General features: G+C 63.3%; 57 protein-coding genes (1 of these 57 running past the window's edge). 19 read left to right on the top strand and 38 right to left on the bottom strand.

The genetic code is table 11. The features are described 5' to 3' along the window. The 9 genes from TR61_RS06570 to TR61_RS06530 form a co-directional block, all read right to left on the bottom strand. A protein-coding gene (locus TR61_RS06570; RefSeq protein ID WP_245626832.1) for a TIGR02186 family protein crosses the window boundary here: on the bottom strand, positions 1-459 show its 5' portion. Its footprint begins 270 nt before the window's first position; the window shows 459 of its 729 coding nt (coding positions 1-459); it begins with the start codon at positions 457-459; its stop codon lies off the left edge, out of view. Positions 460-491: 32 nt separating this feature from the next. After that, positions 492-1,418: a sulfite exporter TauE/SafE family protein gene (locus tag TR61_RS06565; protein ID WP_050929118.1), complete on the bottom strand. Its 927-nt coding sequence runs from the start codon at positions 1,416-1,418 to the stop codon at positions 492-494. A gap of 119 nt (positions 1,419-1,537) precedes the next feature. After that, a complete protein-coding gene (locus TR61_RS06560; protein ID WP_050929117.1) occupies positions 1,538-2,503 on the bottom strand; it encodes an ABC transporter permease in 966 nt (321 codons plus the stop codon). Next, positions 2,503-3,597, bottom strand: a complete 1,095-nt coding sequence (locus tag TR61_RS06555) for an ABC transporter permease (RefSeq protein WP_050929116.1) — start codon at positions 3,595-3,597, stop codon at positions 2,503-2,505. Before TR61_RS06555 ends, TR61_RS06560 begins: the two co-directional genes overlap by 1 nt. A gap of 112 nt (positions 3,598-3,709) precedes the next feature. Then, positions 3,710-5,248, bottom strand: a complete 1,539-nt coding sequence (locus TR61_RS06550; protein ID WP_050929161.1) for an ABC transporter ATP-binding protein — start codon at positions 5,246-5,248, stop codon at positions 3,710-3,712. 483 nt (positions 5,249-5,731) lie between these two features. Continuing rightward, complete coding sequence (locus TR61_RS06545) at positions 5,732-6,730, bottom strand: BMP family lipoprotein (protein ID WP_050929115.1); 999 nt, start codon at positions 6,728-6,730, stop codon at positions 5,732-5,734. 148 nt (positions 6,731-6,878) lie between these two features. Next, positions 6,879-7,301 carry a GNAT family N-acetyltransferase gene (locus TR61_RS06540; RefSeq protein ID WP_342669410.1) on the bottom strand — a complete coding sequence of 141 codons (423 nt, stop codon included), beginning with the start codon at positions 7,299-7,301 and terminating at the stop codon, positions 6,879-6,881. Further along, entirely contained in the window at positions 7,298-7,957 is a 660-nt protein-coding gene (tsaB, locus tag TR61_RS06535) for a tRNA (adenosine(37)-N6)-threonylcarbamoyltransferase complex dimerization subunit type 1 TsaB (protein WP_050929113.1), read from the bottom strand. Before tsaB ends, TR61_RS06540 begins: the two co-directional genes overlap by 4 nt. 69 nt (positions 7,958-8,026) lie before the next feature. After that, on the bottom strand, positions 8,027-8,590 hold the full coding sequence (locus TR61_RS06530; protein WP_050929112.1) for a NifU family protein: 564 nt from the start codon (positions 8,588-8,590) through the stop codon (positions 8,027-8,029). Positions 8,591-8,838: 248 nt separating this feature from the next. Between TR61_RS06530 and TR61_RS06525 the strand changes: the two genes are divergently transcribed. Beyond that, positions 8,839-10,206: a glutamine synthetase family protein gene (locus TR61_RS06525; protein ID WP_157440837.1), complete on the top strand. Its 1,368-nt coding sequence runs from the start codon at positions 8,839-8,841 to the stop codon at positions 10,204-10,206. 9 nt (positions 10,207-10,215) lie between these two features. On the opposite strand, the gene TR61_RS06520 is transcribed toward TR61_RS06525, so the two are convergent. The 8 genes from TR61_RS06520 to TR61_RS06485 form a co-directional block, all read right to left on the bottom strand. Next, a complete protein-coding gene (locus tag TR61_RS06520) occupies positions 10,216-11,610 on the bottom strand; it encodes an alpha/beta fold hydrolase (RefSeq protein ID WP_050929110.1) in 1,395 nt (464 codons plus the stop codon). 40 nt (positions 11,611-11,650) lie between these two features. Beyond that, a complete protein-coding gene (locus tag TR61_RS06515) occupies positions 11,651-12,106 on the bottom strand; it encodes a universal stress protein (RefSeq protein WP_050929109.1) in 456 nt (151 codons plus the stop codon). Between the two features lie 79 nt (positions 12,107-12,185). Further along, a complete protein-coding gene (locus TR61_RS06510; protein ID WP_050929108.1) occupies positions 12,186-12,782 on the bottom strand; it encodes a 2-hydroxychromene-2-carboxylate isomerase in 597 nt (198 codons plus the stop codon). 6 nt (positions 12,783-12,788) lie between these two features. Beyond that, the gene (locus TR61_RS06505) at positions 12,789-13,652 is read right to left on the bottom strand and encodes a branched-chain amino acid aminotransferase (protein WP_050929107.1); all 864 of its coding nucleotides are present in this window, start codon (positions 13,650-13,652) and stop codon (positions 12,789-12,791) included. Between the two features lie 120 nt (positions 13,653-13,772). Beyond that, on the bottom strand, positions 13,773-14,477 hold the full coding sequence (locus TR61_RS06500) for a VIT1/CCC1 transporter family protein (protein ID WP_050929160.1): 705 nt from the start codon (positions 14,475-14,477) through the stop codon (positions 13,773-13,775). Next, positions 14,477-15,001: a helix-turn-helix transcriptional regulator gene (locus TR61_RS06495; RefSeq protein ID WP_050929106.1), complete on the bottom strand. Its 525-nt coding sequence runs from the start codon at positions 14,999-15,001 to the stop codon at positions 14,477-14,479. The genes TR61_RS06500 and TR61_RS06495 overlap by 1 nt, the downstream gene beginning before the upstream one ends. Continuing rightward, positions 14,998-15,573, bottom strand: a complete 576-nt coding sequence (locus TR61_RS06490) for a cytochrome b/b6 domain-containing protein (RefSeq protein ID WP_050929105.1) — start codon at positions 15,571-15,573, stop codon at positions 14,998-15,000. Before TR61_RS06490 ends, TR61_RS06495 begins: the two co-directional genes overlap by 4 nt. Positions 15,574-15,577: 4 nt before the next feature. Further along, positions 15,578-15,832, bottom strand: coding sequence for a PepSY domain-containing protein (locus TR61_RS06485; protein WP_050929104.1), 255 nt, complete (start codon positions 15,830-15,832; stop codon positions 15,578-15,580). Positions 15,833-16,284: 452 nt separating this feature from the next. Between TR61_RS06485 and TR61_RS06480 the strand changes: the two genes are divergently transcribed. Next, positions 16,285-16,707 carry a globin domain-containing protein gene (locus TR61_RS06480; protein WP_050929103.1) on the top strand — a complete coding sequence of 141 codons (423 nt, stop codon included), beginning with the start codon at positions 16,285-16,287 and terminating at the stop codon, positions 16,705-16,707. Between the two features lie 28 nt (positions 16,708-16,735). Here TR61_RS06480 and trpS read toward each other — a convergent pair whose 3' ends face one another. After that, positions 16,736-17,764, bottom strand: coding sequence for a tryptophan--tRNA ligase (trpS, locus tag TR61_RS06475; RefSeq protein ID WP_050929102.1), 1,029 nt, complete (start codon positions 17,762-17,764; stop codon positions 16,736-16,738). A 90-nt stretch (positions 17,765-17,854) separates the two neighbouring features. Here trpS and TR61_RS06470 point away from each other — a divergent pair, with 90 nt between their 5' ends. Next, on the top strand, positions 17,855-18,541 hold the full coding sequence (locus tag TR61_RS06470) for a rhomboid family intramembrane serine protease (RefSeq protein ID WP_050929101.1): 687 nt from the start codon (positions 17,855-17,857) through the stop codon (positions 18,539-18,541). Here TR61_RS06470 and TR61_RS06465 read toward each other — a convergent pair whose 3' ends face one another. Both TR61_RS06465 and murJ read right to left on the bottom strand, forming a co-directional pair. Next, positions 18,542-18,733 carry a YgaP family membrane protein gene (locus TR61_RS06465; RefSeq protein ID WP_050929159.1) on the bottom strand — a complete coding sequence of 64 codons (192 nt, stop codon included), beginning with the start codon at positions 18,731-18,733 and terminating at the stop codon, positions 18,542-18,544. It lies immediately after the preceding gene. A 73-nt stretch (positions 18,734-18,806) separates the two neighbouring features. After that, positions 18,807-20,390, bottom strand: coding sequence for a murein biosynthesis integral membrane protein MurJ (murJ, locus tag TR61_RS06460; protein WP_050929100.1), 1,584 nt, complete (start codon positions 20,388-20,390; stop codon positions 18,807-18,809). A 151-nt stretch (positions 20,391-20,541) separates the two neighbouring features. Here murJ and TR61_RS06455 point away from each other — a divergent pair, with 151 nt between their 5' ends. Together TR61_RS06455 and TR61_RS06450 are read left to right on the top strand one after the other, a co-directional pair. Beyond that, positions 20,542-20,865 (top strand): hypothetical protein, encoded by a 324-nt coding sequence (locus tag TR61_RS06455; RefSeq protein ID WP_050929099.1) that lies wholly within the window; start codon positions 20,542-20,544, stop codon positions 20,863-20,865. Position 20,866: 1 nt separating this feature from the next. Next, positions 20,867-21,919 (top strand): class I SAM-dependent methyltransferase, encoded by a 1,053-nt coding sequence (locus TR61_RS06450; RefSeq protein ID WP_050929098.1) that lies wholly within the window; start codon positions 20,867-20,869, stop codon positions 21,917-21,919. A 32-nt stretch (positions 21,920-21,951) separates the two neighbouring features. Here TR61_RS06450 and TR61_RS06445 read toward each other — a convergent pair whose 3' ends face one another. Both TR61_RS06445 and TR61_RS06440 read right to left on the bottom strand, forming a co-directional pair. Further along, positions 21,952-24,774: a [protein-PII] uridylyltransferase gene (locus tag TR61_RS06445; protein ID WP_082181868.1), complete on the bottom strand. Its 2,823-nt coding sequence runs from the start codon at positions 24,772-24,774 to the stop codon at positions 21,952-21,954. Next, a complete protein-coding gene (locus TR61_RS06440) occupies positions 24,734-25,903 on the bottom strand; it encodes a penicillin-binding protein activator (protein ID WP_050929097.1) in 1,170 nt (389 codons plus the stop codon). Before TR61_RS06440 ends, TR61_RS06445 begins: the two co-directional genes overlap by 41 nt. An 85-nt stretch (positions 25,904-25,988) precedes the next feature. On the opposite strand from TR61_RS06440, the gene rsmI reads away from it, so the two are divergent. From rsmI to gshB, 3 genes are all read left to right on the top strand, one after another. After that, complete coding sequence (gene rsmI / locus TR61_RS06435) at positions 25,989-26,852, top strand: 16S rRNA (cytidine(1402)-2'-O)-methyltransferase (protein ID WP_050929096.1); 864 nt, start codon at positions 25,989-25,991, stop codon at positions 26,850-26,852. Continuing rightward, positions 26,849-27,223: a YraN family protein gene (locus TR61_RS06430; protein WP_342669408.1), complete on the top strand. Its 375-nt coding sequence runs from the start codon at positions 26,849-26,851 to the stop codon at positions 27,221-27,223. The genes rsmI and TR61_RS06430 overlap by 4 nt, the downstream gene beginning before the upstream one ends. 63 nt (positions 27,224-27,286) lie before the next feature. Continuing rightward, complete coding sequence (gene gshB / locus TR61_RS06425; protein ID WP_050929095.1) at positions 27,287-28,222, top strand: glutathione synthase; 936 nt, start codon at positions 27,287-27,289, stop codon at positions 28,220-28,222. Between the two features lie 8 nt (positions 28,223-28,230). Here the strand turns inward: gshB and TR61_RS06420 are convergent, their stop codons facing one another. The 4 genes from TR61_RS06420 to cobU form a co-directional block, all read right to left on the bottom strand. Continuing rightward, complete coding sequence (locus tag TR61_RS06420; RefSeq protein ID WP_050929094.1) at positions 28,231-29,742, bottom strand: YifB family Mg chelatase-like AAA ATPase; 1,512 nt, start codon at positions 29,740-29,742, stop codon at positions 28,231-28,233. 74 nt (positions 29,743-29,816) lie between these two features. Continuing rightward, a complete protein-coding gene (locus TR61_RS06415) occupies positions 29,817-30,497 on the bottom strand; it encodes a glutathione S-transferase (RefSeq protein ID WP_050929093.1) in 681 nt (226 codons plus the stop codon). 60 nt (positions 30,498-30,557) lie between these two features. Next, positions 30,558-31,136, bottom strand: coding sequence for a histidine phosphatase family protein (locus TR61_RS06410; protein WP_050929092.1), 579 nt, complete (start codon positions 31,134-31,136; stop codon positions 30,558-30,560). Continuing rightward, a complete protein-coding gene (gene cobU / locus TR61_RS06405; RefSeq protein ID WP_050929091.1) occupies positions 31,133-31,678 on the bottom strand; it encodes a bifunctional adenosylcobinamide kinase/adenosylcobinamide-phosphate guanylyltransferase in 546 nt (181 codons plus the stop codon). Before cobU ends, TR61_RS06410 begins: the two co-directional genes overlap by 4 nt. Positions 31,679-31,763: 85 nt before the next feature. On the opposite strand from cobU, the gene TR61_RS06400 reads away from it, so the two are divergent. From TR61_RS06400 to TR61_RS06380, 5 genes are all read left to right on the top strand, one after another. Continuing rightward, on the top strand, positions 31,764-32,642 hold the full coding sequence (locus tag TR61_RS06400; protein WP_050929156.1) for an RNA polymerase factor sigma-32: 879 nt from the start codon (positions 31,764-31,766) through the stop codon (positions 32,640-32,642). A gap of 38 nt (positions 32,643-32,680) precedes the next feature. Next, positions 32,681-33,454, top strand: a complete 774-nt coding sequence (locus TR61_RS06395; RefSeq protein ID WP_245626831.1) for a ChaN family lipoprotein — start codon at positions 32,681-32,683, stop codon at positions 33,452-33,454. Positions 33,455-33,532: 78 nt separating this feature from the next. Then, positions 33,533-34,729 (top strand): bifunctional phosphopantothenoylcysteine decarboxylase/phosphopantothenate--cysteine ligase CoaBC, encoded by a 1,197-nt coding sequence (gene coaBC / locus TR61_RS06390; protein WP_050929089.1) that lies wholly within the window; start codon positions 33,533-33,535, stop codon positions 34,727-34,729. Then, positions 34,722-35,183, top strand: a complete 462-nt coding sequence (gene dut, locus TR61_RS06385) for a dUTP diphosphatase (RefSeq protein WP_050929088.1) — start codon at positions 34,722-34,724, stop codon at positions 35,181-35,183. The genes coaBC and dut overlap by 8 nt, the downstream gene beginning before the upstream one ends. Then, complete coding sequence (locus tag TR61_RS06380) at positions 35,183-36,253, top strand: HesA/MoeB/ThiF family protein (protein ID WP_050929087.1); 1,071 nt, start codon at positions 35,183-35,185, stop codon at positions 36,251-36,253. Before dut ends, TR61_RS06380 begins: the two co-directional genes overlap by 1 nt. Positions 36,254-36,313: 60 nt before the next feature. Here the strand turns inward: TR61_RS06380 and TR61_RS06375 are convergent, their stop codons facing one another. Then, positions 36,314-37,522 (bottom strand): trans-sulfuration enzyme family protein, encoded by a 1,209-nt coding sequence (locus TR61_RS06375; RefSeq protein ID WP_050929086.1) that lies wholly within the window; start codon positions 37,520-37,522, stop codon positions 36,314-36,316. Between the two features lie 131 nt (positions 37,523-37,653). Here TR61_RS06375 and TR61_RS06370 point away from each other — a divergent pair, with 131 nt between their 5' ends. After that, positions 37,654-39,666 (top strand): M3 family metallopeptidase, encoded by a 2,013-nt coding sequence (locus tag TR61_RS06370; protein WP_050929085.1) that lies wholly within the window; start codon positions 37,654-37,656, stop codon positions 39,664-39,666. An 86-nt stretch (positions 39,667-39,752) separates the two neighbouring features. On the opposite strand, the gene TR61_RS06365 is transcribed toward TR61_RS06370, so the two are convergent. The 7 genes from TR61_RS06365 to TR61_RS06335 all read right to left on the bottom strand — a co-directional run bounded on the left by TR61_RS06365 (position 39,753) and on the right by TR61_RS06335 (position 47,834). Continuing rightward, a complete protein-coding gene (locus TR61_RS06365) occupies positions 39,753-40,682 on the bottom strand; it encodes a 2-hydroxyacid dehydrogenase (RefSeq protein WP_050929084.1) in 930 nt (309 codons plus the stop codon). A 10-nt stretch (positions 40,683-40,692) separates the two neighbouring features. After that, positions 40,693-41,832, bottom strand: a complete 1,140-nt coding sequence (rodA, locus tag TR61_RS06360; protein ID WP_050929083.1) for a rod shape-determining protein RodA — start codon at positions 41,830-41,832, stop codon at positions 40,693-40,695. After that, positions 41,829-43,772 (bottom strand): penicillin-binding protein 2, encoded by a 1,944-nt coding sequence (mrdA, locus tag TR61_RS06355; RefSeq protein WP_050929082.1) that lies wholly within the window; start codon positions 43,770-43,772, stop codon positions 41,829-41,831. Before mrdA ends, rodA begins: the two co-directional genes overlap by 4 nt. Further along, positions 43,769-44,299 carry a hypothetical protein gene (locus TR61_RS06350; protein WP_050929081.1) on the bottom strand — a complete coding sequence of 177 codons (531 nt, stop codon included), beginning with the start codon at positions 44,297-44,299 and terminating at the stop codon, positions 43,769-43,771. Before TR61_RS06350 ends, mrdA begins: the two co-directional genes overlap by 4 nt. Further along, complete coding sequence (gene mreC / locus TR61_RS06345; protein ID WP_050929155.1) at positions 44,292-45,194, bottom strand: rod shape-determining protein MreC; 903 nt, start codon at positions 45,192-45,194, stop codon at positions 44,292-44,294. The genes TR61_RS06350 and mreC overlap by 8 nt, the downstream gene beginning before the upstream one ends. Positions 45,195-45,238: 44 nt before the next feature. Further along, positions 45,239-46,285: a rod shape-determining protein gene (locus tag TR61_RS06340; RefSeq protein WP_050929080.1), complete on the bottom strand. Its 1,047-nt coding sequence runs from the start codon at positions 46,283-46,285 to the stop codon at positions 45,239-45,241. 160 nt (positions 46,286-46,445) lie between these two features. Next, on the bottom strand, positions 46,446-47,834 hold the full coding sequence (locus TR61_RS06335; RefSeq protein WP_050929079.1) for an MORN repeat-containing protein: 1,389 nt from the start codon (positions 47,832-47,834) through the stop codon (positions 46,446-46,448). A gap of 146 nt (positions 47,835-47,980) precedes the next feature. Here TR61_RS06335 and TR61_RS06330 point away from each other — a divergent pair, with 146 nt between their 5' ends. Both TR61_RS06330 and TR61_RS06325 read left to right on the top strand, forming a co-directional pair. Further along, positions 47,981-49,639 (top strand): NAD+ synthase, encoded by a 1,659-nt coding sequence (locus TR61_RS06330; RefSeq protein WP_050929078.1) that lies wholly within the window; start codon positions 47,981-47,983, stop codon positions 49,637-49,639. Positions 49,640-49,913: 274 nt separating this feature from the next. After that, the gene (locus TR61_RS06325; RefSeq protein ID WP_050929077.1) at positions 49,914-51,245 is read left to right on the top strand and encodes an NAD(P)/FAD-dependent oxidoreductase; all 1,332 of its coding nucleotides are present in this window, start codon (positions 49,914-49,916) and stop codon (positions 51,243-51,245) included. On the opposite strand, the gene TR61_RS06320 is transcribed toward TR61_RS06325, so the two are convergent. Continuing rightward, positions 51,246-51,641 (bottom strand): metallopeptidase family protein, encoded by a 396-nt coding sequence (locus tag TR61_RS06320; RefSeq protein ID WP_050929076.1) that lies wholly within the window; start codon positions 51,639-51,641, stop codon positions 51,246-51,248. A gap of 47 nt (positions 51,642-51,688) precedes the next feature. Continuing rightward, positions 51,689-52,612 (bottom strand): MBL fold metallo-hydrolase, encoded by a 924-nt coding sequence (locus TR61_RS06315; RefSeq protein WP_050929075.1) that lies wholly within the window; start codon positions 52,610-52,612, stop codon positions 51,689-51,691. Between the two features lie 116 nt (positions 52,613-52,728). Between TR61_RS06315 and TR61_RS06310 the strand changes: the two genes are divergently transcribed. Both TR61_RS06310 and gltX read left to right on the top strand, forming a co-directional pair. Then, positions 52,729-53,157 (top strand): DUF1801 domain-containing protein, encoded by a 429-nt coding sequence (locus tag TR61_RS06310; RefSeq protein WP_050929074.1) that lies wholly within the window; start codon positions 52,729-52,731, stop codon positions 53,155-53,157. A gap of 116 nt (positions 53,158-53,273) precedes the next feature. After that, a complete protein-coding gene (gene gltX, locus TR61_RS06305; protein ID WP_050929073.1) occupies positions 53,274-54,599 on the top strand; it encodes a glutamate--tRNA ligase in 1,326 nt (441 codons plus the stop codon). 15 nt (positions 54,600-54,614) lie between these two features. Here the strand turns inward: gltX and TR61_RS06300 are convergent, their stop codons facing one another. Further along, positions 54,615-55,187: a gamma-glutamylcyclotransferase family protein gene (locus tag TR61_RS06300; protein ID WP_050929072.1), complete on the bottom strand. Its 573-nt coding sequence runs from the start codon at positions 55,185-55,187 to the stop codon at positions 54,615-54,617. 92 nt (positions 55,188-55,279) lie between these two features. Here TR61_RS06300 and TR61_RS06295 point away from each other — a divergent pair, with 92 nt between their 5' ends. After that, complete coding sequence (locus tag TR61_RS06295; RefSeq protein WP_050929154.1) at positions 55,280-55,726, top strand: RrF2 family transcriptional regulator; 447 nt, start codon at positions 55,280-55,282, stop codon at positions 55,724-55,726. Here TR61_RS06295 and TR61_RS06290 read toward each other — a convergent pair. After that, the coding region (locus TR61_RS06290; RefSeq protein ID WP_157440836.1) for an FtsX-like permease family protein at positions 55,727-56,090 on the bottom strand (364 nt) is incomplete at its 5' end. It abuts the gene before it with no gap.

The raw sequence follows: 56,090 nt of genomic DNA, 5'->3' as shown, positions 1-56,090 counted from the left end.
GGCCACCGTATTGTCCAGTTCCTGATACAGCCCGTTGGCTTTGCGAATACGGATCAGCGCCTCGGTGAAGCTCTCGGAATCCTGAATGGTCATCGGCGCGCCCACCGACCGGATCGCGCGGGGGATGCTGACCTTGTATCGCAGGTCCTCGATATCCTTCAGCACATCGCCCAATGCGCCGGACGAGGCGACCGCATAGAAACTGGGGGCCGCGTCCACTTCGACCGCGTCGGTATTCACCCAGATGCCGAACCGGTTCGCCTTGCGCCGCACCATCACGGGCTCGGACGGGCCTTCCACGGTGACGATGACCTCCAGCTCCGACCCTTCGGGGATCGGCTCCTCGCGCTTGACCGCGCCAAAGATCAGGATGTCCGAGCCTTCAAACCGCGTCGTGATCGAGATTTTATCGCGCGAGAGGCCCAGAACCACTTCTTCCGCCCATACAGCCGCGGGCATCAGGACCAGGCATATCGCCGCCAGCAGCCGCATCAGTGGCCCCCGCCTGCGCTGCCCAGCGAATACAGCTCGGCCGGCATGATCAGCAGATCCAGCGCCAGCTTGCCGCAGACCGCCAGCACCATGATCGCCAGCAGAATGCGCAACTGCTCGGCCTTCATCTTCACCCCGATCTGGGTGCCGATCTGTGCGCCGATCACACCGCCGATCAGCAACAGCACCGCCAGAACGATATCCACTGTATAGTTCGTGGTCGCGTGCAGAAGCGTGGTGAAACCGGTCACGAAGATGATCTGGAACAGCGACGTGCCGACGACAACCTTCGTGGGCATGCCTAGCAGATAGATCATCGCGGGCACCATGATGAACCCGCCGCCCACGCCCATGATCGCGGCCAGAATGCCCACGGCGATCCCCACCAGAACCGGCGGAATGACCGAGATATAGAGGCCCGATGTCCGAAACCGCATCTTGAAGGGCAGGGCATGAATCCAGCCGCGCTGCTTGCGGCGCGGGGCCGGTGCCCCGGCCGTTTTGCGCGACCGCCGGATCGCGTTCAGGCTTTCGACAAACATCAGGCTGCCGATCACGCCCAGAAAGACGACGTAACACAGCCGCACCAGCAGATCGACCTGCCCCAGCGCCTTGAGATAGTTGAAGACCAGCACACCCAGCGCCGCGCCGATCAGGCCGCCGATCAGAAGCACCGTGCCCATCTTCAGATCGACCGTCTTGCGCCGCAGATGCGCCAGCACGCCCGAGAAGGACGAAGCGACGATCTGGTTCGCCTCGGTCGCCACGGCCACTGCGGGGGGAATGCCGATAAAAAACAAAAGCGGCGTCATCAGAAACCCGCCGCCGACGCCGAACATACCCGACAGGACACCCACCAGACCGCCCAGGCCCAGAAGCAGAAAGGCGTTCACAGACACCTCTGCAATGGGCAAATAGATCAGCATCCGGCGGGTCCTTTATTCTCTCATATCGTCCTTACGAAAGATGACGGCACGAGCATAGGTCCAGAGTTGCGACAAATCCGACCGATTGGCAAGGTGCGGCGCGTTTGTTCCGGGGATCGTCACCGCTCTTTCACATAAGGCTCACCACCGGCGCGCGGCGGAATGGCCTTGCCGACAAAGCCTGCAAGGATCACCACGGTCAGCACGTAGGGCAGCGCGTCCATCGCCTGCACAGGCACCACGAAGGCACCAAGGTCGATATTCTGGTAGCGCAGCGCGATCGCCTGCAGGAAGCCGAACAGCAGGCAGGCATAAAGCGCGTGCCACGGTCTCCATTTGGCAAAGATCAGAGCCGCTAGTGCGATAAAGCCGCGACCGGCAGTCATGTCCTTGACGAACCCCGCCTGCAGCGCCGTGGCCAGATAGGCCCCCGCAATCCCGCACAGCACCCCGCAGATTGCGACAGCGGCATAGCGCAGGCCCACAACCGACACGCCCGCCGTATCCACCGCTGCGGGGTTTTCGCCCACCGCGCGCAGTCGCAGACCGAAGCGTGTGCGATAAAGAAGCCACCATGTGCCCGGCACTGCAAGCAGCGCCAGATAGACAAGGATCGAATGGCCCGAAATCAGCTCGGCATAGATCGGGCCGATGAAGGGAACAGGCTCAAGCGTCTCGGCAAAGGGCAGGGTGATCGGATTGAACCGCCCCTGATCGAACAGCGATGGCGTCCGGCCGCCCTGCTTGAACCAGTCCTGCGCGATCAGCACGGTCATACCGGCGGCCAGGAAATTGATCGCCACCCCGGAAATCAGTTGATTGCCCCGGAAGGTGATCGAGGCCAGTCCGTGCAAGCCGCTCAGCACCATCGAGGACGCGATGCCCGCCAGCAGCCCCAGCCAGACAGATCCCGTCACCGCAGCGACGGCGGCCGAAAAGAACGCTGCCATCAGCATCTTGCCCTCAAGCCCGATGTCGAAAATGCCCGCGCGTTCGGAATAAAGCCCAGCCAGACAGGCCAGCAGCAAGGGCGTGGCCAACCGGATGGTGGAATCGAGGATCTGGATGATCGTCAGGAAATCCATCAGCTTTTCCCCCGGTTCATCCGCAAGAACAGCTTCTCAAGCGGCATGCGCACCATGTTGTCCAATGCTCCGGTAAAGAGGATCACCAGCGCTTGAATGACCACGATCAGCTCACGCGGGATCGACGTCCACAGCGCCAGTTCCGCCCCGCCCTGATAGAGGAACCCAAAGAGGATCGCGGCCAGAAACACGCCAAACGGATGGCTGCGCCCCATCAGCGCCACGGCAATGCCGATGAACCCGGCGCCTTCCGTGGCGTTCATCACCAGCCTTTCGGCCTCGCCCATGACATTGTTGATGGCCATCAGGCCGGCCAGCGCGCCGGAAATCAGCATGGCGATCATCGTGATCTTCACCGGCGAAATGCCGGCATACAATGCGCCTGTCTCGGAATGACCATAGGCGCGGATCTCGTATCCCAGACGCGTGCGCCAGATCAGCAGCCAGACAATGACGCAGGCGGCAACCGCCACCAGAAGGCTGATATTGGCCGGCGCCGCGCGTGAGAAATTGATGCCAATGGGCGCCAGCATCTCATGCAGCGTGGGCAGATGAACCGTTTCGGGAAAGCGCGCGGTGGCCGGGTCCATCGACCCTTCGGGCCTGAGCAGATTGACCAGCACATAGTTCAGCACCGCCGCGGCGATGAAGTTGAACATGATGGTGGTGATCACGATGTGGCTGCCGCGTTTGGCCTGCAGATAGGCCGGGATCGCCGCCCAAAGTGCGCCAAAGGCCATGGAGGCCAGGATCGCCGCGATCAGCGCCAGCGACCAATGCGGCCAAGGGATCAGCAGGCAGACAAGGGCCACGCCCAGCCCGCCCAGCATCGCCTGACCTTCGCCGCCGATATTGAACATCCGCGCGTGGAAGGCCACCGCCACCGCCAACCCGGTGAACATGAAATTGGTGGCGTAGTAGAGCGTATAGCCCCAGCCATAGGTCGACCCCAATGCGCCTTGAACCATCAGCTTGACGGCGGCCACGGGGTCTTCGCCAATGGCGAGGATCACCAGCGCCGACAGGATCGCCGCCAGGATCAGCGAGATCAGCGGGATCAGGATCACATCGGCCCAATGTGGCATCTTTTCCATCAGTCAGATCTCCGCGCGACCAAGCCGCTTGGAAGCGGCTTGACACGCAATTTCGAAATTGCGTTGCAAGGATTTTCGAAAATCCTTGCGCCCCAGCCAACCCTGCGCGCCATCACGCCGCCTCCCCGCTCACGCCAGCCATCAGCAGGCCCAGTTCCTTTTCGTTGGTCTGATCCGGCATGCGTTCGCCCATGATCCGGCCGTCAAACATCACCGCAATCCGGTCAGCCAGGCCGAAGATCTCTTCCAACTCCACCGACACCAACAGGATCGCCTTGCCCTGATCGCGCAGGGCCACGATCTGCTGGTGAATGAACTCGATCGCGCCGATATCCACGCCGCGCGTGGGCTGCCCCACCAGCAGCAGATCGGGATTCCGCTCAATCTCGCGCGCGACAACGATCTTCTGCTGGTTTCCGCCCGAGAAATTCTTGGCCTTCAGCCACGGATCGGGCGGGCGCACGTCAAAGGTTTTCATCTTGGCTTCGGTGTCCGCGCGCAGGGCGGCATTATCCATGAACAGCGCATTGCGCTGGTATTTCGGATCGTGGTGATAGCCGAAGGCCACGTTTTCCCAGGCGTGATAGTCCATGATCAGCCCTTCGCGCTGCCGGTCCTCGGGCACATGCGCAATGCCCCGTGCCCGGCGCGATTGGCCGTCCGAATACCGGCCCGACAGGTCCAGCGCCTGCCCGTTCAGCTGGACCGACCCGGTGCCGTCGCGCATCCCGCCCAGAACCTCCAGAAGCTCCGACTGCCCGTTACCCGCAACCCCTGCAATCCCCAGGATCTCGCCCGCGCGCACTGTCAGGTCGATGCCCTTCACGCGTTCCACCCCGGCCTCGTCCACGACGCGGAGGTTTTCGACCTCCAGCACAGGTGCCCCGGGTTTCGCGGGCGCCTTGTCGACACGCAACAGCACCTTCCGGCCCACCATCAGCTCGGCCAGCTGCTCCGGCCCGGTCTCGGAGGTTTTTACATGGCCCACCATCTCTCCGCGCCGCATGACGCTGACATTGTCGGTGATCTCCATGATCTCGCGCAGCTTGTGGGTGATCAGGATCGTGGTCTTCCCCTCATCCCGCAGCCGCCCCAGAATGCGAAAGAGCTGATCGGCCTCGGCCGGGGTCAGCACGCCCGTGGGTTCGTCCAAAATCAGGATATCGGCGCGCCGATAAAGCGCCTTGAGGATCTCGACCCGCTGCTGCTTGCCCACGCCCAGATCCTCGATCACCGCATCGGGGTCCACCTGCAGTCCGTATTCTTTTTCCAGCGCAATCAGTTCCTTACGCGCTTTCGACAGCGACGGGGCGAGCAGCCCGCCATCTTCCGCCCCCAGAATGATGTTCTCCAAAACGGTGAAGTTTTCCACCAGCTTGAAGTGCTGGAACACCATCCCGATCCCCGCCGCAATCGCGGCCTGACTGTCAGGAATGTCGGTCTTTTTCCCGCCGATAAAGATCTCTCCGGCGTCAGCCTTGTAAAATCCGTAGAGGATGCTCATCAGCGTGGATTTGCCCGCCCCGTTTTCACCGATGATCCCATGGATCGTCCCGCGCGGGACGCTGATCGAGATATCCTTGTTGGCCTGAACCGGCCCAAAGGCTTTCGAGATGCCTTTGAGTTCAATCGCTGGTGCTGCACTGGCCATACCCGCCGACCCCATCTGAAAATTGGTGTGAGTTTTGCAGAGCTTAGCCGGTTTGCCCAGACCTGACGAGGCGGAAATGTTGGGGGGTTGTGTTGGGGACAGAGCTGTGCCCGAGGTTTGATCTGCACGGTGGTGAATGCCGCCTCTGTCACCTTACGAAACGGTAAGCCGTGAACTGCCAGACCGCGGGGTGGCGATCCGGCATCCGTTCAGTGCGGTTTATGGCACCCAAGCAAACTCCTGGTTTAGATAGGTGCGCTTACGTCTGCCAAATCGCCAGCCCGTTGGGGCGGTCTGGCCCTTTCGGTGTTTTGCCTAGGCAAAACACCTGTCGGCAATGGATGCACGGCGGATTCGCCTTGATTCCGTGCAGGTCGGCAGTTCCTCTGGTCCGAACAGGGGTCAAAGCGATCCAAAAAAACACACAAAAAAGGCCGCGCCAATCTCTCAGCGCGGCCCTCTCTCATACATCTAACCCAGTAATCAGAAATCAATCGCCGGGCAGTTGTCGTTGGTGTAATACGCCACGACTTCCAGATCACCGTTGATGATCTTCTCACGCGCGGCGTCCACAGCGGCTTTCATCTCGTCCGACACCAGCTCGGCGTTGAACTCGTCCAGCGCATAGCCGACGCCGTCATTGGCCAGGCCCATCGTGAAGACGCCGGTCTCCAGATCCGCGCCAGCTTTCATCGCGTCATAGACGGCCACGTCCACACGCTTCAGCATCGAGGTCAGGACCTGACCGGGGTGCAGGTAGTTCTGGTTGCTGTCCACGCCGATCGACAGGATGCCTTCATCGGCCGCAGTGCGCAGAACGCCCACGCCGGTGCCGCCTGCCGCGGCATAGACCACGTCTGCGCCTTGGCTGATCTGCGCCTTGGTCAGCTCGGACCCTTTCACCGGGTCGTTCCAGGCCGCAGGGGTCGTGCCGGTCATGTTGGCGATGATGGTGGCATCTGGGTTCACGGCCTTCACGCCCTGAGCATAGCCGCAGCCAAAGTGGCGGATCAGCGGGATGTCCATGCCACCGACAAAGCCCACGGTGCCGGTTTCAGACGCCATCGCGGCCATCATGCCCACAAGGTACGAGCCCTCATGTTCGGCAAAGCCGATCTGACGGATGTTCGGTGCCTCCAGCCATGTCACATCCACGGCCACGAATTTCGTGTCGGGGTATTCCGGGGCCACGACCGACAGCGCGTCTGCCATGGCAAAGCCCATGGTGATCACCGGGTTTGCACCGGATTCGGCAAAGCGGCGCAGCGCCTGTTCGCGCTGGGCTTCGGACTGCAGTTCGATCTCGCGATAGGAGCCGCCGGTTTCCTCGGCCCAGCGTTGCGCGCCGTTATGAGCGGCTTCGTTGAAGGATTTGTCGAACTTGCCGCCAAGGTCGAAGATTAGCGCAGGCTCGGCCAGAGCGGCGGTCGCGCTCATCGCCAGGGCCGCGGCTGTACCCATGATTTTTGTCATGAAGGACATAAGATTACTCCCAATTGGTTCTGATTGGGGCTGTCCCTGTTGGTGCAGCCCGAAAACGTCTCAGATCGGTTTAAGATCGGTGCAAATAAGGCCGCAGGAGGGGACGAGGGTCAACCGATTCTTGGGGTTTTAAGCCTGTGGGTCGGTGCTAACCTTGGGTCAGATCCCGCGCCATGATCACCGCGTCAGCAGCCTGCGCGCCCTTGCGCGGATAGTAGGCTTGGCGCAGGCCCGTCTGGGAAAACCCGCAGTCTTGATAGAGGTGCCGCGCGGCACTGTTGTCGGACGCAACCTCCAGAAACCCATGGGTCGCGCCGCGCTTGGAGGCCTCATCCTGCCAGGCGTCCATCACCGCACGGGCGTGGCCCTGGCGCTGGAACAGGGGATGAGTGGCGATGGTCAGCAATTCGGCCTCATCCACGATCACGCGCACCAGCGCAAAGGCGCGGCTGTCGCCACATGCAAAGACCGACGGGTGCGCCAGCAGCGAGGTAAACTCCTCCGCGCTCCACGGCCGCGACTGGGTGAAGGCCGCCTTGTGGATGGCGGCCATATCCTCGGGCGCGATCAATCCAGGATCACCGGGGCCGTATCGCGCGCAGGGGCCGCATCGGCGGGGCGCAGATACAAGGGGGCAGGCGGGACATAGGGGTCGTCCAACCGGGTGAGCGCGATGCGGGCGATGGCCTCGTTCAGCGGGGTGGGCGGTGTTTCCACGGCACTGTGGGTCAGCTTGGCCAAGGCATCGCCTCCGGCACCGATCAGCACGGGTTTTTCCTGGATCCACGCGTCAGGCACGGGATCGCTCTCCAGATCCAACATCATCGGATCATCCGGGCCATTCGCGCCGAAATACTGCGCATAGATCCGGCCTTGCCGCGCATCGGCCACAGCAATCGCGGGGCGCGCGGTGTCATAGACCAGCGCCTCCAGCAGAGACACGCCGATCGCCGGTTTGCCCAGGCCCAAGGCCAGCCCCCTTGCGGCCGACACAGAAATCCGGATGCCGGTGAAATTCCCTGGGCCCACGCCCACGCCAATGCCATCTAGATCGGTGAACCCCAAGCCCTGATCCGCAAGCATCTCTTGCAGCATCGGCATCAGGTGTTCGGCTTGCCCCTTGGCCATGTCATCGGTGCGAACCGTCAGCCGTCCGTCATGGATCAGCGCCGCCGTGCACCACGGGCCAGAGGTGTCAAAGGCCAGAAGTGTGGGGTTTGCAGTCACGATACGCCTCTAACAAGACGGGCGCCGCAGAAGCAGCGCCCGGTCGTGGATATTCCGTTGCAGGTTGCGTCAGACGGCAACCGGGCGCACCTCGGTCACTTCGGGGATATAGTGGCGCAGCAGGTTCTCGATCCCCATTTTCAGTGTCAGGGTCGACGACGGGCAGCCCGCGCAGGCGCCCTGCATGTGCAGATAGACCACCCCGCGGTCAAAGCCGTGGAAGGTGATGTCGCCGCCATCTTGGGCCACGGCGGGGCGCACGCGGCTGTCCAGCAATTCCTTGATCTGACCCACGATTTCTGCGTTCTCACCGGTATGTTCGGCATGGCCGCTGGCGGGCTCGTGATCGCCGGCCATCACCGGATCGCCGGATTGGTAATGCTCCATGATCGCGCCCAGGATCGCGGGTTTGATATGGTCCCATTCCACCGCGTCTTCCTTGGTCACGGTGACGAAATCATTGCCGAAGAACACGCCGGTGACGCCGTTTACCGCGAAAACGCGGGTCGCGAGGGGCGATTTGTCAGCCGTGTCCGCGCTGGGGAAATCGGCGGTGCCCATCTCAAGCACGGTCTGGCCGGGCAGGAATTTCAACGTGGCCGGGTTCGGCGTGGATTCGGTTTGAATGAACATCGTGTGCGGCCTCCTAAAGCGCGGTCTTTTCCATATGCGGACCGCATCGGATTAAGTCAAGGTTTGGAATGATTCTAAACTGACGGCGATGAAGGTGCAAGGGAAACTCACCTTTGCAGGCGTTCTTGGCCGGTTCTCCGCGCAAATCCCGCAGGTCGGGATCGGATCGCGGCCAAGCAGGCTTGACCGATCGGCACCGCGCCGTGTTGCATGAAACCAAACCTCCACAACCACGAGAGGGACCCGCCGTGGCCAAAGATCAGACAACCGGACCGCATCAAAGCGTCGAAGACTGGTTGGCCACACGGCCCGAAATCCAGACCGTCGCCGTCGCCACGCCCGATGTGAATGGTGTGCTGCGCGCCAAGGCGATGCCGCGCGCCCAGGCGGGAAAGATCGACAAGGGCCGCGCCGCGGTGCCGCTGTCGATGCCCACGGTCGATTTCATCGGCGAAGAGATCCCCAATTGCAGCGAGGTTCTAGCCACCGGCGATGGCGATATCTTCGTCACCCGCGCCCCGCGCGATCCGCTTCCGTCGCCAAGCCGCGCCGATACGGCCTGGGTGCTGACCGACATGGTCTGGCCCGATGGCCGCCCGGTGGAAACATCGTGCCGGCATGTGCTGCAGCGGGTGCTGGATGATTATGCCACCGCCGGGCTGCGCCCTGTCACCGCGCTTGAGGTTGAGTTTTACCTTTATGACCCGTCCCAGCCGGGCCTCGCGCTGCCGCCTCACCCGGTGACGGGCCGGCCCATGATCGGACGCGATCCCTGCCATCTGGATGAATTCGACCTGTTCGGCGATCTGTTCCGCGATATCACCCAGGCCTGCACGGCCAGCGGGGTTGAGGTGATCGGGCTGGGTTCGGAAAACGGAACCGCGATGCTTGAGGTCAACATCGCTCATACCGCCGATGTGATGAAGGCGGCTGATGATCTGACCCTGCTGCGCCTGATCGTGCGCGCGGTGGCGCGGCGTCACGGGTTTGGCGCGACTTTCATGCCCAAACCCTTTCCCGATCTGGACGGTGCGGGCCTGCACCTGCATGTCAGCGTGCTGGACGAGGACGGGCAGAACATCTTCGACGACGGCACCGATCAGGGCAGCGCCACCCTGCGCCATGCGGTGGCGGGGCTTCTGGATCGGGCGGTGGATATGCAGCTGATCATGGCCCCGCATTTCAGCTCGTACCGCAGGCTGAGGGCCAATGCCTACGCGCCCACGCTTCTGGGCTGGGGCCATGACAACCGCTTCCTGCCGATCCGCATTCCCGGTGGGGACGGGGCCAACCGCCGCATCGAACATCGTATCGGCGGGGCCGATGCCAACCCCTATCTGTTGACGGCGGTGCTGCTGCGCGCGATCCTTGACGGGGTGCTGGGAGAGATGCCGCCCCCCGATCCGATCATCGGAAACCCCTTCGATCTGGGGCTTGATGCGGTGCCCACGCAGATGGCCGATGCCCTGCGCAGTTTCCGCGACAGCGACTGGATGCAAACCGTGCTGCCGCCCCTGTTCCACGAGGCTTTCCTGAACGCGAAAGAACAGGAATACGACCGCCTCCTGTCCCATGTCAGCCAGTTCGAGATCGACATTTTCCGCGACAGGGTGTGACCGGGCGGCTCAGGCGTGTTGCGCCAGAAACGCCAGGACTTCACGCTCAAGCCGCGGCCATTCCGGGTCATTGTCGGGCAGCACGTGGTTCGGGCTGTCAAAGGAAATGAAACGCGCGTTGGGCAGGCCCTTGGCAAACAGACGTCCCTGTTCGACCGGCTGCATCCGATCCCCCGTCGCGTGGCAGACAAGGCAAGGGGCGCTGACATTTGCGATACGGTCCAGAATGTCGATATTGTCGATGGTCTCGCGGTACCTGCCCATGTTCTCGGGCGAGATCATCTTGCGCATGTCCTCGGCATATTGAAGGCGCGCTTCGTGGCTTGCACCCGGCACGATCAGCTGCGCCATGAGATCGCGCAGCGAAGGGAAATCATCGTCCCATCCGGCGGTCATCATCTCTTTCAACGCCTGTGCCCGCGCTTTGTCCTTGGCCGATGTACGCCGGGCACGGCCTTGCGGGAAACCCCCGATCATGACGATGGCCGAGACGCGCTCGGGCCGGCGGGCGGCGAACGCGGCTGCCACGCATGACCCTTGCGAGATCGCAAGGATCGGTGCGCGATCAATCCCGGCGGCGTCAAAGACCGCTTCCAGATCATCGACAAAACTTTCAAAGGTGCAGGCTTCGGCGTCCCAGTCTGAAAGGCCGTTCAGCCGTGCATCGAACCGCACCATCCGGTGATGGTGCGCAACCGAGGAAAGGATGGGCGAGAGCGCCGGATTGCGCCAGTCCAGTTCGATGTTCCCGATCCAGTTTGGCGCTTTGACAACGGTGCTGCCGGTTCCGCTTTCGGTCCAGGCCAGGCTGACCCCGTCCTTGCTGCGGCAGTATTGAATGTCACCCATCTTGGCGAACGCGGCGCGGGAGTCCTCGCGGCGCGGATCGGCGAAGGTCACCGACATCACTTCGATCGGCTGGGCAATGCCCTTGTAGCTGTGCAGCCCTTCACCCCGCATCAGAGGGGCGAAATCAGACCCGGCCAGGTCGCTCATCATCTTCGACAGAAGAATGCCACCCGGTTCCGCCGCCGCCTGCAACCGCGTGGCGATGTTCACCCCGTCGCCAAAGATATCATTGCCGTCATCGGTGACATCGCCCACATGCAACCCCGCGCGCAGCTGGATGCGCTCGGGCGTGGTATAGGGGTGATCTGGCGCCCGCAGTGCGGTCTGAATGGCAATCGCCGCCGCCAGCGCCTGGCTGGCCGAGGGGAAATCGATCAGCGCACCGTCGCCCATCAGCTTGACCACGCGCCCGCCATGTTCCGTCACCTTCGGCGTGACCAGATCGCGATAAAGCGCGTTGAGCGTTTTCAACACCGACGCCGCGCCGCCCTGCATCATCCGGCTGTACCCCACCACATCAAGAGACAGAATGGCGGCAAGTCTGCGGCGGCTCATGTTGTCTCCCGATTGCTTGGGGCCCTTCGGGAGGGCGGTGCTAGGTGATCGCTTCCAGCTGTTCCTTGGTCAGATGGCCGGGCACGATGGTGATGGGAATGGGAAGCGTTCCGGAATTGCGGCTGAGTTGCGTGACCAGCGGTCCGGGGCCTTTCTTGTCGGTCCCCGCACCCAGAACCAGCACGCCGATTTCCGGATCTTCCTTCACCTGCGCCATGATCTCGGGCACCGGTTCGCCTTCGCGGATCACAAGTTCGGGGTCGACCCCCTGCCGGTCGCGCATCCATTTGGCGAAGACCTCGAAATGCGCATGAATGCGCTCGCGCGCTTCCTCGCGCATGATATCGCCAACACCGATCCAGTGATTGAATTCATCGGGGGGGATCACCGACAAGATCTCTACCCCACCGCCGGTATGGGCCGCCCGCATCGCCGCGAACCGCATGGCGTTGAGGCATTCCTTGCTATCATCCAGCACGACGAGAAATTTACGCATGGCCGGTCTTCCCCTTGAAGCTGAGGTGCAAGATGACCCAAGCCCACGCATTGCGCAATGGAAAGCTTTGCCGCGCGCGTCAGCTCTTCTGCGCCCAGGCGATGGCCTGCGCCAGACGGTCATGGCCCCAGAAAAGCTCGTCGCCCACGCGCATGCTGGGTGCGCCGAACAGGCCTTTTTCCTGCGCCTCTTCGGTATTGGCGCGCAGATGGACCTTGCCTTCGGGGCTGGTTGCGTCGGCGATCACCGCTTCCGGATCCTGGCCGATCTCGGACAGGATGTCGGCAATCACCGCGTCATCCGCGATATCGCGGTCCTGTGCGAAATTCGCGGTATAGACCGCGCGCACGAAATCCCCGACCCATCCGGCATCCGCGTTGCGCGCCGCGATCCGCCCGGCCAGAACCGACCCGCGTGGAAAGCCCGTGGGTTGGGTCCAGCCCAGCCCCGCATCGCCGCAGATCCGTTCCAGATCGCGCCACATATAGGTGCCCTTGACCGGGAACATGTTGAACGGTGAATCCGTCATGCCCTGCGCCGCGAAAACCGGCCCCAGAAGGAAGGGTTTCCAGATCAGCGGCACGCCCACGGCCTTGCACGCCTCTTCGACCTGCAATGCTGCCGGATAGCTGTAGGTCGAGGCGAACTCGAACCAGAATTCAAGCGGTTTGGTCATGTTGCGTTATCCGTTCGTGGCGGCCCAGTCCCAATACATCTCGCGCACGCGGCGGGTGATGGGACCGACCTGGTAATGAGTGTCGTCAAAGGCGGTGACAGGGGTGACCTTGGACATGTTGCCCGACATGAAGACCTCGTCCGCGGCTTCGAAATCCTCGAAGGTCAGGACGGTTTCATGCACGCGCATGCCATCGGCAGTCATGTTGCTGATATGGCGCGCGCGGGTGATCCCGGCCAGGAAGGTGCCATTGGCGATGGGGGTGAACACCTCGCCATCGCGGACCATGAAGATATTCGCCGTGGCGGTTTCGGCCACATTGCCCATCGCGTCGGCCACCAGCGCATTGGCAAAGCCCTTGGCGCGCGCCTCGGCCAGCATCCGGGCATTGTTGGGATAAAGGCAGCCCGCCTTGGCATTGACCACCGCGCTTTCCAGAACCGGGCGGCGGAAGCGCGTGCGCGTCAGCGTCGCCGTGGCGGTCGCGGGCGCCATCGGGATTTCCTCAAGACAGATGGCGAACCCCGTCTCTTCGGGCGAGGGGATGATGGCCGTGGGATCGCCATGGATGCCCCAATACATCGGACGGATGTAAACGGGCGTGCCCGGCGCGTACATCTTCAAGCCTTCGCGCACGATCTCGACCATCTCTTCGGTGCTGACCGTGGGTGTCAGCATCAGCGCCTTGGCCGACCGGTTCACACGGGCGCAATGCGGCTCAAGATCCGGGGCCAGCCCGTCGAAATACCGCGCGCCGTCAAAGACCGAACTGCCCAGCCACGACCCGTGATCGGCCGCGCGCATGATCGGGGCGTCGCCCTCGTGCCATGTGCCCTGGAAATAGGTTTTGATATTGGTTCCAACCGCCATGATCGCGTCCTCCCTGAGTGCAGACGTTAGGCCGGGAATGGGTCAGCCGTCCAGACCTTTCTGGCGCCGCAGGTGGTTGGCGCGCGGCACCAGTCAAAGCGCCCTTGACGGGCTATGCGCTCAGACACTCACACCGAACAGCCACCCGATCGCCGCCGTGACGGCCATGGCGAAGACGCCCCACCCCACAACACGCAACATCGCCGGCGCAACAGGAGCGGCCCCTGCCTTGGCGCCAAGCGCCCCAAGGATCGCCAACGCGAATATCGTCACCACCAGAACGGTCGGAATGATCGCCGTGGCGGGTGCCAGAAACGCTGCAAGCACGGGCACGGCGGCGGCCACGCTGAAGGTCGCGCCGGATGCCAGCGCCGCCTGAAGCGGGTTCGCGGTATGAACTTCGGACAGCCCCAGCTCATCCCGGATATGGGCGCCAAGGGCATCCTTCTCGGTCAGTTCCCTGGCGACGGCTTCCGCGGTCGGCCTGCTTAACCCCCGTTCCTCATAAATCGCGACCAGCTCTTCCAATTCGGCCTCGGGGGTTTCCTCAAGGGCGGTTTTCTCCCGCTCGATATCGGCGCGTTCGGTGTCCGACTGCGACGAGACCGAGACATACTCGCCCGCGGCCATCGACATCGCACCAGCCACCAGCCCGGCGACACCGGCGATCAAAACCGCCCGCGGGCTTGGGTCTGCCGCCGCGACACCGACCACCAGCGACGAAACCGAAACGATGCCGTCATTCGCGCCCAGAACCGCGGCGCGCAGCCAGCCGCTGCGGGTGACATAATGCGGATCGTCTGAATGGGCGCTGGGTTGGGTCATCATATGTCTCCAAGTTGGGTGTTTCCGGCCAAGAGTTCCTCGACGAACAGGCTGATGAACTGCGCACGGCCATCCGTCCGTGATTTGGCATAGATCCGGGTTGCCTGCGCACGCACCGTTCCGGCCGCAGTGTTGCGCACTCGGGCAATGGCGTCATTGTCCAGCCCCTTCAGGATCATGATTGCGACATCCCGTTCCGCATCCGTCAGGCCCCATTCGTCGAAGAAACCTTCGATAATGTCGGCCAGATGTCCATGCGCAATGTCCAGCCCGGTCTGCATATCCGACATGCGAGCAAGCAATCCGCGCAATTCGATCATCAGGAAGATGACGCCGCCCACCAGTGCCACGGCGGCAACGAATTCCAGCACCATATGCGGGCCGTCGATCCGGCCGTCCAGTCTCAGATCCTCGATCACATCGGCAATGAAAAACAGCGCGCAAAGCGCCTGCACAAGGATCAGGCCCGCAAGGATCGTTGCGCGCCTTTCCTTCGTCTTTGCCGGCCACAGCCCGAGTTTCATTTCATGCAGCTTCCCTCGGGGATATTCTTCCGACCGGTTATCATCGCACGCACCAGCTTGACACCAGAGCGCCGCGTTTCCAAGGCCACACCCGCAACATGAAGCGCGACCGAAAGCACCAGCCAGCCGAATATCACCTCATGAGCCTCCTCGACCCATTCGACCCCGAAAAAGGCAAGGGTCGTCATCATATAGCCGGTCACGCCCAGGGCGATCACGCTCAGCCAGATGTTATAGACCATCAGCGCACCAAGCGGGTTGTGCGAAAGAAAAACGCTGTGCTCCTTGGCGAAGATTGCCCGCAGGTGGCGCGCGGCCCGTGCCGGGCTTGGCGGAAAAGACGAAAACCGTGCATGTGTCGGACCAACCAGCGCCCAGATCACGCGCAGCCCGACCAGGCCCAGGGCGACATAGCCGATCCATTCATGGGCTGTGCTTTCGTCCTCGATCACGGTTGCGTTCAGAAGGATCGTCAGGGCAAGCGTCCAGTGGATCAGCCGCACCAGCGGATCCCAGACGGCAACCTCGCGGGCGCTGATGCGCCCGCTGGTCCTTTGTGCAACAGCGGTCACAGCCTCAGCTCTTGATTTCGAGTTTCGAGACAGCGCCGGTCCTGGGATTGACATAGACCTCTCCCATCTGGCCATCGCGGATGAAATAGACCTCGATCTGGCCGTCTTCCATTTCGGCCTTGCGGACGTCATAGCCCATCGCGGTCAGAGAGGCCTGCACCTCGTCCAGTGTCGTCCCGAGGACGCTGTTCATTGTCACGTCTTCGGCCAGCGCCGGAGAGGCAAGGGTCATAAGAGCGATGATTGCAAGTTTGCGCATGGTTTCATTCCTTGTGTTGCAGCGGCAACCCGATGTTGTCGCTGCCCCGGATGTCGGATCAGAAAGCCGGGGAAACCATTGGCGCGTGGTTTATGCGCCCCCCGATAAGCGCCTGCTTAGAGCGGACATTTGCCTGAACGCCGTTCATCCGGCGCACGGTGCTGTCACGCTTTGGCAAGGTCCTGCGCGTATACACTGCCCCCGTGATCACATGCGCCAGTCGGCACACAACCGTCTGGCACGCTCAGGGCAGATGGTGTTCCATCGCGCATTTCGCCTTGTCGGGCCTTACAACCCCGGCAGGCAGCCATCGCATATCATGCGGGCCCGCAGCCTGACGTTATCCACCTAATCAAGACAAACAGCCTGCCGGGAGCCTCCCGCCGCGGGCCGATTAGGCTGTCAGGTGGCTTGGTGCTATTCTGGTGTCAGCCAGCATAGGAGGGTGCGGTATGTCCCTGAATTCGATCGAGTTGGAGTTGCTCCGCAACAGCTACAAGGTGTTGTCACGAGATGTGGAAACCCATTCACGGGAATTCTACGAAGCCCTGTTCCGGCACGCCCCACATCTGCGCGCGCTGTTTCGCGAGGATTTGGCCGGGCAAGGCATGAAATTCATGACCACCCTGGGCATGATCGTCGACAACCTGGACCAGGACGACAAGAACGTCGAAAAATACGCCGAACTGGGTGAACTTCACGCCACAATCGGCGTCAAGCGCAGCCATTTCGAACCAATGCGCGAGGCATTGATCGATACCCTGCGCATGGTTCTCGGAGAAGAGTTCACACCCACGCTGGAAGCAGCCTGGCGCGAGGCGTTTGATCAGGTCAGCGCCAGCATGATCCAGCGCGGCAAGATCAAGGAAGGGTAAGGCGCGCGGCCTACCGGATGCCTTGCGGTCAAACCTCGACCGGTGCGACCATCCCCACGATCTCATAGGTCCGCTTCAGGATCGGAGCGGTGATCTCCCGTGCGCGCTGTGATCCGCGCGACAGGATGCGGTCAATCTCCGCCGGATCATCCATCAGCCGCGCCATCTCGCCTGAAATCGGCGACAGTTTCGCCACTGCCAGATCGGCCAGCATCGGTTTGAATTCACCGAACTGCTTGCCGCCCACATCGCGCAGCACCTCGTCCACGGTCTGATCGTTCAGCGCGGCATAGATGTTCACGAGGTTCCGCGCCTCGGGGCGGTTTTCCAGCCCCTCTGCCTCGGACGGGAGCGCGTCGGGATCGGTCTTGGCCTTGCGGATCTTCTTGGCGATCGCGTCGGCGTCATCGGTCATGTTGATCCGCGCCATGTCGGACGGATCGGATTTCGACATCTTCTTGGACCCGTCGCGCAGGCTCATCACCCGCGTGGCGGCCCCTTCGATCACCGGTTCGGTCATCGGGAAGAAATCCACGCCGTAATCATGGTTGAACTTGGCCGCGATATCGCGGGTCAGCTCCAGATGCTGCTTCTGATCCTCGCCCACCGGCACATGGGTGGCGTGATAGACCAGAATGTCCGCCGCCATCAGCGCCGGATAGCCGAACAACCCAAGCGAGGCGTTCTCGGCATTCTTGCCTGCCTTGTCCTTGAACTGCGTCATGCGCTTCATCCAGCCCATGCGCGCCACGCAGTTGAACACCCAGCCCAGCTGCGCATGTTCGGGCACCTGGCTTTGGTTGATCAGCACGGATTGTTCCGGGTCGATGCCGGCGGCGATGAAGCCGGCGCACAGCTCGCGCGTGTTGCGCGTCAGATCGGCGGGGTTCTGCCAGACGGTGATCGCATGCAGATCGACCATGCAATAGATCGTCTCGAACTCGGGGCCCTGCATATCCACAAAGCGTTTGATCGCCCCCAGATAGTTGCCCAGCGTCAGCCCGCCCGACGGCTGGATGCCGGAAAACACACGCGGCGTGAATTGGGTCTGGGACATCTGCGCACTCTCATCTGGTAAAAATCGCCCGCCTCGCTTACCCATGGGGTCAGGCGGCGTCAAGAAGCGCCCAAGAAGGACGGCACGTGGATGAGCAGTGATCCCAATCAGAACCCGGTAAACCCCCTGCCGCCGCTGGTGGTGCTGCTGTTTCTGGCCATCGTGGTGATCGAGGCGGCGTTTTCACTGGGCGCGCAGGGCGTCATCGGCGGGCCTGACGCGGTGGGCTGGCGGCTGTGGGCGCTGCAAAGCTATGCCTTCAGCGGAGAGATTTTCGACTGGATGGTGGAAACGGGCCAATATCCGCTGGACCATATGCTGCGGTTTTTCACCTACAGCTTCGTTCACGGATCGCTGACCCACGCGGCCTTTGCGGGGGTGATCCTCTTGGCCATGGGCAAGATGGTGGCCGAGGCCTTTGGCCAGTGGCGGATGCTGGCCATTTTCGTGCTTTCCGGCGTAGGCGGCGCGCTGGCCTATGCGCTGATCCTGGATGAACGCATCCCGCTGGTGGGTTCGTTCCCCAGTGTTTACGGGCTGATCGGCGGGTTCACCTATGTGCTCTGGCGCAATCTCGGCCAGATGGGCGAGAACCAGTACCGCGCCTTCATGCTGATCGGCTTCCTGATGGCGTTTCAGCTGATCTTCGGCCTGCTGTTCGGCGGGCAGAAGGACTGGGTCGCCGATGTGGCGGGCTTCGCGGTGGGGTTTGGATTGTCCTTCGTGCTCAGCCCCGGCGGCTGGTCGCGGGTGCGCGACCAGATCCGCCACGACTGATCAGGATTTCATCGGGCAGGTGCTGATCCCCAGAACGCTGTAAAGCGGACAATAGCCCAAGAGCCCGGTTGCCAGCGGCACGATACCGACCAGCCCCCACATGGTTTGCGGTCCGACAAAGACCAGCGACAACAGGATCAGGCCCAGAAGGATCCGGGCAGAGCGGTCAAGGGTGCCTTCATTGCGTGTCATCATACTCTCCTGAGTGTGTTACCTGCGCGCAATCTGGCACGTCGCGACCGTCCGAACATTGATTTGGCGCAAATCAGCGCCGCAGGGCGCGGCGGAACTCTCCCAGACGGAAGGCGCCGATCAGGTGGCCCACGCTGAAATAGACGGCCATGCCCGCGAGGATCAGCGCCAGAAGCCCCAGCCAGCGCAGGCCCGCTTGCGCCAGGACCGGGGCAAGCCACACTGACATGCCCCAAAGCGCCAGCCCCATCAGGACCGAGGCCGCAACAATCCGGGGCAGCCGCGCGCGGAACCGGTCATCGAACCGCGCCACGTCGCCCATGGCCCGCGTGCCGCGCCACAAAAGCCACACCATAGCCCAGGCCGCCACCGTGGTGCCGATCGCCGCGCCGATGAAACCGATGGCCCAGGCCATGCCCACGGCCACAACCGCGTTGATGACCATTGCAACCAGTGCGAAGCGGAACGGTGTGCGCGTGTCCTCGCGTGCAAAATACAAAGGCTGCAGCACCTTCTGCAGCACAAAGGCTGGCAGCCCCGCGCCATAGACGGCGACCGCCAGTGCCGTCGCCTCCACGTCCTGGGCGGTAAAGGCCCCCCGTCCGAACAGCACCGAAATCAGAGCCCCCGGTATCACGATCAGCGCCACGGCGGATGGCACGGTCAGCGCCATCGACATCTCTCCGGCGCGGCTCAGCGCGTCGCGACCGCCCGCGGCATCGCCCGCGCGCAACCGGCGCGACAGGTCCGGAAGCAGCACCACGCCAATGGCGATGCCCACCACGCCGAGCGGCAATTGATAGAGCCTGTCGGCATAGCTGAGCCACGCAATCGCCCCGTCAAAGAAGGACGCGACCTGACGGCCCACCAGCAGGTTGATCTGCACCACACCGCCCGCCAGCATCGCGGGCAGGGCGATCACCGCCAGCCGTTTCAGATCCGGCGTCAGACGCGGCAGCCGGAGGCTGAACCTGAAGCCCGCCCGTCCCGCCGCCCACCAGACGACACCCATCTGCGCGATACCGGCCAGCGGCACCGCCCAGGTCATCCAGGTGCCAATATGCAGCGACCGGCCCGTGACGCCGGGCAGAACCTCGCCCGCTGGCCCGGCATAGGTGGCATGCGCCATCCAGATCACCGCGATCAGAATGGCGTTCAGCAACACCGGTGCCGCCGCTGCGGCGGCAAAGCGGCCTGTGGCGTTCAGCACCCCCGACAACAACGCGGCGAGCGAGATGAACAGGATATAGACAAAGGCGATCCGCCCGAAATCGACGGCAATGCCGAAGCGTGCATCACCGGCAAAGCCACTGGCCATCGCCAGCACCAGCCAGGGCATCGCCAGCTGCGCCACAAGCGTGAACAGGATCAGAAAGCTTGCCAGTGCGGAAAAGGCATCGCGGGCAAAGGTTTCGGCATCCTCGCCCCCTTCCAGCTTCTTGGAAAAAAGCGGCACGAAGGCGGTGTTGAACGCCCCTTCGGCAAAGAAGCGGCGGAACATGTTGGGCAGGGAAAAGGCGATCAGGAAGGCCTCGGCCACGGGGCCCGCGCCCAGAAAGCCCGCGATCATCACATCGCGGACAAATCCGAACACACGGCTCAGAAGCGTCCAGACGCCCACCGTCAGAAAGCCCGAGACCAGCCTTATGGGTTTCATGGGACCTGCTCTTTGCCCGTTTGTTCCGTGATAGCTGCATTTGCGCGGCACGGGAAGGGAACAGATCATATCGCGGGCCCGGATGCGGCGGTTGATTTGCTGCCGTGGCCTCGCAATGATGCCAGTCGTCACAACGAGGGAGGCGCGCAAAATGAAGAACCCCGATTGGGTCACCCAGGGACCGCCCGAAACACCTTTGCCGGAACAGACTTTCTTTGCCGATCCCGCGCTGGATCGCGCCTTTGCCGTGACGATGACATTGGCGACCGAGGTCTGGGTGCTGAAAGACCGAGTCATGGCGCTGGAGGCCGCCTTGGCCAAGGCAGGCGTGGTGGATCCCGCCGCGCTGGACGCAGAACCTGATCACGAGGAACGCCAATCGCGTGAAGCCGCGCGTCAGGCCTTTGTCGCGGGGCTTCTGGACAATCTGACGGGTCTGCAAGCCTCTGCCGGTGCGCCCGAGAAGGAGAGTTGAGATGGACGATCGCAGTTTCGTGGCCGCCCAGGACGTGATCCTGGACATGAAGAAACACTGGACCACGCGGCTTTATCCCGCGCTCAAGGCCGAATATGCCGAAAAGGCCGCCGGGTCTGCACCGAGCTCGCGCCATGACGTGGCAGAGCTGTTGCAAGACAGCACGACATATCGGTTTTTCGGCTGGATGGAGCGGCACCTGCAGCGGATGAAATACTCAGGGCCCTATGGCCTTGATCCCTATCACAAGGAACGCAGCACAGCCCTGACCGGCAGCCTGCCCGACATGTCGGATGACCTGCGGCTTGAGCTGAACCCCGATTTTGAAAACCCGGTCTACTATGAGACCGTCGACGTCCACCAGCACCCCGGCGGGGTGTGGAGCGATGCCGTATCAGGCTTCATCTATGAACGCGGCGCGCGTTCCACCACGCCGATGTTGGGAGAGAAACACCGCGACATGCATGGGCGGCTGACGGATCGCGCGATCCGCGACGGCGTGCCGGAGAGGATGCTGGACATGGGCTGCGGCTTTGGCAAATCCACGCGCCCCTTCTGGGAAGAACTGCGCGACACGCAAGTGGAAGCCGTCGATCTGGCCGCGCCTTGCCTGACGCTGGCGGCCGCAGACGCCGCGCAGGCCCAGGCCGAAAACGTGCGCTTCCGCCAGATGAGCGCCTATGAGACGGATTATGACGATCACAGCTTCGATCTGGTCACCTCAACGATGCTGCTCCATGAAATGCCGCCCGAAGAGATCGGCAAAACCTTCGACGAATGCGCCCGCGTCCTGAAACCCGGGGGCCGCATGGTGCATCTGGATTTCTATATCCTGCCCGACCCGTTTGCCGAGTTCATCCATTACGGCCACAGCCGCCGGAACAATGAACCCTTCATGGTGCCGCTGGCGGAAATGGATGTACGCGCCGAGCTTGAGGCGCGCGGCTTCACCAATATCTCGATCGAGCCCTTTCAGGAGGCCGAAGGCATCGACACCGAAAACAGCCCCTATTGGCGCTTTCCCTGGACGATCATCGCCGCCGAACGTGCCTGAACCAATGTGATGCCGGCCCCCGCGCCGGGATCTCAGCCTGCTTCGGCGCGCGCGCGCTCGGCCCCTGCCGCGATGGCGTCGCGCAGCTTCTTCTCAAGAGCTTTCTGTTTGGGTTTGGAGTGGTATTTCAGCCCGAACATGTCCTTGACATAGAAGGTGTCGACCACCTGTTCGCCATAGGTCGCGATCACCGCATTGGCGATGTTTACATTCATATCCGCCAGCGCGCGGGCCAGATCATAGAGCAGGCCGGGCCGGTCGCGGGTGTCGACCTCGATGATCGTGTAGATATCCGATCCTTCATTGTCGAAGGTGATATGCGTGGGCACGTTGAAGGCCTTCTCGCGCTTTTTCACCTTGTCGCGCGACTTCAGCGCCTCGCGGGCGACCACTTCTCCTCTCAACGTCTTTTCGATCATCTGTGTCAGGCGCGGCAGGCGCGAGGCCTCATAGGGTTTGCCCTCGCTGTCCTGGATCCAGAACGCGTCGGTCACATAGCCGTCCTTGGTGGTATAGCTGCGCGCATCGACGACGTTTGCGCCCACAAGGGCCAAAGCACCGGCCACGCGCGAAAAGATGCCGGGATGGTCCGACATGACGAAACTGGCGCGCGTCGCGTCGCGGTCTTCGTCGGGGAAAAGGTTGATCAGGATGCGCGCCGGATCGTCGATCTGATCCAGCTCGCGCAGCATTCGGGCGAAATCCACATGGGCGGTGACATGCAGCCCCTGCCAGTAGGGATCGTAGTGGCGCGCGGTTTCGCGTTTCAGATCGGCCTTCGACCAGTCGGGCAGCGCCTCGCGCAGGGCTTTCTTGGCCTCCGCCCCGCGGTTTTCGCGGTTGAGGTCTTCCATCCCCGTCTCAAGCGCGCGCCGCGCCTGACGATAAAGCGCCCGGATCAGCGCCGCTTTCCAGTTGTTCCAGGTATCAGGCCCAACCCCGCGGATATCGCAGACCGTCAGAACGCACAAAAGGTCCAGCCGTTTGACCGTCTGCACCGCCTTGCAGAAATCGCGCACCGTGCGCGGATCGGCGATATCGCGTTTCTGCGCCATGTCCGACATCAGCAGGTGATAGCGGACCAGCCATTCGACGGTCTCGACCTCGGACTTGCTCAGACCCAGACGGGGCGCGACCTGGCGGGCGATCTGCGCGCCCAGCATCGAATGATCCTCGGCCCGGCCCTTTCCGATATCATGCAGCAGAAGCGCCACATACAGCACCTTGCGGTTCACGCCCTTCTTCAGGATGCCCGAGGCCACGGGCAGGTCTTCCACCAGCTCGCCCTTCTCGATCATGGCCAGCTGGGCGATGCACTGGATGATATGCTCGTCCACCGTATAGCTGTGGTACATGTTGAACTGCACCATCGCCACGATGGGTTCGAATTCGGGGATGAAGGCCGCCAATACGCCCAGCTCGTTCATCCGGCGCAGCGCCCGTTCAGGATTGCCATGTTTCAGCAGCAGGTCCAGAAAGATCCGCTGCGCCTCGCGGTTGTTGCGCACCTCGTCGTCGATCAGGTGCAGGTTCGCGCGCACCAGCCGCATTGCATCGGGGTGGATCAGCATGCCTGTCCGCAGCGCTTCCTCGAACAGGCGCAGAATGTTCAGGGGATCGGCCAGAAACTGCTTGGGCTTTTCCAGGTTCAGCCGGTTATGCACCACCTCATAACCTGGCTTGACGCGTGGCTTGCGGCGGAAAATCCGTTCCAGCAGGGGTTCGGATTTCACATGGTTGGCTTCCAGATCGCTCAGCAGGATGCGGGTCAGGTCGCCCACTGCGGTGGCGTGCAGGAAATACTCCTGCATGAACAGCTCCACCCCCCGGCGGCCCGCCTTGTCCTGGTATCCCATCCGCTCGGCCACCTCGACCTGCATGTCGAAAGTCAGCTGTTCCACCGGGCGGCCCGCGATCAGATGCATATGCGCGCGCACGCCCCACAGGAAATCCTCGGCCTTGACGAAGCGTTCGAATTCTTCGGGCCGGAAGACGCCCAGATCGACCAGCTCGGCCGGGTCTTCCACATTGCGGATATATTTGGCGATCCAGAACAGCGATTGCAGATCGCGCAGCCCGCCCTTGCCCTCTTTCACATTGGGTTCGACCACATAGCGCTGGAAATATTTCCGGTGCCGCTTTTCGCGTTCCTCCAGCTTGGCCTCGATGAAATCGCGACCCGTGCCGGAAAATAGCTCGGTGCGCAGGCGCGTCTTCAGCTCTTGCGCCAGGGCGCGGTCGCCATCCAGGAACCGGTGCTCCAGAAGCGCGGTGCGGATGGTGAAATCTTCCTGCCCCAGGCGGAGACATTCCTTGATCGTACGCGAGGCATGGCCGACCTTCAGCTTCAGATCCCACAGCAGGTACAGCATGCTTTCGATCACGCTTTCGGCCCAGGGGGTGATCTTGTAGGGCGTCAGGAACAGCAGATCGACATCGGAATAGGGGGCCATTTCGCCCCGGCCATATCCGCCCACGGCAATCAGCGCGATGCGTTCGCCATCGGTGGGGTTGGCCACCGGGTGCAGATGGGTCTGCGCCAGGTACAGGGTGGATCGCACCAGCCCGTCGGTCAGGAAAGTATAGGCGCGGGTCAGCGGCCGCGCGGCAAAGGGGTTTTCGGCAAATGCCGCAGCGATGGCCGCGCGCCCGTCCTCCTTGGCCTTGCGTAACAGCGCCACGGCGGTCTTGCGCAGCTCGGCCGCATCCGCCCCGCTTTGGGCGGCCTCGTCAAAGGCTGCGCGGATCGCGGCCGCATCAAAGATCTGCTCTGGAGGGCAGATCAGCGTCTCGGGATCGGGCGAATGGGCCGGTTCAGGAACCGGCGCCGGCAAAGCTTCTTGGGGCAGGGTCAATCACAACCACCTGTTTGTTCTGGATCGTGGCCACGGCCAACCCGCGTTCATTAGTGCCATCGGGGCGCAAACGGAAGATGCCATTCACACCTGAAAAGCCCGCCGATTGCGTCAGCGCCGCACCGGTCAGCGCGTTCGATTGGCCGTTGGCCACCAGCGCGCCAATCGCGGCGATGCCGTCAAAGGCCAGCCCGGCGATGGGGTGGGGCGTGCCGCCATAAGCCGCCTGATAGCGCTGGCTGAACCGCTGCGACAGAACCGGGTCGGGCAGGGCGAACCAGCCGTTCTGCACCCCCGGCAAGTCCAGCGTCTGGGCCGGGATGTCCCAGCGGGTCAGGCCGATATACTGGATCTCGTCATTGCGCAGGCCGGCCTCGGGCAGAAGCTGGGCAAACAGCGGCAAGGCGCCCGAGGTGGTGGCGGTCAGGAAAATCGCATCCGCGCCCGAGCCGCGCACAGCGGACGTGACCTGCGGGATCGCCGAGATCACGCTTTGCTGCGACAGCTCATAAGGCACCGTCGCGCTGACCTGAACCGCGGATCGCGCAGCCGCCGATTGCACCGCATTGCGCCCGACCTGCCCGGCCACGTCATTGGAATGCACCACGACCACGTTGGATTTCCCCTGCCGCCCGGCATAGCCGATCAGCCGGTCAGCGGTGTTCTGGAACGTGGGGCCTAGCACGAAGACATTTCCGCCCGCGATCGAGGCATTGTTGGAAAACGACAGCACGTTGATATTGCGCGCCGCGGCGGCGACACCGGCGGCATTGGCGGCCTCGGCATAGACCGGGCCCAGGATGATGCGCGCCCCGTCGCTGATGGCCTGCGACGTCTGCGCGGCGGCCTGCTGGGCGCTGCCTGCGGTGGAATAGACGCGCAGGTCGATGGTCACGCCCTCCAGCTCGGCCATGGCCAGGCGGGCGGCGTTCTCAAGGCTTTGCGCCAGCACGTCATCGCCTGACTGGCCCGACCCGCTCGGCACCAGAAGCGCGACGGGCACGGGCGCGCTGGTGTTGATGCTGGGCCCGCCGCCCAGACCGGGGGCAGGCAGATCACAGGCCGCCAGAGCCAGGGCCGAAAAAGCGGCCAGCGCGAACTTGCGGGTCGAACGGAAAAGGTTGAACATAGGCACTGGCACTCCCTGGTCTGCGGCGTCATCGCGCCGCCTGGTCTTTGGGGGATAATAAACACCAGTCGGGGCGGGTCCAGCGTTGAATCCTCAGATCACTGCACTTGCACCGGGGCTGTACTTTGTAGCGACCCCGATCGGGACGGCCCGGGACATCACCTTGCGGGCGCTGGATATTCTGGCATCGGCGGATGTGCTGGCGGCCGAAGACACGCGCAGCCTGCGGAAATTGATGGAGATTCACGGCATCGCCCTGGGCGACCGACGGATCATCGCCTATCACGATCACAGCGGTCCCGGGGTGCGTGCAAAGCTGGTGCAGGCGGTGGCGGATGGGCAATCGGTTGCCTATGCCTCTGAGGCCGGTATGCCACTTGTCGCCGATCCGGGGTTCGAACTGGGCCGCGAGATGGCGGCGGCAGGCCACAAGGTGACGGTGGCGCCGGGCGCGTCGGCGCCGCTGGCGGCGCTGGCGATTTCCGGGCTGGCAAGCGATGCGTTTTTCTTTGGCGGCTTCCTGCCTTCGGCGTCCTCGGCGCGCCGCGCGCGGCTGGAAAGCCTCAGGGACATCCCCGCCACACTGATCTTTTTCGAATCGCCCCGCCGGGTGGGCGCGATGCTGAAAGACGCTGCCCTTGCCCTGGGCGGCGCGCGCCAGGCCGCGATCTGCCGCGAGATCACCAAGAAATTCGAAGAGGTCCAGCGGGGCAACCTGACGGATTTGAGCGAAAAAATCGGCACTCAGGCCCTGAAAGGGGAGGTTGTGGTGCTGATCGCACGGGGGGATTCGGAGAAAATTAGTGAATTGGACTTAGAAGGGGAGGTGCGGGCGGCGCTGAAGACCATGTCGGTGAAGGATGCCGCCGATACGGTGTCGGCGGCCCATGGGCTGGCGCGGCGCAAGGTCTATCAACTGGCTTTGAAGCTGGGAAAGGATGCGGAATGATGAATACGCGGCACCATCGGGGGCGGTCGAATTACCACGCAGGTCTTGCGGCCGAAACCTGTATCGAACGCGCCTATGCGCGCGATGGCCACGAACTGATCGCGCGGCGCTGGCGCGGCCAGGGCGGGGAAATCGACCTGGTGTTTCGCAAGGATGACGTGCTGGCCTTTGTCGAAGTGAAACAGGCCGGTGATTTCGACCGTGCCGCCGAAAGCCTGCGTCCGGCGCAGATGCGGCGCATCGCGATGGCGGCCGAAGAATTTCTTGGCACGCAACCGGCGGGGTCGCTGACCGAATGCCGCTTTGATCTGGGTCTGGTCAATCGCGCCGGGGCGCATCAGATCATCGAAAACGCATTTGCTGTGCACTAGTACACATTGAATAACCGCGCGCGCTGGGCCATGTATCGGCCCAGTCAAGAAAAGGCGCGCAGCATGAAAATCGCATTTCAGATGGACCCGATCGGCGGGGTGGATATCAACGCCGACAGCTCTTTCCGCCTGGCCGAAGAAGCCCAGGCGCGCGGGCACAGCCTGTTTTACTACAGCCCCGACCGGCTGGCCTATCAGGAGGGGCGGATCACCGCACGCGGGCATGACATGACAGTGCAGCGCGTGGAGGGCGACCCTGCCGTTCTGGGCCCGGAGCGGGAGGTGGACCTGGCCGAGTTCGACGTGGTCTGGCTGCGTCAGGATCCACCCTTTGATATGCATTACATCACCTCGACCCATCTTCTGGACCGGCTGAAGGGCGAGGTTCTGGTGGTCAATGATCCGTTCTGGGTGCGCAACTATCCCGAAAAGCTGCTGGTGCTGGATTTCCCGCAGCTGACCCCGCCCACGACGATTGCCCGCGATCTGGACACGATCAAGGCGTTCAAAGTCAAGCATCAGGACATCATTCTGAAACCGCTTTACGGCAATGGCGGCGCGGGGGTGTTCCGTCTGGATGCCGATGACCGCAACCTCACATCGCTTTACGAACTTTTCACCGGGTTCTCGCGCGAGCCGCTGATCGTGCAGAAATTCCTGCCCGATGTCAGCAATGGCGACAAACGCGTGATCCTGGTGGATGGCGAGGCGGTTGGCGCGATCAACCGCGTACCCGCCAAGGGCGAGACTCGGTCGAACATGCATGTGGGTGGGCGGCCCGAGAAGATCGGCCTGACCGACCGCGATCTGGAAATCTGCGCCACCATCGGTCCGCTTCTAAAGGAAAAGGGCCAGATCTTCGTGGGCATCGACGTGATCGGCGATTACCTGACCGAGATCAACGTGACCTCTCCCACCGGCATTCAGGAGCTGGAGCGGTTCGACGGCGTCAATATCGCCGAAAAGATCTGGCAGGCGATCGAGGGCAAGCTGGCCTGATCCGCGCGTCAGAGGCCCCTCGCGCCCATCAGACGGTAACTCAGCGCCTCGGCGATATGGGGTTTGCGCACCGCGTCGCTGCCATCTAGATCGGCAATGGTGCGCGCCACCCTGAGCACCCGGTGATAGCCCCGTGCGGTCAGCTGGAACCGTTCGGCGGTCTTGCTGAGCAGGGCCTGCCCTTCGCCATCGGGATGCGCGATTTCCTGCAGCGCTTCGCCCTCCAGATCGGCATTCTGGCATTGCGGCTTGCCGTCATAGCGCGCCTCCTGCAACGCACGCGCAGCGGCCACGCGCGCGGCCACCGTGGCAGAGCTTTCGCCGTCGCCCGGCAGCTCCAGATCGCGGAAGGCCACCGGGGGCACTTCGATCCGCAGGTCGAACCGGTCCATCAGCGGGCCTGAGATGCGGCCCAGATAATCCTCTCCACAGACCGGCGCGCGGGAACAGGCGCGGTTGGGATCGGCCAGATATCCGCATTTGCAGGGGTTCGCCGCCGCCATCAGCATGAAACGGCAGGGGTATTTGATATGGGCATTGGCGCGGGCGACCATGACCTCCCCGGTTTCAATCGGCTGGCGGAGGGTTTCCAGCACAGTGCGGGGAAATTCCGGGAATTCATCCATTAACAGCACCCCATTATGCGCCAGGCTGATCTCTCCGGGTTTCGCGCCGCGCCCACCACCCACGATGGCTGCCATCGACGCGGTGTGATGCGGTTCGCGGAAGGGCCGCGTGCGGTTGATGCCCCCTTCGTCCAGAAGTCCCGCCAGCGAATGGATCATAGAGGTTTCCAGCGCCTCGAACGGGGTCAGCGGCGGCAGGATGCCGGGCAGGCGCGCGGCCATCATGGATTTGCCTGACCCCGGCGTGCCCACCATTATCAGGTGGTGGCGTCCGGCGGCCGCGATCTCAAGCGCGCGTTTGGCGCGTTCCTGGCCCTTCACGTCGCGCAGGTCTTTCGCGCCTGCATCTGCGATCACCTCTCCAGGCGTGGCGGGGGGCAGGGGGGCGAGGCCTGAATAATGCTGCACCACCTCGATCAGGTTTGCGGCGGCGGTCACGCAGGTGGCGTCGACCCAGGCGGCCTCGGCCCCCGATCCGGCGGGGCAGAGCAGTTTGCGCCCGTCTTCCGCCGCGCGCATGGCGGCAGGCAGAGCCCCCAGCACCGGCACCAGCGAGCCGTCAAGAGACAGTTCCCCCAGCGCCACGGTTTCCTCGATCGCGTCGGCGGGCAGGACGTCCATCGCGGTCAGAAGCGCCACGGCGATGGGCAGGTCGAAATGGCTGCCTTCCTTGGGCATATCGGCAGGCGACAGGTTGACCGTGATCCGTTTCGACGGCAGTGCAATCGACATCGCCGACAGGGCCGACCGGATGCGGTCGCGCGCCTCGTTCACCGCCTTGTCTGGCAGGCCCACGATGGAAAAGGCGGGCACGCCGGGGCTGACGGCGCATTGCACTTCGACGGGGCGGGCCTCCACCCCCTGAAAGGCGACTGTATAGGCGCGCGCGACCATCCCCGATCCTCTGCCAAGTGTTTGGTAAACGGATACGGGCGCAGTGGTTTCTGAATGGTTAACGGTTGTCCTGGTCAGACGGGCCAATCGTCAAAGGGCAGGTCCAGAAGGTACGGCTCTGGGTCATAGGATTGGGTCAGCCCGTCCGCGCGCCATTCCTGCACCGCAGGGTCCGCCAGAAGCGACAGCGCATAGGCGCGCGTGCCCTCGGACACCGGCAGGCCGTATCCAACAATGCGCGCGGCCACGGGCGTGTAAAACACATCCGCCAGGCTGTAGCGCCCGAAAATCGGCCCTTCCGCCGCGCCGGACAGGCTGCGCGCATGGGCAAAAAGGGTTTCGATCCGGTCCAGATCGGCCTGCACGGGGGCGGAGACCTGAAAGCCCCGATAGGCCCGGCGCAACTGCATTGGACAGGCCCCGCGCAGGGCGGTGAAGCCGGAACACATCTCGGCCACCAGCCAGCGGACGGTGGCGCGCTGGGCCGGGTCGGCGGGCCACATCTGCGCGTCCGGGTGGCGTTCGGCCAGGGTTTCGGCCATGGCAAAGCTTTCGCCCACAACGGTGCCATCGGGCAGGCGCAGGGCGGGCACCAGACGGGCCGGGGCCAACGGGGCCAGATCATCTGCCATCGTCCCCGAATAAAGCCCCACCATATGTTCGCGCATAGGCAGGTCGAATTTGCGCAGCATCAGCCAGCCGCGCAGGGACCAGCTGGAATAGGTTTTGTCGCCGATAAACATATCATAGGTCATGCGCGCGAGACTAGCCGCGCGCGGCCGCGTAAAACGAACGACATTTTGTGCGCCCTGCGATCACGGAAGGTGATTGATGCGCCCCAGATGCCAGTTTTGCCCGTCAAAGCGCATATCGGTCACAGACAGCGTGTCGATCTTGTGGCGCAGCACATCCGACGCCCCTACGCCAAGGGCGCGCTGCACCTGGGTCAGGATCACGCCGAAATGCGCCACGGCGATGATGTGGCGGCCCGCGTGCAGGTTGTTCATCTGATCCACCACCTGCGCCACGCGCCGCGCGGCCTGGTTCCAGCTTTCCCCGCCGGGGGCAGCGATATCGCCCGGCGTTTCCCAATAGGCGCGCGACAGCTCGGGGTGCGTTTCAGACACTTCGGAATGATGTTTGCCGTCCCATTCGCCAAAGTGAAACTCGCGCAGGTCGGGGTGATCGGGCAGGCGGCTGCGTCCGTCCGACAGCGTGTCAGCGGTGGCCGAGGCGCGGATCAGGTCCGACGCGATAACGATGGCATCATCGGGCAGATGCGCATTCAGCCGCGCGATATGGGCCCTGTCCGACAGATCGGCAGGCACGTCGCGCCAGCCCACGAAGTTTTTCTGATGGGTCGGCCCGTGGCGGATCCAGTGCCAGGTGGTCATGGCATTTTCCCTTTCAGTACCTGCGGCAGACCCACGGTAACCTTGATCACCAGATCGGCCATTTGCGCCAGTTCGATATTCAGCCGGCCCTGCGCCTCGCGGAATTGGCGGGCCAGGGCGTTTTCCGGCACGACGCCTTCGCCCACCTCATTTGACACGACGATCACCGGCATCTGGCAGCGGCGCAATGCATCGAACAGCCGGGCCTGTTCGGCGGCCAAATCGCGGGTGTCATCCAGCATCTGATTGGACAACCACAGCGTCGCGCAATCGAAAAGCAGCACGTCGCCGCGCGCATCCGTCAAAGCCGTGCCCGCATCATACGGCGCCTCGATCGTGCGCCAACCTGCGTCGCGTCGCGATTTATGCGCATCCACCTTCTGGGCCATCTCGTCATCAAAAATCTGCGCAGTCGCAAGATAAACCTTTGTCGAACCGTGGTTTTCGGCTAGACTTTCTGCGAGACGCGATTTGCCGGAAGCAGCCCCGCCGACAATTAAGGTGAGTCCTGGCAACAAATTTTTAACCCTTGAGTGATCCATTGGGGTTAGAGCTGCGTACTCAGTTCAGGAGCGCAAAACAAGGTGCACCTCGATGTGTACCGAATGTCATCTACAGGGGGATGATATGGCACTGGACTCTTCGACTGATATGTCGCTGTCGCGGCGGGCCATGAAGGCCGAGCTGTTGGACGCGGAAACGGAACTCAAGCTGGCATATGCGTGGCGCGACGAACGGGATGAAGCCGCCCTTCATCGTCTGATCAACGCATATATGCGGCTGGCCATTTCCATGGCGTCGAAATTCAAACGCTATGGCGCGCCGATGAACGACCTGATCCAGGAAGCGGGTCTGGGTCTGATGAAGGCGGCGGACAAGTTCGATCCCGATCGCGGGGTGCGGTTTTCGACCTATGCGGTGTGGTGGATCAAGGCGTCGATTCAGGATTACGTGATGCGCAACTGGTCGATGGTGCGCACCGGTTCGACCTCGTCGCAGAAGTCGCTGTTTTTCAACATGCGCCGTGTGCAGGCCCGGCTTGAGCGGGAAGCCGCCGCCGCTGGCGAAGCGCTGGATCGGCACGAAATGCACAAGATGATCGCCACGGAAATCGGCGTGCCGCTCCACGACGTCGAGATGATGGAAGGCCGTCTGTCGGGGTCGGATTATTCGCTGAACGCCACGCAGTCGGTGGACGAAGAAGGCCGCGAGTGGATCGACGCGCTGGAAGATGAAAGCGCTCAGGCGGCCGAGCTGGTGGAAGATACCCACGACAACGCCCAGCTGCGCGAATGGCTGCTGATTGCGATGAACGCGCTGAATGAACGCGAACGCTTCATCGTGCGCGAACGCAAGCTGCGGGAAGACGCGCGTACACTTGAAAGCCTTGGCGATGAGCTGGGCCTGTCGAAGGAACGTGTGCGCCAGCTTGAGGCCGCGGCCTTCACCAAGATGCGCAAGAGCCTTGAAGCGCAATCGCGCGAGGTGCAACACTTCCTCGTATGAGGTTTACCTTCCCCCTGCTCTTCGCACTCTGTGCGAGCATGGCCGCCCCGTCCGGGGCGGTTTCGCTGTCAGAAGACAGCCTGACGCGCATGGCCACTGCCGATGTGGTGCTGCTAGGCGAGGTGCATGACAACCCCGCCCATCATGTGACCCAGGCCGATCTGGTGCGCAGGCTGCAGCCCGCAGCATTGGTGTTCGAGATGCTGACCGATGCGCAGGCAAGCGCGATCACGCCCGACATCCGTGGCAATGCGGGGGCTGTGGCGCAGGCGGTGAACTGGGCCGAAAGCGGCTGGCCGGATTTCGCGATGTATCACCCGATTTTCCTGGCGGCCCCCGGCGCGGCGATCCATGGCGCGGCGGTGCCCCGCGATGCGGCCCGCGCGGCGATGCAGCAGGGGCTGGCGCAGGCCTTTGGCGACGGGGCCGACCGGTTCGGGCTGACCGTCCCGCTGGACGACCGCGAACAGGCGCAGCGCGAGGCCCTGCAGGCCGAGGCGCATTGCGACGCGCTGCCCGACAACCTTCTGCCCGGCATGGTCGATATCCAGCGCCTGCGCGATGCGCGGCTGGCGCAGGTGGCGCTGGCCGCCTTCGAACAGACCGGCGGGCCGGTTGTGATCATCACCGGCAATGGCCACGCGCGGGCCGATTGGGGCGTGCCGCATTACCTGCGTCAGGCCGCGCCCGGCATCACCCTTTTCGCGCTGGGCCAGTCGGAAGGCGCACGCCTTCTGCCCGGCGCGTTCGACGCGGTGATCGACGCCCCCATCGTCGCCCGCCCCGACCCGTGCGAGGCCTTCCGCAACTAGGCCCGGGCGCAATTCGCTCTGGTCCAGCGGTGCCGCCTTGCCTATGGTCATGCCGATGAAATAACGCGCCGGGGCGACATGCTGGCTGGAAAACGCATTTTGCTGATCATCGGGGGTGGGATCGCCGCCTATAAATCGCTGGATCTGATCCGGCGGCTGGCCGAACGGGGGGCGTCGGTCACCCCCGTCCTGACCAAGGCGGGGGAGGAGTTTGTCACCCCTCTTTCCGTATCGGCCCTTGCTGGGCAGAAGGTCTATCGTGATCTCTTCGACCTGACGGATGAGGCCGAGATGGGGCATATCCAGCTGTCCCGCTCCGCCGATCTGATTGTGGTGGCACCGGGTACTGCCGATCTGATGGCCAAGATGGCGCAGGGCTTTGCGAATGATCTGGCCTCCACCCTTTTGCTGGCCACCGACACGCCGGTGCTGGTGGCGCCTGCGATGAATGTGCGCATGTGGGATCATCCTGCGACCCAGCGCAACCTTGAGACATTGAAGGCCGATGGCATCCGCTTTGTCGGCCCGAATGAAGGCGACATGGCCTGCGGCGAGTTTGGCCCCGGCCGCATGGCGGAACCGCTGGAAATCGTGGCCGCCGTGGAAAGCCAGTTCGCGGCAGGCCCGCTTGCGGGCAAACGCATCCTTGTCACCTCGGGCCCCACGCATGAGCCGATTGATCCGGTGCGCTATATCGCCAACCGGTCCTCGGGGGCGCAGGGCACGGCGGTGGCGCGTGCGCTGGCGGATCTGGGCGCGCATGTGGTGTTCGTGACCGGCCCTGCCTCGGTCCCGCCGCCCGACGGGGTGGAGGTGATCGCGGTCGAAAGCGCGCGCGAGATGGCTGATGCTGTGCAGGCAGCACTACCCGTGGATGCCGGTGTTTTTGCGGCGGCGGTGGCCGATTGGCGGGTCGCGCAGGCGTCGGATCGGAAGCTTAAGAAATCGAAAGACGGGCTGCCGGTGCTGGAGTTTGCCGAAAACCCCGACATTTTGGCGGGCGTGTCCCAGATGAAAAAAAGCCGTCCCGGCCTTGTCGTGGGCTTTGCTGCAGAAACCAATGATGTGGAGGCGCATGCCATCGCCAAACGCAAACGCAAAGGCTGCGACTGGATCGTGGCCAATGATGTCAGCCCCGGCACCGGGATCATGGGCGGATCGGAAAACGCTGTGATCTTGATCTCGGAAGACGGGGCAGAAGCCTGGCCGCGCATGGGCAAGGATGCCGTGGCACGGCAACTGGCGGACCGCATCGCGGCGGCGTTGAATGGCTGAGCCGGTCGACATCCGCGTGACGCGGGAGGCGGGCTTTGACGCATCGGTGCCGTTGCCCAGCTATGAAACAGCGGGCGCGGCTGGGGCGGACCTGCGCGCCAATCTGCCGGATGGCGACGTGACGCTGGCACCGGGTGAGCGCGCGCTGATCCCGACGGGGCTACGCATTGAAATCCCAGACGGGTTTGAGGTGCAGATCAGGCCCCGCTCAGGCCTTGCGCTGAAACACGGGATCACGCTGCCCAACAGCCCCGGCACGATCGACAGCGATTATCGCGGGCCGTTGGGCGTCATCGTGATGAATGCGGGGACAGAGCCCTTCACGGTGGAACATGGCGCGCGCATCGCGCAGATGGTGGTTGCCCCCGTGCTGCAGGCGCGGTTTGAAGTGACAGTCGCGCTGAGCGATACCGCGCGGGGCGCGGGCGGGTTTGGATCGACGGGAACGGGCTGATGGTTCTGGTTCTGGCACTGGCGGCGATGCTGTGGGGCATCGGATCGCTGATGGGTGCGCCGCGCAAGGCGCGGCTGACGATGATCGGGGTGCTTTACGTGGGCGTGCTGATCCTGCAGCTTGTGCTGCCTGCGGGCCATCCGCTGCGTGTGGCCACGGGCGAAAGCCCGGCGCTGTGGCTGCTGATCGGTGGCTTCGTAGTGATCATCCTGACCTATCGCGCCGGTCTGAACTGGCTGCGGGGCAAGGCGGAAAGCAAATCCAACGCCTCGGCCATCCCCGAACCCAAGCGCACCGGCACATTTTCCGAGACCGAGCTGAACCGCTATGCCCGCCATATCGTGCTGCGCGAGCTGGGCGGCGCAGGGCAGAAAAAGCTGAAAGAGGCGCGTGTGCTGGTGATCGGCGCAGGCGGTCTGGGTGCGCCTGCGCTGCAATATCTGGCCGCCGCCGGGGTGGGCACAATCGGCGTCATTGATGACGACGTGGTCGATAACGCCAACCTGCAACGGCAGGTGATTCACCGCGATGCCGATATCGGCATGCCCAAGGTGTTCTCGGCCGAGGCCGCGATGAAGGCGCAAAACCCCTTTGTCGAGGTCAAACCCTATAACCGCCGGCTTAACAAGGTGATCGCGCCCAAGCTGTTCGAGGACTATGACGTGATCCTTGACGGCACGGATAATTTCGAGACCCGCTATCTGGCCAACCGCGCCGCGGTATTCATGCGCAAGCCGCTGGTGTCGGGCGCGCTGTCACAATGGGAAGGTCAGCTGAGCATCTTTGACCCCGAACATGGCGCGCCGTGCTATCAATGCATCTTCCCCGAAGCCCCCGCAGATGGCCTTGCCCCGTCCTGTGCCGAGGCCGGCGTGATCGGTCCCTTGCCGGGGGTGATCGGGTCGATGATGGCGGTGGAGACGATCAAGCTGATCACCGGCGCGGGCCACCCCATGCGCGGCGAGATGCTGATCTATGACGCGCTGTGGGGGGAAACGCGCAAAATCGGACTGGAGCGCCGCAGCGATTGCCCGATCTGCGGGTCTGAACCGGAACGGCAGTCTGCCTGACGGGCGCGACGCTGTGTGGCCAGCGTCGCGTGCCGTATTTGGAAAGAGAAGAACTAGGGGTCAGAGCACCTGATCGAGGTCGGCGATGATGTCTTCGGCGTCTTCCAGACCCACGGACAGGCGGAATATCCCGTCCCCCGCAAAAGCGCGGTAGCTTTGGGTTTGCGCCCCTTCCAGGCGGAAGGAGGTTTTCATCAGCCCCGCTGTCTCCATCCAGAAAATCAGGCTGCGGTGGTGGCCCAGAGAGACGGCATAATGCACGATCTTCAGCTTGTCGATCATGTCGCGGGCGATGCGTTCGCCGTCTTCGACCCCGCCCACCTGGAAGGAAATCATGCCGGAGGTGTTGGTCATCTGCTTTTGCGCAAGATCGTATTGAGGGTGTGAGGGCAGGCCGGGATAGATCACCTTGGTCACGCTGGGTTGATCCTCAAGCCATTGGGCGACGGCCATCGCGCCCGCCTGATGCGCCTTGAGCCTGAGCGGCAATGTCGCGGCCCCCCGCGCAATCAGCCAGGCGTTGAAAGGCGACAGGATCCCGCCATGGTGGATCGATGCCTCAAGCCGCAGCTTGCGGATCAGATCGGCGCGGCCCGCCACGGCGCCGCCCACCGCATCGCCATGCCCACCGATATACTTGGTGGTCGAATGCATCACCAGATCGACGCCCAGCCCGATCGCGTCCTGCCCGAGGGGGGAGGCAAAGGTGGCATCGGTGGAATGCAGCGCCCCTGCGTCATGGGCGATTTTCGAAATGGCCGCCAGATCGCTCAGCCGCCCGATGGGGTTCGCGGGGCTTTCCGAATGTACCAGCCGCGTGTTGGGCCGGATCGCGCGGGCCAGGTTTTCGGGGTTCGACATGTCCACCACGCTGACATCCACGCCCATGCGCGGCAGCGTATCGCGCGCGAGCTCCGCCACGCCTGCATAGGACACGTCCGACACCACCGCATGATCGCCCTTCTGAAGGAAGGTGAAGAAAATGGCCGAGGCGGCTGCCATGCCCGATGCCGTGCACAGGCATTCCTCCGCCCCCTGAAGCGCTGCGATCTTCGCCTCCAGCATGGCGACGGTCGGGTTGGCCCAGCGGGCATAGGCATAAGGCGACTCGGGCGTCAGATCATGGGCGGAAAAGCCCGACACATCTTCGGAGATAAAGGTCGAAGACATATGGATCGCCGGGGCCGAAGCGCCCGTCGCCGTATCGGGTGTTTCGCCCGCGTGAATGGCGGTGGTCATGGGGCCGGTCTTGCGGTTCGATCCATGCATGATGTTCTCCTTCCGTCTGTCTGAGCGGGCACGCTGGCGCAGATCGCCCCGATCTGCAAACGGAAATCCGGGGCCGGGTCTGGACGCTGTGCCCGCGCGCTCCTAGCTTGTGGGCAAAGGAGTTCCGCCAGATGACAAACCCGCTTCTCTCCCCCTGGGAGACCGATTTTCAGATTGCCCCTTTCGACAAGATTTCCGACGCGGATTTCGCCCCCGCGCTGGAGCGCGCCTTGGAGGCCCACAAGGCCGAAATCGACGCGATTGCCACATCGTCTGAATCGCCCGGTTTCGCCAACACGATCGAGGCGCTGGAAGCCGCGGGCAAGGATCTGGACAAGGTGCTGTCTGTCTTCTTCACCGTGGCGGGCGCCGACAGCAACCCCGCACGGGAGGATCTGCAGCGCGCCTTTTCCCCAAAGTTGGCTGCGCATTTTTCCGAGATCACGTCGAACAAGGCCCTGTTTGCCCGCGTCGATGCGGTGTGGGAGGGGCGCGACGCGCTGGATCTGACCGATGAGCAGGCCCGCGTTCTGATGCTGACCCGGCGTGGGTTCGTGCGTGCGGGCGCGGCTTTGGACGGGGAGGCCGATGCCCGGATGAAAGAGATCAAGTCGCGGCTGGCCTCTCTGGGCACGTCCTTCACGCAAAACCTGCTGGCCGATGAACGCGACTGGTTCATGGAACTGGGCGAGGGTGATCTGGAGGGCCTGCCCGGCTTTGTGGTCAGTGCTGCGCGCGCGGCCGGCGAAGAAAAGGGTGTGGGCGGGCCTGTGGTGACGCTGTCGCGGTCGCTGATCGTGCCGTTCCTGCAATTCTCCCCCCGCCGTGACCTGCGGGAAAAGGCGTATAAAGCCTGGGCCGCGCGCGGTGAGAATGGGGGTGACACGGACAACCGCGCCATCGCCGCCGAAATCCTGGCGCTGCGCGAGGAACGCGCCAAGCTTTTGGGATATGACAGTTTCGCCGCCTACAAGCTGGAAACCGAAATGGCCAAGACGCCCCAGGCGGTGCGCGATCTTCTGATGGCCGTGTGGGAGCCCGCCAAGGCCCGCGCCCATGAAGACGCGCAGGTGCTTGAGGCGATGATGCAGGAAGATGGCGTCAACGGCCCGCTTGAGGCCTGGGACTGGCGCTATTACGCGGAAAAGCGGCGCAAGGCGGAACACGATCTGGATGAGGCGGCGCTGAAGCCCTATCTGCAGCTTGACCGGATGATCGAGGCGGCTTTTGCCTGCGCCAACCGCCTCTTCGGGCTGGAGTTTCGGGAGATCAGCCCGGCGCTTTATCACCCCGATTGCCGCGCCTGGGAGGTCACGCGTAAGGGCCAACATGTGGCGGTCTTCATCGGCGATTACTTTGCGCGCGGGTCGAAACGGTCGGGCGCGTGGTGTTCGGCGATGCGAAGCCAGGCGAAGTTCCCGGAAAGACAAGCGCCCGTTGTGATCAATGTCTGCAACTTCGCCAAGGGCGATCCGGCTCTGCTCAGCTATGACGATGCGCGCACGCTGTTTCATGAATTTGGCCATGCGCTGCATCAGATGCTGTCGGATGTAACCTATGAATCGATCTCCGGTACGTCCGTTGCGCGGGACTTCGTGGAGCTGCCCAGCCAGCTTTATGAGCATTGGCTGGAGGTACCGCAGGTGCTGGCGGAATTCGCCACCCATGCGGAGACGGGTGAGCCGATGCCCAAGGACATGCTGCAAAAGGTGCTGGATGCCGCGAATTTCGACATGGGCTTTCAGACGGTGGAATATGTGGCCTCGGCGCTTGTCGATCTGGATTTCCACGACGGCCCCGCGCCCAGCGATCCGATGGAGGCGCAGCAAGCTACGCTGGAGCGTCTGGGCATGCCGCGCGCCATCGGCATGCGCCACGCCACGCCGCATTTCGCCCATGTCTTTGCCGGCGACGGCTATAGCGCGGGCTATTACAGCTATATGTGGTCCGAGGTAATGGATGCCGATGCTTTTGCCGCCTTTGAGGAAGCAGGCGATGCGTTTGACCCGGCCCGCGCAAAGGCGCTGGAAGAGAACATCCTGTCCACCGGCGGATCAAAGGAGGCTGATCAGCTTTACATCGCCTTCCGCGGGCGGCTTCCGGGGGTTGAGGCGCTTCTGAAAGGGCGTGGACTCGCTGCATAGACCGGTGGGCAGGGGTATTTATGGCCAGAAAGAAGCAGGGCCGCGATCTGCTGCTTCTTTCTGGCTTAAAGTACCCAAGACTGCCCTCAATACCCGCGCTGACGGTCGACGAGGTGCAGGAACGGCTCGCCCGCTTCCCCGCGCCGGACGTTTTCGGCGATGGTTTTCGAGGACCAGGCCGCGCGGGTTTCCGAGGCGATGTGGGGCGTGACCGTCACATGCGGGTGCTGCCAGAAGGGATGGTCTGCGGGCAAAGGCTCCACCCGGAACGTATCCAGCGTGGCATGGCCCACCTGACCGCTGTCAAGCGCGGCCAGAAGCGCGTCATCGTCGATCAGCGGGCCGCGCCCGGGGTTCAGGATGGCGGCCCTCTTGGCCAACAGGCCCAGCGTGTCGGCGTTCAGCGTGTTTTCCGTATCGGGCGTGTCGGGCAGAAGCAGGATCACGATCTCGGCCCCGCTGAGCGCGGCGCGCAGGCCGTCTGTGCCGTGATGGCAGTCCACACCGTCGATCGCCTTGGGGCTGTTTGACCAGCCGCGGACCTGAAAGCCCAATCGCACGAGGCTTTCGGCGCAGGCGCGGCCGAGTTCGCCCAATCCAAGGATCGTTACCTGCCGATCCCAGGCCACCGGCGGGGCCTCGTTCACCCATTCGCCCGGCTTGGCATGGATATGGGCGTCCATCCCCAGATGGTGGCGCAGGGTGTGGCCGGTGACCCATTCGACCATGCCTTGCGTCAGTGCCGGGTCGACCATGCGCGCCAGCGGGACGGTCAGCGTGGGGTTGCCCACCACGGCTTCTACCCCCGCCCAGAGGTTCAGCACCGCTTTCAGGCGGGTGAAGGGGGTGAAATCCTTCACCTTGGAATTGGGCGCATAGACGATGTAATCGACCTGATCAGGGGGGAAGTCCGTGCTCAGGTCGGCCTCTAGCCCAACCTCGGAAAAGGCGGCGCGCAGATGGGGCTCGTATTCGGGCCACCGCTCGGCACGGGCGGCGAAAAGGACGTTGGGCATGGGTTTGGCCTTATCTGGGGCGGTGGATATGGGCGCTTTGTACCAGCCCGAAGGCCACCATCAAGACCAGCATGGCCGAGCCGCCGAAACTGACCATGGGCAGCGGCACGCCCACAACCGGGGCAAGGCCCATGACCATCGACATGTTCACGGCAAAGAACAGGAAAAAGTTCAGCGCAATCCCCAGCGTCAGAAGGGATGAGAACCGGTCTTTCGTCGCCAGTGCGGTGACCACGCAGAAGACGATGATCAGCGTATATAGCCCCAGAAGGGAGAAGGCGCCGATAAAGCCGAACTCCTCGGCCAGGGTGGTGAAGATGAAATCGGTGTGTTTTTCCGGCAGGAAGTTCAGCCGCGATTGCGTGCCCTGCATGAAGCCGCGCCCGGTCCAGCCGCCCGACCCGAGGGCTATCTTGGATTGGGTAATATGGTACCCCGCGCCCAGCGGGTCGCTGGCGGGATCAAGGAAGGTGTCGATCCGGCGATATTGGTAATCCTGCAGCAATTGCCATTCGGTGCCCCGGCTTTGGAACACCGCCGTGATCAACCCGATGACCGAGGCGATAACGGCCGCGAAATAGGCCCAGTGCACACCTGCCAGAAACATCAACCCGCCACCCGCCGACAAAAGCAGGATAGAGGTGCCCAGATCCGGTTGCCGCAGCACCAGGAAGGTCGGGAACAGGATCACCACCACCGGGATCAGCACCCAGAAGGGTCGCGAATTGCGCTTGGCGGGCAGCCAGTCGTAATAGGCGGCCAGCAGCATCACCAGCGTGATTTTCATCAGTTCCGAAGGTTGCAGGCGCATGAACCCCAGGTCGATCCAGCGCTGGGCGCCCATGCCGACCACGCCGAAGAATTCCACCGCCAGCAAAAGCGCAATCGACACGCAATAGGCCACCACCGCCATGTTGCGCCAGAACCAGATCGGCACCATGGCCACCACCAGCATCAGCACAAGGCCCATCGCAAAACGTTTCATCTGCGGCTCGGCCCAGGGGGTGAAAGACCCACCCGCCACTGAATACAACATCAGGAAGCCCACACAGGCCACCGCGATCAGCAAAAGCACCAGCGGCCAGTTCAGATAGAGGATCTTGCGCGGGCCGGACGGGACCGATTTGACGGTGTATTCAAGATAACTCATGCCCGCCCGCTTCCTTCGGTATCGGCCAGCGGCAGGACATTGCGCAGGCGTTCCTGCTGCGCCTCGATCCGGGGGCGGTCCTTGGGCGGGTAGACCTCAAGCGGGGGCGGGCCGCCATAAAGCGCCTGCAGCGTGATATCGCGCGCGATGGGGGCTGCGGCGCTGGATCCGCCGCCGCCATGTTCCACGATCACCGACACCGCGATGCGCGGGTTGTCAGCGGGCGCATAGTTCACGAAAAGCGCGTGGTCGCGGCGCTCCCAGGGCAGGTCCTCGTTACGGATCACGCCTCGGGCGCGTTCCTCGGCGGTGATGTTGCGGACCTGGCTGGTGCCGGTCTTGCCTGCGATGCGCACCGCATCCTCGATCACGCGCGATCCATAGGCCGTGCCGCGCCGGTCATTCGACACCGCATACATCGCCCGGCGCATCTTGCGCAGGTTGTTTTCGTTCAGCCCCATGTCGCGCCCCGCGCCGCTGGGCTGTTCGACCCCGTTCACGGATTTGACCAGACGCGGCTCCACGCTGCGGCCCGTCGCCAGGCGCGCGGTCATCACCGCCAGCTGCAGCGGCGAGGCCAGCATGAAGCCCTGTCCGATCGACGCGTTGACCGTATCGCCCACCAGCCAGTCCTGCCCATGCACGCGCCGCTTCCATGCGCGGTCGGGGGCAAGGCCGCTGGCCACCGCCGACATGGGCAGGTCATGGCGCACGCCCAGGCCGAACCGTTTGGCCATGGCCGAAATCTTGTCCTGACCCACTTTCAGGGCAAGGTCATAGTAATAGACATCACAGCTTTGCTTGAGCGAGTTCTGCAGGTCGACCCAGCCATGGCCGGCCCGTTTCCAGCAGTGGAAGCGGCGGCCCGAGACATCCAGATGGCCGGGGCAATAGACGGTCTCATCCGGGCCGATCAGCCCTTCCTCCAGCGCGGCCATGGCGGTGATCATCTTGAAGGTCGATCCGGGCGGATAGATGCCCTGCACCGACTTCGACGCCAGCGGGCGGTATTTGTTGTTCAGCAAGTCGTTGTAATCGTTTACGGAAATGCCGCGCACGAATTTGTTCGGGTCATAGGAGGGCGACGACGCGATGGCCAGGACATCGCCGTTTTCGGTGTCGATCACCACGGCGCTTGCGCTTTCCTCGCCCAGGCGGGCCTGCACATATCCCTGCAATTCGGCATCCAGCGTCAGTTGCAGATCGGCGCCCGCTTCGCCTTCGCGACGGTCCAGTTCGCGCATCACGCGGCCCGCGGCGTTGACCTCTACCCGCTTGGTGCCGGCCTTGCCGCGCAGAAGGTCTTCGTGCTTGGCCTCAAGCCCGACCTTGCCGATCTGGAAACGCGGGATGCGCAGCAACTGGTCGGGGTTTTCGATCTTCGACAGGTCATAGTCGGACACGGGCCCCACATATCCCACCGCATGGGCGAAATCCGATCCGCGCGGGTATTTCCGGGTCAGCCCCACCTCGGGTGAGACGCCGGGCAGCGCGGGCGCATTGACCGCGACGGTCGAGACATCCTTCCAGCTGACCTGTTCGGCCACCGTCACCGGCAGGAAGGGGGGCGAGCGGTCCATTTCCGTCATCGCCCGGTTCAGCTGTTCGGGGTCCAGCTCGATCAGCTGGCCCAGGCGGGTGATAACCTTGTCCACATCGCCCGCATCTTCGGGGACGATGACGATGCGATAGCTGGGCGTGTTATGGGCAATCACGCGGCCTTCGCGGTCAAAGATCTCGCCCCGCGCGGGGGGGATCAGGCGGACATTGATGCGGTTTTCCTCGGCCAGAAGGCGGAACTGGTCGGCCTCTTCCAGCTGCAGTTGACGCATGCGCAGACCCAGAGCGCCGACAAAGGCCAATTGCACCCCGCCCAGCAGCATCGCGCGCCGGGTCAGGACGGTATGGGTCTTTTCCAATTCGCGCGGGTTGCGTCTCATATCCGCGAGCCTATTGCATCATCATCGCCGGGGGCCAGTTTGCGCACACCCAGAAACAGGTGCGACAGCAGGACGACGACGGGGTAAATCAGGATCGTCGTCAGCATCTGCATCAGCGTCAGCCCCAGTGGTGCCTGGTCTATCATCAGTACGGCCAATATCACACGATTTAGCAGGAAAACGCCAATCACAACAAGGCAAGCGGCGGCCCATTCGCCCGCGAAACTGGCATCGCGCAGGCCGATGGCGCGGGTCTTCAGCTGCTCGGCCCCCAGCACGACCAGAAAGGCCATCAGGCCCGGCGGACGATACAGCAGGATATCGGCCAGCAAAATCACGAGCGCGATCAGCAGGACAGGGACGAATTCCGGCCGTCTGAGCGCCCAGGCAAAGGTCAGCGCCACCAGAAGGTCAGGCCCGGCCCAATTGGGCGGTAGCGTGCTGAGCGGCAGAAGATTCCAGAACAGGATCACCAGCGCCAGAAGCACATAAAGCCCGCGCTTCCACCAGACCGAGGAATTAGCCATCGGCGTCGCCCGCCGGCGCGGTTTGGCTGAGGTCTTCTTCCGGCAGGATCAGGTTGCCCGGATCATTCACCCGTTCGGTGCCGTGGTGGCGCAAGAGGCGCAGGAATTCCAGCCGCTGGAAATCCGCCGACAGGCGCACGCGCAGCCGGCCATTGCGATCCTCGGCCACTTGCCCGATCAGCAGACCGGCGGGAAACACGCCGCCATCGCCAGAACTGACCACGCGATCACCGGGGCGCACCAGTTCGGCGTTTTCGATGAAATCCAGCAGGGGGGCCGCGCTGTTGTCGCCGCCCACCAGCGCCGTCTGGCCCGACGGCTGGATCGTGGCGGGCACCGAGCTGGTGGCATCCGTCAACAGAAGCACGCGGGAGGTATTTTCCCCCACGCCCGACACCCGGCCCACAAGGCCGATGCCGTCCATCGCGGCCCAGCCGTCGATGATGCCGTCGCGCGCACCCACATTCAGCAGCACCGATTGCCGGAAAGGCGATCCGCTATCGGCGATCACCACGCCGGTGATGAAGGTCAGGCGCGGGTCCAGCCGCACATTGTTCAGATCCAGCAGCCGCGCGTTTTCCTGTTCCAGCTGAAGCGCTGCCTCTTTCCAGGCCTGCATCTGGCGCAGTTCGGACCGCAACTCGCGGTTCTGATCCACAAGCCGTTGATAAGACTGCACATTGCGCACAAGGTTCACCGCGCCCGTCACCGGGGCCATCAGCCATTCCATATTGGGCATGATCTGGTCGGTGACCTGCGCGCGGAACCGTTCGACGCGCGGGCTGTCGATGCGCCACAGCAGGAAAATACCCAGAAGGCACAACAGGATAACCCCCATCAGAAGCCGTCTGAGGGGGCCTGTATATTCATCACGATTGGACCGGTCTTTGGCCAAGGGCACCTCGGGTCAGGGGTGTCTTTCGCGAAAGCCTGCGCGCGTCAGCTGTCGTAGTCAATCGCGTGGCGCAGTTGTTTTTCGTATTCCAGCGCCTTGCCGGTGCCCAAAGCCACGCAGTTCAGGCTTTCGTCGGCGATGGAAACCGCAAGGCCCGTTTGCTCGCGCAACGCCAGATCCAGATCGCCCAGCAGCGCGCCGCCGCCGGTCAGCATCACACCGCGATCCACGATATCGGCGGCCAGATCTGGGGGCGTTGTCTCCAGCGCGGTCATCACCGCTTCGCAGATTTGCTGCACGGGTTCGGCCAGCGCTTCGGCCACCTGGGCCTGGCTGATCTCGATTTCCTTGGGCACACCGTTCAGAAGGTCGCGGCCCCGGATCTGCATCGACTGGCCCCGGCCATCGTCGGGCATGCGCGCCGTCCCGATCGAGGTCTTGATGCGTTCCGCGGTCGATTCCCCGACCAGAAGGTTCTGCTGGCGGCGCAGGTAGTTGATGATCGCCTCGTCCATCCGGTCGCCACCCACGCGGATCGAGCGGGCGTAGACGATATCGCCCAGCGACAGAACCGCAACTTCGGTCGTTCCGCCGCCGATATCGACGACCATGTTGCCGGTCGGATCGGTGATGGGCATGCCCGCGCCAATGGCGGCTGCGATGGGTTCGGCGATCAGGCCGGCTTTGCGTGCACCGGCTGACAGAACCGACTGACGGATCGCGCGTTTTTCAACAGGGGTCGCGCCATGGGGGACGCAAACGATGACCTTGGGTTTCGAGAAGGTCGAGCGTTTATGCACCTTGCGGATAAAGTGCTTGATCATCTCTTCGGCGGTGTCGAAGTCGGCGATCACCCCTTCGCGCATCGGGCGGATCGCCTCGATCGACCCGGGCGTGCGGCCAAGCATCAGCTTGGCATCCTCGCCCACGGCCAGAACCTTCTTGGCCCCGTCTTTCACGTGATAGGCGACAACCGACGGCTCCGACAGGATCACGCCCCGGCCTTTCACATAGACCAGCGTGTTCGCGGTGCCGAGGTCGATTGCCATGTCTGCGCTGAACAGACCACCAAGATTGCCGAAAATGGACATGAGGACGGGTTATTCCTGCCAGAGATTCGTTTTGGCCCACGAGTCGCGCCGTGGACGCATCGGTTTATAGGGCTCAGCCCGCTTAAGCAAAAGGGCCGAATGTGGTCAAATCAGCGCGTTTTCGCCGGGTCATGCACGCGGCCCAAGCCTTGTTCGGGGCTTACCCGTCGCTTTGCAGCGCGCCATTGTCCCAGGTGCCGGTTTCTTCCTGTCCGGTGGCATAGCGCATGGTGCCTTCGCCCTGGCGTTTGCCGTTCAGGAAATTGCCCTCATAGACATCACCATTGGCATAGGTGGCCACGCCCTGGCCATTGATCTCTCCGCTTTGCCACTGGCCCTCATAGACAAAGCCCGAGGCCATCTCGATCCGGCCCTGGCCCGCGCGCTGGCCGTTGAAGAACGCGCCGGTATAGACCGATCCATCGGGATAGGTCGCCACGCCTTGCCCGTGGCGCTGGCCGTTCAGCCATTCGCCCTCGTACCGGTAGCCATCGGCATAGGTCATCACGCCTTGCCCGTGGTTGCGCGCATCCTTGAACTGGCCCTCATAGACGATGCCATTGGCATATTCCGCGCGGCCCGTGCCGTCGATCACACCGGCTTTCCACTCGCCCTCATAGGTCGATCCGTCAGGATAGGTGATCTTGCCCGTGCCATCGGCCAGATCGTCGCGGAACGTGCCCTCGTATACCGACCCGTCGGGATAGGTGACGCGGCCTTCGCCCTCGATCCGGCCTGCAACCCAGGAGCCGGTGTAAAGAAACCCGTCAACGCCGCGGAAGGTGCCTTGCCCGTGGCGGCGGTCATCCTCGAACGCGCCTTCATAGACATCGCCATTGGCATAGGTCACCACGCCCTGGCCCTGGCGCTGGCCCGCGACCAGCTCGCCCACATAGACATCGCCATTGGGCTGGGTCAGCGTGCCGGTGCCGTTGATCTGCCCGTCGGCCCAAAGCCCCACATAGGTCAGCCCGTCAGGCAGAGTCAGCGTGCCCTGGCCTTCGCGTTTGCCGTTCTGGATTTCGCCCTCGTACACCGCGCCATCCGGATAGGTGATCCGCCCCATCCCCTGTTTGACGCCATTCACCCAATCGCCGCGATATTCATAGCCGCCGGGGCTGGTCATCACGCCCTTGCCGTCGTGCTGGGCGTTGCGGAAGGACCCTTCGTACCGCACGCCATTGGCATAGATGGCGATGCCTTCGCCATTGATCACGCCGTCGACCCACGACCCTTCATAGGTCGCGCCATCGGAAAAGGTGATCTTGCCGATCCCGTTGGGCTTGCCCTTGGCAAATTCGCCCTCATAGACCGACCCGTTGGGAAACTGCGCCACGCCCTGGCCCAGGATTTCGCCATCAACCCATTCGCCGGTATACTGATACCCGTTGGGCAGCGTATAGGTGCCCTGGCCGTGCTGCAGGCCGCCCTTGAATTCCCCCTCATACACGCCGCCATCCTCGTATTGCTTGGTCTGCACCTGCGCAAAGGCGGGGCTGGCCAAGGCTGTGGCGATCAAAAGGGCTGCAAAGCGGCTGCGTGCCGTCATGGGGGGATTCTCCGCGCCTGTATTCGGGACAGGGTGCAGGTTAGGCCACTCATGGGGGCGTCTTCAACGCCTTTTGCGGCTGGTCTCTTCCCCTCGGGCGGTGATCTGCTAAATGGGCAGGGCACAGGCAGATCCTAGGGGGCGATATGGCCGACCGGTTCCGAATTACTCTGGCACAGATGAACCCCACCGTGGGCGATCTGGAGGGCAACGCCGCCAAGGCGCGCGCCGCCTGGGACAAGGGGCGTGCGGACGGGGCCGATCTGGTGGCACTGCCGGAAATGTTCATCACCGGCTATAACGCACAGGATCTGGTGATGAAGCCCGCCTTCCACATGGCGGCCTTCGAGGCGATCAGGAAGCTGGCCGAAGACTGCGCCGATGGTCCGGCGCTGGCCATTGGCGGGCCCTATGCCGAAGGGACCGAGCTGTTTAACGCCTATTTCATTCTGAAAGACGGCAAGATCGCCTCGACCCAGCTGAAGCACCATCTGCCGAATGAAACCGTGTTTGACGAGGTGCGCATCTTCGATTCCGGCCCCCTGGGCGGACCATACAGCGTGGGCAATACGCGCATCGGGTCGCCTATCTGCGAGGATGCCTGGCACGAGGATGTCGTTGAAACGCTTCAGGAAACCGGGGCCGAATTCCTGCTGGTGCCCAACGGATCGCCCTATTACCGGGGCAAATACGAAACCCGCCTGAACCAGATGGTGGCCCGCGTGGTCGAAACCGGGCTGCCGCTGATTTACCTAAACATGGTGGGCGGTCAGGACGATCAGGTCTTTGACGGCGCCAGTTTCGCCCTGAACCCCGGCGGCACTTTGGCCCGCCTTCTGCCCGCCTTCGACGAGGTGGTCGACCATATCGACCTGGAACGCACCCCTGCAGGCTGGCGCGTGGTCGAGGGCGAAAAGGCCCATTTGCCCGACGAATGGGAACAGGATTACCGCGTCATGGTCACCACCTTGCGGGACTATATGGCCAAGACCGGGTTCAAGAAGGTTCTCCTGGGCCTGTCGGGCGGGATCGACAGCGCCATCGTGGCCACCATCGCCGTCGATGCGCTGGGCGCCGAGAATGTGCGCTGCGTGATGCTGCCGTCGGAATATACCTCCTCCGCCAGTCTGGAGGATGCCGAGGCCGTCGCCAAGGCGCTGGGCTGCCGCTATGATTACGTGCCGATCTCGGGGCCTCGCGCCGCCGTGACCGAAGCGCTTGCCCCGCTCTTTGAGGGCACGGAACCCGACCTGACCGAAGAAAACATCCAGTCCCGCCTGCGGGGCCTTCTGCTGATGGCGCTGTCGAACAAGTTTGGCGAAATGCTTTTGACGACCGGGAACAAATCCGAGGTCGCCGTGGGTTACGCCACGATCTATGGCGACATGGCGGGCGGCTATAACCCGATCAAGGATCTTTATAAAACCCGCGTGTTCGAGACCTGCCGCTGGCGCAACGCCAATCACCGCGACTGGATGATGGGCCCGGAGGGCGAGGTGATCCCCGATCGCGTGATCACCAAACCCCCCACGGCCGAGCTGCGCGAGGATCAGAAAGACAGCGACTCCTTGCCCGATTACCCGGTGCTGGACGGTATTCTGGAAATCCTGATCGACGCCGATGGGTCCATCGAGGATTGCGTCGCCGCAGGATTTGACCGCGCGGATGCCAAGAAGGTCGAACACCTGATCTATATCAGCGAGTACAAGCGCTTCCAATCTGCGCCTGGGGCGCGATTGACGAAACGGGCCTTCTGGTTGGACCGGCGCTATCCAATCGTTAACCGCTGGCGGGATAAGAGTTAAGAAATCCCATAAAATTGTTCGGGATGTTTCGCGCGCGAAACAATTTGGTCAGTTTGCCCGGCACGGAATCAAGCCCGAAGGGCGCCGTGCCAGCGCCTGCCTATCCCCGCAGGCTGGCGCTTTGTCTGACGATTGCGCACCGGTTTTTCGAAGGATGACTTGGCTGCCATAAAGTGCTGCGAACTGAGGTATCAGCGCCACCCTCCAGCCAGGCGCTGGCACAGCTTGCGCTTTCTCTCTGGACCTCTGCCCGTTTCCACGCAAACTGGCCGTTATGCCCGGACCGAAGCTTGATCCTGTCCCCTCTGACCTGAGCCTGCCGAACCAGGTTGATGTCGTCGTAATTGGCGGCGGGATCATTGGCACCTCGACGGCTCTGGAACTGGCAGAACGGGGCCTCAAAGTCGCGCTCTGCGAAAAGGGCGAGATTGGGGGCGAACAATCCTCCCGCAACTGGGGCTGGGTGCGCATTTCCTGTCGCGACCCGCGAGAAATTCCCCTGATGATCGCCGCCATCCGCAAATGGGAACGACTGGAAGAGCGCACAGGCCAGCGCATGGGGTACACCCAGACAGGGATCCTGTTCACCGCCGCGACGGATCGCGAACATGCCGAATACGCGGCCTGGAGCGAAAACCTCCACCCCCATCAGATCGACTGCCGGATGATCGACGGGGCCGAGCTGGACCGACTGCTTCCGGGCCACAGGATGTCGATGAAGGGCGCGCTTTATACGCCGATGGATGGCCGGGCCGAACCGCAATGGGCCGCCCCCGGCATCGCCAAGGCGGCGCGCGCGGCAGGGGCCACGGTGCATACAGGATGCGCGGTGCGGTCGCTGGATCTGGAAGGCGGGCGCGTGGCCGGCGTGGTCACAGAAAAAGGCCGGATCAAATGCGCGCAGGTCGTACTGGCAGGCGGTGCCTGGTCGCGGCTCTTTGCCGGCAATGCAGGCATCGAGCTGCCGCAGCTGAAGGTGCTGAACACGGTGATGCGGACAACACCCGTCAGCGGTGGTCCAGAGGCATCGGCCTGGGCGCCCGGCTTTGCCATCCGCAAACGCGCCGATGGCGGCTATACGATTGCGGACGGCACTTACAACATGGTCGATCTGGTGCCCGACAGTTTCCGCCTGATGCGTCAGTTCCTCCCCGCGCTGAAATCCGAATGGCGCTCGCTCAGGTTCCGCCTGTCGGATCGCTGGCGGCAGGAGGCGGGGGAGGCGCGGTCCTGGCAACCCTCCGACATCACCCCGTTCGAGCGTACGCGCATTCTAGACCCCCAGCCGATTGACAAGATCCTGCGCACCAGCTGGGCCGCCGCCCGCAAGGCCTTCCCGTTTTTCGAAGGGGCCGAGATTGCCCAATCCTGGGCCGGAATGATCGACGTCACCCCGGATGCGGTGCCGGTGATCGGCCCTGTGGACGACCTGCCGGGGCTTTACATCGGCACAGGGTTTTCCGGCCATGGCTTCGGGATCGGACCCGGCGCGGGCCAGCTTCTGGCCGATCTGGTCACCGGCCAGACGCCTGTGGTCGACCCCCTTGATTTCCGCCTGAACCGGTTTTTTGATGGCAGCAAGATCGCCCAGATGAAGGGCTTCTGATTATTCCCACCACGGGTCGATCACCGCGATATCGTCATCAGACCAACCAAAGTGATGCGCGAATTCGTGGATCGTGACATGGGCGATCAGCGCCTCAAGCTCCACATCGCCCCGGTCGCGCCATTCGGCCAGGATCGGTTCACGGAAGAGCCACACGATATCGGGGCCGAAAGGCGTGTCCATCACCGATTTTTCGGTCAGCGGGATACCCTCGTAAAGGCCGGTCAGGTCCAGACGGTCGCCGATCTCCATCTCGTGCAAAAGATCGGCGTGGGGCCAATCCTCGACCTGCAGGACCACCTGTTTCGCAGCGGGAAGAAAAGGCGCGGGCAGCGCCGCGACCGTGTCGCGCGCCACCCGTTCGAACCATGCAAGATCGGGAGGGTGATCCGTCATGGTCAAAGATGTGCCCTGCCACCCGCGCGGTGGCAAGGCCGGTTGCGTTACAGCATCAGCTGATAGGTATGGGGCACATAGTGGAACCCGTCGCCGCGCGTCTCCACATAGCCGACGCCGGGCCAGGGCATGTGATAGCCGATCATCGGCATACCGGATTCGGCCACCATGGACAGAACCCGGCGGCGCGTGGCGGCGGCGGCTTCCTTGTCCATGTCAAAGCGCACTTCCCAATCGGGATGGGCCAGCGACCAGACATAGTGGTTGGCCAGGTCCGCGGCCAGCAGCACCTGTTTGCCGCCGGAATCGAGCATATAGTTCATGTGACCCGGCGTGTGGCCGAAGGCCTCCACCGACGTGATGCCGCTGGTCACGTCCGCGCCGCCTTCAAGGAAGGTCATCTTTTCGGCCAGCGGGCGCACCATGTTGTTGAACCCTTCATTGTCCTGCGCGGCCCAGGCATCGAATTCCACCCGCCCGGTGACATAGCGCGCATTGGGGAAGGTGGGCGCGCCGTCGGTCATCAGGCCGCCGATATGGTCGCCATGCATATGGGTGATCACGACCACATCCACCTGATCGGGCGTATACCCGGCAGCCGCCAGCGCGCTGGTGATGCCTTCGCCGTTCAGGCCGGTGTCAAACAGGATCAGTTCCGACCCGGTGTTCACGACCGTGGGGGTGAAAAAGAACTGCGCCGCATCCGTGGGCAGGTTCGCCGCTGTGGACGCTTCGGCAAAGGCTTCTTCCGACACGTTCATGCCGAAAATCTTTTGCGGCTCCGGCACGGTGCGGGTGCCGGCCAGAAGGGTGGTCACCTCCATCTCGCCCAGGGTGAAACGGTTGAAGGGGGACATGCCGCCGCCCATCATCGGGGCGCTGGCGCGCGCCAGCCCGGCGCTGGCAGCAAGGGGAAGTGCGGCGGCGCCAGCCAGAGCGGCGCGGCGGGTAAAGACGAGTTGGTCGGACATGTCAAAAACCTCTCTGTGCAGATCTGATGCACGCAGAGGTAGCGCGTGACACAAGGCGGGCCAGTGCCGAACAGGCAGTGTGCGCAAACGCACGTCGACTGTGATAAGATGCGCCCATGGCGACGCAAACACCCGATCCCCGGCCCGAGGCGGTTGCCGCCTGTCTTGACGCGATCTCTCCCGATGCGCGGCGGGACGATGCGCATGAGCTTGACGCCCTCTTTCGCAAGGTCACCGGATATCGGCCACAGCTTTGGGGCGGGGCGATGCTGGGCTATGGCCGCTATGACTACACCTATGCGTCGGGTCGCAGCGGCACGTTTCTTGCCACCGGATTTGCCGCGCGCAAGGCCGCCTTCAGCATTTTTATCCTTCCCGGTTACAGCGATTTCCAGCCCATCCTCGACCGGCTTGGGACGCACCGCAAAGCCAGGTCCTGCCTTTATGTGACCCGGCTTGGGGACGTGGATCTTGATGTTCTGGGCGAGTTGATCCGCGCCGGTCTGGATGACCTGGGCCAGACCTGGGCCGTGCATCCGGAGTGATCGCACCCTCCTGCTTCTTTCTGGCCTCAAATACCCAAACCTGGCGCCTGCCAAAGGGCGCGCCGCTGGACAAAACCACGCCCCTGTGACAAGAGCGCCGCAACAGGAGACACCCGATGACCACCACCCGTTTCGCGCCTTCGCCCACCGGATACATCCATGTCGGCAACCTGCGCACCGCGCTGATGAATTACCTGATCGCCCGCAAGGCCGGCGGCACCTTCATCCTGCGCATCGATGACACCGATCCGGAGCGGTCGAAAGAGGAATATGTCGACGCGATCAAGGAAGACCTGGAATGGCTGGGGCTGAGCTGGGACCGTGTCGAACGGCAGTCGGAGCGGCTGGACCGCTATGCCGAGGCCGCCGACAAACTGCGCGAGATGGGCCGGTTTTACGAGGCGTTCGAGACGCCGACCGAGCTGGACCTGAAGCGCAAGAAGCAACTCAATATGGGCAAACCGCCGGTCTATGACCGCGCGGCTCTTGCCTTGAGCGACGCGGAAAAGGACGCCCTGCGCGCCGAGCGCGGCCAGGGCGTCTGGCGCTTCAAACTGGACCAGGAGCGCATCGAATGGACTGACGGTATTCTGGGCGATATTTCGATCGACGCGGCTTCGGTTTCGGACCCGGTGCTGATCCGCGGCGATGGGCAGGTGCTTTACACGCTGGCCTCGGTCGTGGACGATACCGAGATGGGCGTGACCCATGTTGTGCGCGGCTCCGATCACGTGACCAACACCGCGACCCAAATCCAGATCATTCAGGCGCTGGGCGGCACTGTGCCGAATTTCGCGCATCATTCGCTGCTGACCGGCCCGCAGGGCGAGGCGCTGTCGAAACGGCTGGGCACGCTGGCCCTGCGCGATCTGCGCGAACGCGGCGTGCAGCCCATGGCGCTGCTGAGCCTGATGGCGCGGTTGGGATCGTCCGACCCGGTCGAGCTGCGCACCGAGATGGCGGAGCTGATTGACGGCTTCGATATCGGCCGGTTCGGATCGGCCCCCACGAAATTCGATGTTGAGGATCTGTTCCCGCTGACCGCGCGCTATCTGCATGATCAGCCGCTTGAGGCGGTGGCCGACACGATTGCCAAGGTTGGTGTGCCCGATGATCTGGCCGCGCAGTTCTGGAACGTCACGCGCGAAAACATCACCACGCTGCACGATCTGGACGGCTGGTGGCACCTGTTCCGCGACGGGGCCGATCCGGTGATCGACGAGGAAGACCGCGAGTTCGTGGCCCAGGCCATGGCGATGCTGCCCGAGGGGCCGTTTGACGGCGACACCTGGTCGACCTGGACCGCGCAGGTGAAAGAGGCGACAGGCCGCAAGGGCCGGGGCCTGTTCATGCCGCTGAGAAAAGCGCTGACCGGCCAGAGCCACGGCCCGGACATGAGCGCGGTGATGCCTCTGTTGCAGGTGGTCAAGGCGCGCGGGTAATCCGCGCGGCACCCGTCACCCGGGCTTAATCACCGTCACGGAGCGCCGCGCCAGCTGGGCGTCGACGAAATCCCGTTCCTCAGAGCTCAGCTGCTGGTGGCGCGGATATCGCGGCTCAGCGCGGTCGTTGAGGATGGGAGAGCCCCAGCCATCGGTCGTGTCGAAGAACCGCTCTGCCCCGCTTTCGCCGAAGACGCGCAGATATCCCTGCACCACAACGTCAAGATAGCTCATCAGCACCGGATAGGCCTCGCTTGGGCGCGTGTGTCGGCCTTCCGGCACGGCATAGACGGCGATATCGGCCAGGCTTTTCAGCCCGTGCGAGACCTGTTCGGTCACAGGCAGACGGTCATAGGCCCATTCGCGCGCATCCAGCGCCTGCCAGTCATCATCGGGCACATGGGCGATCATCCCGTCGATGGTGCAGCCCGGATCGGGGATTGCCGTCAGGAAGGCCACAGGGCGCAGATCGGTGTGCCGCCAGGCGCGACGCCAGCCTGTCAGTCGCGCGGGCTGCGGGTCGGGAAAATCGTGGGTCGCGGTGTTCACCAGACTGCCGTACCCGAAAAAATAAGGCGCACGCTGCATACATCTTCCTTGCTTTTAATTGATGTATGTCAAACAATTCTTACACCGGATGTGCAAGCCTGTTGCATCAAGGTCAGGAAAGGACCGTGTTCGTGCGCATCACAAAACGAACCAACATTGCCGTAAGGCTTTTGATGTTCTGCGCGGCCAACCAGGATCGGTTGGTCACGAAGGCAGAGATTGCCGATTGCTGCAATATCTCGGAAAATCATCTGGCTCAGGTGATTAACCAGTTGAGTCAATTGAATTATTTGCACACCCAGCGCGGTCGCAATGGCGGCATGACCCTGGCGCGCGGGGCCGAGACGATCCGCATTGGCGACGTCTTCCGCGACATCGAAGGCGACCTGCCGATCGCGGAGTGTTTTGCCGATGCCGACAACACCTGCCCGCTGGTCGCGCACTGCCGACTCAAGCTGGCTTTGGCGGATGCGGCACAGGCCTTTTACGCCCATCTGGACGAAATCACGCTGGAATCGCTGATTTGCGACAATGAGGATCTGCTGAAAATCCTCAATCCGGTGGCCTGCGTCCGCTGATCATTCGCGCGCGCGCAACACCTGTGCCGGGCGCGCGGCCAGCGGTCGCCATGCAAAGAAGAGACCGGCCAGAAGCGTGGCCGCGATCCCGCCGCCGATGATGCCGATGGCTGAGGGCCAGATCACGTCGAAAACCGTGTCCATGACAAAGTAACTGACGGCCCAGCCGCCCGCGATCCCGGCGGCCAGCGCCACGATGCCTGCCGCCGCGCCCAGAATGGCCGCGCGCAGGGCGAAGGACCGCAGGATGCGGCCCCGGCCCGCGCCAAGCGTTTTCAGCACCGCAGCCTCATAGGTGCGCGCGCCTTCGCCTGCCGCCGCCGCGCCGATCAGCACGAGGAACCCCGTGAGCAACGTGGCCGCC

The organism is Aestuariivita boseongensis, from assembly GCF_001262635.1.
GTDB lineage: Bacteria > Pseudomonadota > Alphaproteobacteria > Rhodobacterales > Rhodobacteraceae > Aestuariivita > Aestuariivita boseongensis.
Note: the sequence above shows the minus strand (reverse complement) of the source record. Positions and strands in the feature narration are given on the sequence as shown.

Bases quoted from the DNA above. Each gene is read 5' to 3' on its own strand.
- TR61_RS06565 (WP_050929118.1), bottom strand. From the start codon at position 1,418: ATGCTGATCTATTTGCCCATTGCAGAGGTGTCTGTGAACGCCTTTCTG.
- TR61_RS06560 (WP_050929117.1), bottom strand. From the start codon at position 2,503: ATGGATTTCCTGACGATCATCCAGATCCTCGATTCCACCATCCGGTTG.
- TR61_RS06555 (WP_050929116.1), bottom strand. From the start codon at position 3,597: ATGGAAAAGATGCCACATTGGGCCGATGTGATCCTGATCCCGCTGATC.
- TR61_RS06550 (WP_050929161.1), bottom strand. From the start codon at position 5,248: ATGGCCAGTGCAGCACCAGCGATTGAACTCAAAGGCATCTCGAAAGCC.
- TR61_RS06545 (WP_050929115.1), bottom strand. From the start codon at position 6,730: ATGTCCTTCATGACAAAAATCATGGGTACAGCCGCGGCCCTGGCGATG.
- TR61_RS06530 (WP_050929112.1), bottom strand. From the start codon at position 8,590: ATGTTCATTCAAACCGAATCCACGCCGAACCCGGCCACGTTGAAATTC.
- TR61_RS06520 (WP_050929110.1), bottom strand. From the start codon at position 11,610: ATGAGCCGCCGCAGACTTGCCGCCATTCTGTCTCTTGATGTGGTGGGG.
- TR61_RS06515 (WP_050929109.1), bottom strand. From the start codon at position 12,106: ATGCGTAAATTTCTCGTCGTGCTGGATGATAGCAAGGAATGCCTCAAC.
- TR61_RS06510 (WP_050929108.1), bottom strand. From the start codon at position 12,782: ATGACCAAACCGCTTGAATTCTGGTTCGAGTTCGCCTCGACCTACAGC.
- TR61_RS06505 (WP_050929107.1), bottom strand. From the start codon at position 13,652: ATGGCGGTTGGAACCAATATCAAAACCTATTTCCAGGGCACATGGCAC.
- TR61_RS06500 (WP_050929160.1), bottom strand. From the start codon at position 14,477: ATGACCCAACCCAGCGCCCATTCAGACGATCCGCATTATGTCACCCGC.
- TR61_RS06495 (WP_050929106.1), bottom strand. From the start codon at position 15,001: ATGAAACTCGGGCTGTGGCCGGCAAAGACGAAGGAAAGGCGCGCAACG.
- TR61_RS06485 (WP_050929104.1), bottom strand. From the start codon at position 15,832: ATGCGCAAACTTGCAATCATCGCTCTTATGACCCTTGCCTCTCCGGCG.
- TR61_RS06480 (WP_050929103.1), top strand. From the start codon at position 16,285: ATGTCCCTGAATTCGATCGAGTTGGAGTTGCTCCGCAACAGCTACAAG.
- trpS (WP_050929102.1), bottom strand. From the start codon at position 17,764: ATGTCCCAGACCCAATTCACGCCGCGTGTGTTTTCCGGCATCCAGCCG.
- TR61_RS06470 (WP_050929101.1), top strand. From the start codon at position 17,855: ATGAGCAGTGATCCCAATCAGAACCCGGTAAACCCCCTGCCGCCGCTG.
- TR61_RS06465 (WP_050929159.1), bottom strand. From the start codon at position 18,733: ATGACACGCAATGAAGGCACCCTTGACCGCTCTGCCCGGATCCTTCTG.
- murJ (WP_050929100.1), bottom strand. From the start codon at position 20,390: ATGAAACCCATAAGGCTGGTCTCGGGCTTTCTGACGGTGGGCGTCTGG.
- TR61_RS06455 (WP_050929099.1), top strand. From the start codon at position 20,542: ATGAAGAACCCCGATTGGGTCACCCAGGGACCGCCCGAAACACCTTTG.
- TR61_RS06450 (WP_050929098.1), top strand. From the start codon at position 20,867: ATGGACGATCGCAGTTTCGTGGCCGCCCAGGACGTGATCCTGGACATG.
- TR61_RS06440 (WP_050929097.1), bottom strand. From the start codon at position 25,903: ATGTTCAACCTTTTCCGTTCGACCCGCAAGTTCGCGCTGGCCGCTTTT.
- TR61_RS06430 (WP_342669408.1), top strand. From the start codon at position 26,849: ATGATGAATACGCGGCACCATCGGGGGCGGTCGAATTACCACGCAGGT.
- gshB (WP_050929095.1), top strand. From the start codon at position 27,287: ATGAAAATCGCATTTCAGATGGACCCGATCGGCGGGGTGGATATCAAC.
- TR61_RS06420 (WP_050929094.1), bottom strand. From the start codon at position 29,742: ATGGTCGCGCGCGCCTATACAGTCGCCTTTCAGGGGGTGGAGGCCCGC.
- TR61_RS06415 (WP_050929093.1), bottom strand. From the start codon at position 30,497: ATGACCTATGATATGTTTATCGGCGACAAAACCTATTCCAGCTGGTCC.
- TR61_RS06410 (WP_050929092.1), bottom strand. From the start codon at position 31,136: ATGACCACCTGGCACTGGATCCGCCACGGGCCGACCCATCAGAAAAAC.
- cobU (WP_050929091.1), bottom strand. From the start codon at position 31,678: ATGGATCACTCAAGGGTTAAAAATTTGTTGCCAGGACTCACCTTAATT.
- TR61_RS06400 (WP_050929156.1), top strand. From the start codon at position 31,764: ATGGCACTGGACTCTTCGACTGATATGTCGCTGTCGCGGCGGGCCATG.
- TR61_RS06395 (WP_245626831.1), top strand. From the start codon at position 32,681: ATGGCCGCCCCGTCCGGGGCGGTTTCGCTGTCAGAAGACAGCCTGACG.
- coaBC (WP_050929089.1), top strand. From the start codon at position 33,533: ATGCTGGCTGGAAAACGCATTTTGCTGATCATCGGGGGTGGGATCGCC.
- dut (WP_050929088.1), top strand. From the start codon at position 34,722: ATGGCTGAGCCGGTCGACATCCGCGTGACGCGGGAGGCGGGCTTTGAC.
- TR61_RS06380 (WP_050929087.1), top strand. From the start codon at position 35,183: ATGGTTCTGGTTCTGGCACTGGCGGCGATGCTGTGGGGCATCGGATCG.
- TR61_RS06375 (WP_050929086.1), bottom strand. From the start codon at position 37,522: ATGCATGGATCGAACCGCAAGACCGGCCCCATGACCACCGCCATTCAC.
- TR61_RS06370 (WP_050929085.1), top strand. From the start codon at position 37,654: ATGACAAACCCGCTTCTCTCCCCCTGGGAGACCGATTTTCAGATTGCC.
- TR61_RS06365 (WP_050929084.1), bottom strand. From the start codon at position 40,682: ATGCCCAACGTCCTTTTCGCCGCCCGTGCCGAGCGGTGGCCCGAATAC.
- rodA (WP_050929083.1), bottom strand. From the start codon at position 41,832: ATGAGTTATCTTGAATACACCGTCAAATCGGTCCCGTCCGGCCCGCGC.
- mrdA (WP_050929082.1), bottom strand. From the start codon at position 43,772: ATGAGACGCAACCCGCGCGAATTGGAAAAGACCCATACCGTCCTGACC.
- TR61_RS06350 (WP_050929081.1), bottom strand. From the start codon at position 44,299: ATGGCTAATTCCTCGGTCTGGTGGAAGCGCGGGCTTTATGTGCTTCTG.
- TR61_RS06340 (WP_050929080.1), bottom strand. From the start codon at position 46,285: ATGTCCATTTTCGGCAATCTTGGTGGTCTGTTCAGCGCAGACATGGCA.
- TR61_RS06335 (WP_050929079.1), bottom strand. From the start codon at position 47,834: ATGACGGCACGCAGCCGCTTTGCAGCCCTTTTGATCGCCACAGCCTTG.
- TR61_RS06330 (WP_050929078.1), top strand. From the start codon at position 47,981: ATGGCCGACCGGTTCCGAATTACTCTGGCACAGATGAACCCCACCGTG.
- TR61_RS06325 (WP_050929077.1), top strand. From the start codon at position 49,914: ATGCCCGGACCGAAGCTTGATCCTGTCCCCTCTGACCTGAGCCTGCCG.
- TR61_RS06320 (WP_050929076.1), bottom strand. From the start codon at position 51,641: ATGACGGATCACCCTCCCGATCTTGCATGGTTCGAACGGGTGGCGCGC.
- TR61_RS06315 (WP_050929075.1), bottom strand. From the start codon at position 52,612: ATGTCCGACCAACTCGTCTTTACCCGCCGCGCCGCTCTGGCTGGCGCC.
- TR61_RS06310 (WP_050929074.1), top strand. From the start codon at position 52,729: ATGGCGACGCAAACACCCGATCCCCGGCCCGAGGCGGTTGCCGCCTGT.
- gltX (WP_050929073.1), top strand. From the start codon at position 53,274: ATGACCACCACCCGTTTCGCGCCTTCGCCCACCGGATACATCCATGTC.
- TR61_RS06300 (WP_050929072.1), bottom strand. From the start codon at position 55,187: ATGCAGCGTGCGCCTTATTTTTTCGGGTACGGCAGTCTGGTGAACACC.